43 protein-coding genes (1 of these 43 running past the window's edge) are annotated in these 57671 nt (G+C 60.1%); 20 read left to right on the forward strand and 23 right to left on the reverse strand.

The features are described 5' to 3' along the window. Positions 1-565: 565 nt before the first annotated feature. A complete protein-coding gene (locus ACODSJ_RS00005) occupies positions 566-1789 on the reverse strand; it encodes a CaiB/BaiF CoA transferase family protein (RefSeq protein ID WP_489099780.1) in 1224 nt (407 codons plus the stop codon). Between the two features lie 10 nt (positions 1790-1799). Next, positions 1800-2981 carry an acyl-CoA dehydrogenase gene (locus ACODSJ_RS00010; RefSeq protein ID WP_489099781.1) on the reverse strand — a complete coding sequence of 394 codons (1182 nt, stop codon included), beginning with the start codon at positions 2979-2981 and terminating at the stop codon, positions 1800-1802. A gap of 157 nt (positions 2982-3138) precedes the next feature. Between ACODSJ_RS00010 and ACODSJ_RS00015 the strand changes: the two genes are divergently transcribed. The 10 genes from ACODSJ_RS00015 to ACODSJ_RS00060 all read left to right on the forward strand — a co-directional run bounded on the left by ACODSJ_RS00015 (position 3139) and on the right by ACODSJ_RS00060 (position 12961). Beyond that, a complete protein-coding gene (locus ACODSJ_RS00015; protein ID WP_489099782.1) occupies positions 3139-4035 on the forward strand; it encodes a LysR family transcriptional regulator in 897 nt (298 codons plus the stop codon). 439 nt (positions 4036-4474) lie between these two features. Next, complete coding sequence (locus ACODSJ_RS00020; RefSeq protein WP_489099783.1) at positions 4475-5596, forward strand: Re/Si-specific NAD(P)(+) transhydrogenase subunit alpha; 1122 nt, start codon at positions 4475-4477, stop codon at positions 5594-5596. Positions 5597-5611: 15 nt separating this feature from the next. Continuing rightward, complete coding sequence (locus tag ACODSJ_RS00025; RefSeq protein ID WP_003187010.1) at positions 5612-5935, forward strand: NAD(P) transhydrogenase subunit alpha part 2; 324 nt, start codon at positions 5612-5614, stop codon at positions 5933-5935. Continuing rightward, positions 5935-7371, forward strand: coding sequence for an NAD(P)(+) transhydrogenase (Re/Si-specific) subunit beta (locus ACODSJ_RS00030; protein ID WP_489099784.1), 1437 nt, complete (start codon positions 5935-5937; stop codon positions 7369-7371). Before ACODSJ_RS00025 ends, ACODSJ_RS00030 begins: the two co-directional genes overlap by 1 nt. A 199-nt stretch (positions 7372-7570) precedes the next feature. Beyond that, complete coding sequence (scpC, locus tag ACODSJ_RS00035; RefSeq protein WP_489099785.1) at positions 7571-9064, forward strand: succinyl-CoA:acetate CoA-transferase ScpC; 1494 nt, start codon at positions 7571-7573, stop codon at positions 9062-9064. A 319-nt stretch (positions 9065-9383) separates the two neighbouring features. Then, complete coding sequence (locus ACODSJ_RS00040; RefSeq protein ID WP_260958455.1) at positions 9384-9599, forward strand: DUF1127 domain-containing protein; 216 nt, start codon at positions 9384-9386, stop codon at positions 9597-9599. Positions 9600-9925: 326 nt separating this feature from the next. Further along, the gene (locus tag ACODSJ_RS00045; RefSeq protein WP_489099786.1) at positions 9926-10243 is read left to right on the forward strand and encodes a DUF2388 domain-containing protein; all 318 of its coding nucleotides are present in this window, start codon (positions 9926-9928) and stop codon (positions 10241-10243) included. Positions 10244-10349: 106 nt separating this feature from the next. Continuing rightward, positions 10350-10655: a DUF2388 domain-containing protein gene (locus ACODSJ_RS00050; RefSeq protein ID WP_489099787.1), complete on the forward strand. Its 306-nt coding sequence runs from the start codon at positions 10350-10352 to the stop codon at positions 10653-10655. A gap of 27 nt (positions 10656-10682) precedes the next feature. Further along, positions 10683-11003: a DUF2388 domain-containing protein gene (locus ACODSJ_RS00055; protein WP_003187020.1), complete on the forward strand. Its 321-nt coding sequence runs from the start codon at positions 10683-10685 to the stop codon at positions 11001-11003. Next, positions 11000-12961: a DUF7844 domain-containing protein gene (locus ACODSJ_RS00060; protein ID WP_489099788.1), complete on the forward strand. Its 1962-nt coding sequence runs from the start codon at positions 11000-11002 to the stop codon at positions 12959-12961. Before ACODSJ_RS00055 ends, ACODSJ_RS00060 begins: the two co-directional genes overlap by 4 nt. A 12-nt stretch (positions 12962-12973) precedes the next feature. Here ACODSJ_RS00060 and ACODSJ_RS00065 read toward each other — a convergent pair whose 3' ends face one another. From ACODSJ_RS00065 to tssA, 16 genes are read right to left on the reverse strand one after another with little or no spacing between them, the layout of a single operon-like run. Beyond that, a complete protein-coding gene (locus ACODSJ_RS00065; RefSeq protein WP_489099789.1) occupies positions 12974-13906 on the reverse strand; it encodes a serine/threonine-protein kinase in 933 nt (310 codons plus the stop codon). Continuing rightward, positions 13903-14628 (reverse strand): PP2C family protein-serine/threonine phosphatase, encoded by a 726-nt coding sequence (locus ACODSJ_RS00070; RefSeq protein WP_489099790.1) that lies wholly within the window; start codon positions 14626-14628, stop codon positions 13903-13905. Before ACODSJ_RS00070 ends, ACODSJ_RS00065 begins: the two co-directional genes overlap by 4 nt. After that, entirely contained in the window at positions 14628-18095 is a 3468-nt protein-coding gene (gene tssM, locus ACODSJ_RS00075) for a type VI secretion system membrane subunit TssM (protein ID WP_489099791.1), read from the reverse strand. The genes ACODSJ_RS00070 and tssM overlap by 1 nt, the downstream gene beginning before the upstream one ends. A gap of 13 nt (positions 18096-18108) precedes the next feature. Then, a complete protein-coding gene (gene icmH / locus ACODSJ_RS00080) occupies positions 18109-18972 on the reverse strand; it encodes a type IVB secretion system protein IcmH/DotU (protein ID WP_489099792.1) in 864 nt (287 codons plus the stop codon). Between the two features lie 5 nt (positions 18973-18977). Continuing rightward, entirely contained in the window at positions 18978-20309 is a 1332-nt protein-coding gene (gene tssK, locus ACODSJ_RS00085) for a type VI secretion system baseplate subunit TssK (RefSeq protein WP_489099793.1), read from the reverse strand. Beyond that, positions 20306-20809 carry a type VI secretion system lipoprotein TssJ gene (tssJ, locus tag ACODSJ_RS00090; RefSeq protein WP_489099794.1) on the reverse strand — a complete coding sequence of 168 codons (504 nt, stop codon included), beginning with the start codon at positions 20807-20809 and terminating at the stop codon, positions 20306-20308. The genes tssK and tssJ overlap by 4 nt, the downstream gene beginning before the upstream one ends. Positions 20810-20814: 5 nt before the next feature. Beyond that, positions 20815-22017, reverse strand: coding sequence for a type VI secretion system-associated FHA domain protein TagH (gene tagH / locus ACODSJ_RS00095; protein WP_489099795.1), 1203 nt, complete (start codon positions 22015-22017; stop codon positions 20815-20817). Between the two features lie 18 nt (positions 22018-22035). Then, positions 22036-22176 carry a type VI secretion protein gene (locus ACODSJ_RS00100; RefSeq protein ID WP_489099796.1) on the reverse strand — a complete coding sequence of 47 codons (141 nt, stop codon included), beginning with the start codon at positions 22174-22176 and terminating at the stop codon, positions 22036-22038. Positions 22177-22234: 58 nt separating this feature from the next. Next, positions 22235-23746 (reverse strand): sigma-54 interaction domain-containing protein, encoded by a 1512-nt coding sequence (locus ACODSJ_RS00105; RefSeq protein WP_489099797.1) that lies wholly within the window; start codon positions 23744-23746, stop codon positions 22235-22237. A 10-nt stretch (positions 23747-23756) separates the two neighbouring features. Continuing rightward, entirely contained in the window at positions 23757-26342 is a 2586-nt protein-coding gene (gene tssH, locus ACODSJ_RS00110) for a type VI secretion system ATPase TssH (RefSeq protein WP_489099798.1), read from the reverse strand. 11 nt (positions 26343-26353) lie between these two features. After that, positions 26354-27358 carry a type VI secretion system baseplate subunit TssG gene (tssG, locus tag ACODSJ_RS00115; RefSeq protein WP_489099799.1) on the reverse strand — a complete coding sequence of 335 codons (1005 nt, stop codon included), beginning with the start codon at positions 27356-27358 and terminating at the stop codon, positions 26354-26356. After that, positions 27322-29109, reverse strand: a complete 1788-nt coding sequence (tssF, locus tag ACODSJ_RS00120) for a type VI secretion system baseplate subunit TssF (RefSeq protein ID WP_489099800.1) — start codon at positions 29107-29109, stop codon at positions 27322-27324. The genes tssG and tssF overlap by 37 nt, the downstream gene beginning before the upstream one ends. Before the next feature lie 6 nt (positions 29110-29115). Further along, complete coding sequence (gene tssE / locus ACODSJ_RS00125; RefSeq protein WP_489099801.1) at positions 29116-29526, reverse strand: type VI secretion system baseplate subunit TssE; 411 nt, start codon at positions 29524-29526, stop codon at positions 29116-29118. A 9-nt stretch (positions 29527-29535) separates the two neighbouring features. Then, positions 29536-31011 carry a type VI secretion system contractile sheath large subunit gene (gene tssC / locus ACODSJ_RS00130; protein WP_489099802.1) on the reverse strand — a complete coding sequence of 492 codons (1476 nt, stop codon included), beginning with the start codon at positions 31009-31011 and terminating at the stop codon, positions 29536-29538. 25 nt (positions 31012-31036) lie between these two features. Next, positions 31037-31540: a type VI secretion system contractile sheath small subunit gene (tssB, locus tag ACODSJ_RS00135; protein ID WP_489099803.1), complete on the reverse strand. Its 504-nt coding sequence runs from the start codon at positions 31538-31540 to the stop codon at positions 31037-31039. Positions 31541-31571: 31 nt separating this feature from the next. After that, the gene (gene tssA, locus ACODSJ_RS00140; protein WP_489099804.1) at positions 31572-33125 is read right to left on the reverse strand and encodes a type VI secretion system protein TssA; all 1554 of its coding nucleotides are present in this window, start codon (positions 33123-33125) and stop codon (positions 31572-31574) included. Positions 33126-33900: 775 nt separating this feature from the next. Here tssA and ACODSJ_RS00145 point away from each other — a divergent pair. Further along, positions 33901-34260 (forward strand): DUF6124 family protein, encoded by a 360-nt coding sequence (locus tag ACODSJ_RS00145; protein WP_489099805.1) that lies wholly within the window; start codon positions 33901-33903, stop codon positions 34258-34260. Between the two features lie 237 nt (positions 34261-34497). On the opposite strand, the gene ACODSJ_RS00150 is transcribed toward ACODSJ_RS00145, so the two are convergent. Then, complete coding sequence (locus ACODSJ_RS00150) at positions 34498-35088, reverse strand: DUF805 domain-containing protein (RefSeq protein ID WP_489099806.1); 591 nt, start codon at positions 35086-35088, stop codon at positions 34498-34500. 256 nt (positions 35089-35344) lie between these two features. Between ACODSJ_RS00150 and ACODSJ_RS00155 the strand changes: the two genes are divergently transcribed. The 3 genes from ACODSJ_RS00155 (at position 35345) to ACODSJ_RS00165 (ending at position 42287) form a co-directional block, all read left to right on the forward strand. Then, a complete protein-coding gene (locus ACODSJ_RS00155) occupies positions 35345-36376 on the forward strand; it encodes a histone deacetylase family protein (RefSeq protein ID WP_489099807.1) in 1032 nt (343 codons plus the stop codon). Positions 36377-36387: 11 nt separating this feature from the next. Next, the gene (locus ACODSJ_RS00160) at positions 36388-37488 is read left to right on the forward strand and encodes a polyamine ABC transporter substrate-binding protein (protein WP_489099808.1); all 1101 of its coding nucleotides are present in this window, start codon (positions 36388-36390) and stop codon (positions 37486-37488) included. Between the two features lie 254 nt (positions 37489-37742). Beyond that, positions 37743-42287, forward strand: a complete 4545-nt coding sequence (locus ACODSJ_RS00165) for a dermonecrotic toxin domain-containing protein (protein WP_489099809.1) — start codon at positions 37743-37745, stop codon at positions 42285-42287. A 42-nt stretch (positions 42288-42329) separates the two neighbouring features. Here ACODSJ_RS00165 and pdxR read toward each other — a convergent pair whose 3' ends face one another. After that, a complete protein-coding gene (gene pdxR, locus ACODSJ_RS00170; RefSeq protein WP_489099810.1) occupies positions 42330-43877 on the reverse strand; it encodes a MocR-like pyridoxine biosynthesis transcription factor PdxR in 1548 nt (515 codons plus the stop codon). Positions 43878-43977: 100 nt separating this feature from the next. Here pdxR and ACODSJ_RS00175 point away from each other — a divergent pair, with 100 nt between their 5' ends. Genes ACODSJ_RS00175 through ACODSJ_RS00185 form a run of 3 tightly spaced genes read left to right on the forward strand, consistent with a single transcriptional unit; the run spans position 43978 to position 45750 of the window. Beyond that, entirely contained in the window at positions 43978-44619 is a 642-nt protein-coding gene (locus tag ACODSJ_RS00175) for an FMN-binding negative transcriptional regulator (protein ID WP_489099811.1), read from the forward strand. A gap of 2 nt (positions 44620-44621) precedes the next feature. Beyond that, positions 44622-45068: a GNAT family N-acetyltransferase gene (locus ACODSJ_RS00180; RefSeq protein WP_489099812.1), complete on the forward strand. Its 447-nt coding sequence runs from the start codon at positions 44622-44624 to the stop codon at positions 45066-45068. 10 nt (positions 45069-45078) lie between these two features. Further along, positions 45079-45750, forward strand: coding sequence for a GNAT family N-acetyltransferase (locus ACODSJ_RS00185; RefSeq protein WP_489099813.1), 672 nt, complete (start codon positions 45079-45081; stop codon positions 45748-45750). 81 nt (positions 45751-45831) lie between these two features. Here the strand turns inward: ACODSJ_RS00185 and ACODSJ_RS00190 are convergent, their stop codons facing one another. Together ACODSJ_RS00190 and ACODSJ_RS00195 are read right to left on the reverse strand one after the other, a co-directional pair. After that, positions 45832-51141 (reverse strand): OTU domain-containing protein, encoded by a 5310-nt coding sequence (locus tag ACODSJ_RS00190; RefSeq protein ID WP_489099814.1) that lies wholly within the window; start codon positions 51139-51141, stop codon positions 45832-45834. 119 nt (positions 51142-51260) lie between these two features. Further along, positions 51261-52160, reverse strand: a complete 900-nt coding sequence (locus ACODSJ_RS00195; protein WP_489099815.1) for a homocysteine S-methyltransferase family protein — start codon at positions 52158-52160, stop codon at positions 51261-51263. Between the two features lie 113 nt (positions 52161-52273). On the opposite strand from ACODSJ_RS00195, the gene ACODSJ_RS00200 reads away from it, so the two are divergent. The 3 genes from ACODSJ_RS00200 (at position 52274) to ACODSJ_RS00210 (ending at position 56567) form a co-directional block, all read left to right on the forward strand. Continuing rightward, complete coding sequence (locus ACODSJ_RS00200; protein ID WP_489099816.1) at positions 52274-53095, forward strand: ABC transporter substrate-binding protein; 822 nt, start codon at positions 52274-52276, stop codon at positions 53093-53095. Continuing rightward, entirely contained in the window at positions 53092-53928 is an 837-nt protein-coding gene (locus tag ACODSJ_RS00205; RefSeq protein ID WP_489099817.1) for an amino acid ABC transporter permease, read from the forward strand. The genes ACODSJ_RS00200 and ACODSJ_RS00205 overlap by 4 nt, the downstream gene beginning before the upstream one ends. Before the next feature lie 773 nt (positions 53929-54701). Then, positions 54702-56567: an autotransporter outer membrane beta-barrel domain-containing protein gene (locus ACODSJ_RS00210; RefSeq protein WP_489099818.1), complete on the forward strand. Its 1866-nt coding sequence runs from the start codon at positions 54702-54704 to the stop codon at positions 56565-56567. A gap of 70 nt (positions 56568-56637) precedes the next feature. Here the strand turns inward: ACODSJ_RS00210 and oadA are convergent, their stop codons facing one another. Then, on the reverse strand, positions 56638-57671 hold the 3' portion of the coding sequence (oadA, locus tag ACODSJ_RS00215; protein ID WP_489099819.1) for a sodium-extruding oxaloacetate decarboxylase subunit alpha. 775 nt of this gene lie beyond the right edge of the window; the window shows 1034 of its 1809 coding nt (coding positions 776-1809); its start codon lies beyond the right edge, outside the window — the gene reads right to left on this strand; it ends in the stop codon at positions 56638-56640.

A 57671-nucleotide genomic window follows, 5' to 3' on the forward strand; every position in this document is an offset into this window, starting at 1 on the left:
TTGAGAAAACCCTAAACTTGGCTCAGCAATCGTTGGTTACATCTTTGATTTCTCGCGGAGTAACTTGTGATGCTGATAATCTGTTGACTAGCAGTCTGACTTCACAAGCACCCACACGAATTGCTTGATTCAGTTGTTAAAGAGCGATTGGCTGAGTCTTTCGTCTCAACCGAGGCGCGCATTCTACAGCGCCCCGTGCATCTGTCAAGCGATTATTTCAGAAGTTTTCAAGATTTCGCTTTGGAAACATGAACAACTTCAACCACTTGCGCTTTCGATCTCTCGTCAGCGGGAGGCGAATTCTACAGCGTTACCCGCTGCTGTCAACACCTCTTTTCCAGCGCTTCCGGACTTCGACGAATTGAAGCCCTGTACCGCCGAAACTTACTTAACTCATTGAATCTCAAGGAGTTTTCCGTTTCGACTGCGCCGGAAGTGGGGCGAATTATAGAGCTCCAGAATTCGCCGTCAACACTTATTTTGCTTTTCTATCAATAAGTTGCGAAACACCCAGAATCAACCCGCCCCACTGGCCATGAAAGCCGGCCTTATATAGCCGCAAGCGTCACAGAACCCCCGCCTCTCTAAAAGCCGCCACTGCAGCCTCATCCAACCCCAGCACCCGCTGCAGCACCTCCAGCGTATGCTCCCCCAGCAAAGGCGGCGCACTTCGATACTCTATAGGTGTCTCGGACAAGCGAATCGGACTGGCGACTTGCGGCACCGTGCCCCCCAACGCGTGAGGTAATTCCATTGCCAGGCCACGGGCCCGCACCTGAGGGTCGGCAAACACCTGGGCCAGATCATTGATAGGCCCACAAGGCACCCCGACCTCTTCCAATCGAGCCACCCATTCAGCCGTGGTTTTGAACACCGTCGCCTGACGGATCAAGGGAATCAGTAGCACTCGATTTGCCACCCTCTGCTTATTCGTGGCGAAACGAGGATCGTCGGCCCACTGCGGCTGACCGGCAACTTCGGCAAATTTGCGGAACTGACTGTCATTACCCACGGTAAGGATGAAATCACCATCGGCTGTAGGAAAATCCTGATAAGGCACAATGTTCGGGTGCGCATTACCCAACCGCTTCGGCGCATGACCCGTGGTCAGGTAATTCATCGCCTGATTGGCCAGACACGCCACCTGGACATCCAGCAAGGCCATGTCGATGTGCTGCCCACCCCCCGCATGATCGCGATGAGCCAGCGCAGCCAGAATGGCAACGGTCGAATAAAGCCCCGTAAGAATATCCGTCAATGCCACACCAACCTTGACCGGGCCAGCCCCCTCATCACCTTCAGGTCGACCGGTAAGGCTCATCAAGCCGCCCAACCCTTGGATCATGAAGTCATACCCCGCGCGCTTGGCATAGGGGCCGGTCTGGCCAAAGCCGGTGATCGAGCAATAGATCAGCTGCGGATTGATCGCCTTCAACGAATCGTAGTCCAGGCCATAAGCCGCCAACCCGCCGACCTTGAAGTTCTCGATCAGGATGTCGGACTTGGCTGCCAGCTCCCGTACCAGCGCCTGGCCCTCGGGACGGGTGAAGTCGATCGTGACTGACTGCTTGTTTCGATTGGCCGACAGGTAATAGGCCGCTTCGCTCGTATTCTCCCCCAGTGCATCCTTCAAGAAGGGTGGCCCCCAGGCGCGGGTATCGTCACCGCTCCCAGGACGCTCGACCTTGATAACCTCTGCTCCCAGGTCCGCCAGGATCTGCCCCGCCCAGGGCCCGGCCAGTACCCTCGATAAATCCAGTACCCGCAGATGCGAAAGCGCGCCCATCATCGTTCTCCTATTAATAGAACGCCTGGATTCCGGTTTGCGCCCGCCCCAGGATCAGCGCATGAACGTCGTGCGTGCCTTCGTAGGTGTTCACAACCTCCAGATTCACCAGATGCCGCGCAATGCCGAACTCATCGGAAATACCGTTGCCACCGAGCATGTCCCGCGCCATGCGAGCGATGTCCAGCGACTTGCCGCAGGAGTTGCGCTTCATGATCGAGGTGATTTCCACCGCCGCGATGCCTTCGTCTTTCATGCGGCCCAGTCGCAGGCATCCTTGCAAGGCCAGGGTGATTTCCGTCTGCATGTCGGCCAGTTTCTTCTGGATCAACTGATTGGCCGCCAAGGGGCGTCCGAACTGCTGCCGATCCAGAGTGTATTGGCGAGCGGTGTGCCAGCAGAACTCGGCAGCCCCCAGGGCGCCCCAGGAAATGCCATAGCGCGCCGAGTTCAGACAAGTGAACGGACCTTTCAGGCCACGCACATCCGGGAAGATGTTTTCTTCCGGAACGAACACGTTGTCCATGACGATCTCACCGGTGATCGAGGCCCGCAGCCCGACTTTGCCGTGAATGGCCGGCGCACTCAGGCCCTTCCAGCCTTTCTCGAGCACGAAGCCCCGGATATCGCCGGCGTCATCCTTGCCCCAGACGACAAAGACATCGGCGATGGGGCTGTTGGTGATCCACATCTTGCTGCCGGTCAGGCTGTAGCCGCCCTCCACCTTGCGCGCACGGGTAATCATCGCGCCTGGATCGGAACCGTGGTTCGGCTCAGTCAGACCGAAGCAACCGATCCATTCGCCAGAGGCCAGTTTCGGCAAGTATTTCTGCTTCTGGGCCTCAGTGCCGAATTCGTTGATCGGGACCATGACCAGCGAAGATTGCACGCTCATCATCGAGCGATAGCCGGAGTCGACGCGCTCTACTTCCCGAGCGATCAGGCCATAGCTGACGTAGTTCAGCCCGCTGCCGCCGTACTGCTCGGGAATGGTCGCCCCCAGCAGCCCAACTTCACCCATCTCACGAAAGATCGCCGGATCAGTCTTTTCATGACGGAACGCTTCCAGCACACGCGGCGAAAGTTTTTGTTGGGCGAACTGCTCAGCAGTGTCGCGGATCATGCGCTCCTCTTCAGTGAGCTGCTGATCCAGCAACAAGGGATCGATCCAGTTGAAGCTCGCTTTGCCGGCCATGAAAGAGGTCCTCGTCAATTAAGTGAATAGCGTGGGTTGATCCTAGGCGCCGTTTCCTACCAAGGCAAACGACGATTGCGCACCCTCTTGTGCTAATTTCTCACTTCGTAAACGCCATAAACCGCGTTTATTTCGATAATGAGTGAGGGAGCCGTACATGCGTCGTAAAATCCCCAGCACCGCCGCCCTGGTCAGCTTCGAGGCCGCCGCGCGCCATGAAAGCTTCACCAAGGCCGCCCAGGAGCTTTCCCTGACTCAAGGGGCGATATGCCGACAGATCGCCAGCCTGGAGGATTTTCTCAATGTGGAGTTGTTCCGACGCTCACGGCGCGGAGTCAAACTGACCGAGGCGGGTCTTTCCTACAGTCGACGGGTTGCTACCCAACTGGACGCCGTAGAGCGCGACACCCTGTCGGTCATGGGGCACACCGGCGCCAACGTGATCGAGTTGGCGGTGGTCCCGACATTCGGCACCCAATGGCTGCTGCCGCGCCTCAAGGATTTCCAACAGGCGCACCCGGAGGTCACGGTCAACCTGACCAACCGCACGCGCCCCTTTCTCTTTGCCGATACCGATTTCGACGCCGCCATCTATTTCGGCGATGCAGACTGGTCCGGTACCGAATCCCACAAACTGATGGGCGAAAATCCGATGCCTGTATGCAGTCCAGCCCTACTCGGTGACCAGGACAGCCTCACGCCTGAAGCCATCGCGGAATTACCCTTGCTCCAGCAGACCACCCGCCCCTATGCGTGGCGCCAATGGTTCAACGCTCAAAACCTGAACATCGCACGGGACCTGACAGGCCCGCGTTATGAACTATTCTCCATGCTGGCCCAAGCCGCCATGCACGACATGGGGATTGCATTGATCCCACCCTTTTTGATCCAGCGTGAATTGGCCGAGAAACGCCTGGTTGTTGCCAACCATAACGCGCTGTCGAGCATCAAGGCGTACTACCTGATGATTCCTGAGCGAAAGGTCGAATCGGCTTCGCTTCGTGCTTTTCGTGATTGGCTTGTAAACCAGGCAAACAGCTATACCTTTGATTAATAAGTAAAAAGTGACTATCCGATTTAGGTAGTGAACTAATCAAGGTCGCTACAGATATAACTATATGTCGCATTCAGTCAGTCCGGCGCGAAGTTAGTACAGTAGTCTCTAAAGCGTTGAAATACATGGCCTAGAGCCATATAGCGTACCCTATCGAGGCCTATTCACCTGGCCGATGGGAATATTTTGTCAGTTTTAGCCAGAACCCTTGAACAGCACGGCCTACACGGGATGCCGGTCGATTATTGCGACATTCGGTCACAGGGTGACTTGTAGTTAATTTTCCGTCACCCGTCATAATCCCTTGAAGGGCTGAATTTTCGCCTGCAAAATGCCGCGCCCCGCCTGTTCTCAGGCGGGATCGTGCTGATCGGCCGCCCCCAGCCGCACCATCCGAAGTGCCTGGGTTTACTCAATAAGATCACGCAGGAGATTTGACGTGCACATTGGTGTTCCCCTCGAAACCCAAACGGGTGAAACACGGGTTGCTGCTACCCCGGAAACCATCAAGAAGCTGGTCGGCCAAGGCCATAAAGTCACGGTCCAAAGCGGCGCGGGCATCAAGGCCAGCGTTATCGACAGTGCCTATGAGGCAGCGGGCGCGACCATTGGCACTGCCAATGATGCGTTCGGCGCCGAGCTGATTCTCAAGGTGGTCGCCCCCAGCGACAGCGAGCTTGCGCTGATCAAGAGCGGCACCGTTCTGGTGGGCATGCTCAATCCGTTCAACAACGAAACCATCGCCAAGTTGGCCGAGCGCGGCATCACCGCTTTCGCCCTTGAGGCCGCGCCACGGACTTCCCGTGCCCAGAGCCTGGATGTGCTGTCGTCCCAGGCGAACATTGCCGGCTACAAAGCTGTGCTGCTGGCCGCCCACTACTACCCTCGCTTCATGCCGATGCTGATGACGGCGGCGGGCACCGTGAAAGCGGCGCGCGTGCTGATTCTCGGCGCGGGCGTGGCCGGTTTGCAGGCCATTGCCACGGCCAAGCGCCTGGGTGCGGTGATCGAGGCGTCGGACGTGCGTCCGGCCGTGAAGGAACAAATCGAATCCCTGGGCGCCAAGTTCGTCGACGTGCCTTACGAAACCGATGAAGAGCGCGAGTGCGCCGTCGGTGTCGGTGGTTACGCGCGCCCCATGCCTGCCAGCTGGATGCAGCGCCAGGCCCAGGCCGTGCATGAGCGCGCCAAGCAGGCGGATATCGTCATCACCACTGCATTGATTCCCGGCCGCAAGGCACCGACCTTGCTGAGCGCCGAAACCGTTGCGCAGATGAAACCCGGCTCGGTGGTCATCGACCTCGCGGCGGCCCAAGGCGGCAACTGCCCGCTGACCGTGGCCGACCAAGTGGTTGTCGCGAACGGCGTGACCATCGTCGGCCCGACCAACCTGGCCGGTGAAGTCGCCGCTGACGCTTCGGCGCTGTATGCCCGCAACCTGCTGGACTTCCTGAAGCTGGTCTTCACCAAGGAAGGTCAGTTCGACGTGAACCTTGAAGACGACATCGTCGCCGCGTGCCTGATGTGCCGCGACGGCCAGGTCATCCGCAAAAACGCCTAAGCAGGGATTCAGACAATGGAAGAGCTCATCTCCCCCGGTATCTACAACCTGATCATCTTCGTGCTGGCGATTTATGTCGGTTACCACGTGGTCTGGAACGTTACACCCGCATTGCACACACCCTTGATGGCCGTGACCAACGCCATTTCGGCCATCGTGATCGTCGGCGCCATGCTCGCTGCCGCGCTGACCGTAACACCGCTGGGCAAGACCATGGGCACGCTGGCCGTGGCCCTGGCGGCGGTGAACGTGTTCGGTGGCTTCCTGGTGACGCGCCGCATGCTTGAGATGTTCAAGAAAAAAGCCCCGAAAGCCGTAAAAGAAGAGGCGCCCAAGTAATGAGCATGAACCTGGTAACGACGCTCTACCTGATCGCGTCCATCTGCTTCATCCAAGCCCTCAAAGGCCTGTCGCACCCGACCACGTCCCGTCGCGGCAACCTGTTCGGCATGCTCGGCATGGCACTGGCCATCGCGACTACCGTGGGCCTCATTTATAAGCTGGGGGCTGAGCTCGCCACCGCAGGCATCGGTTATGTCATCGTCGGCCTGCTGATCGGCGGCACCGCGGGCTCGATCATGGCCAAGCGCGTCGAGATGACCAAGATGCCGGAGCTGGTGGCGTTCATGCACAGCATGATCGGCCTGGCGGCGGTCTTCATCGCTATCGCCGCTGTCGTCGAGCCGCAGTCCCTGGGCATCGTCAAGCAATTGGGCGACTCCATCCCGGCCGGTAACCGTCTGGAGCTGTTCCTCGGCGCAGCCATTGGTGCCATCACCTTCTCCGGTTCGGTGATCGCCTTTGGCAAGCTCTCGGGCAAGTACAAGTTCCGCCTGTTCCAAGGCGCGCCAGTACAGTTCGGTGGTCAGCACAAGCTCAACCTGATCCTGGGTCTGGCGACCCTGGGCCTGGGCGTCACCTTCATGATGACGGGCAACTTCGGCGCATTCGCCTTGATGCTTGCCCTGGCCTTCGTCCTGGGCGTGCTGATCATCATCCCGATCGGCGGCGCGGACATGCCGGTGGTGGTGTCGATGCTCAACAGTTATTCCGGCTGGGCAGCGGCGGGGATCGGCTTCTCGCTGAACAACTCGATGCTGATCATCGCCGGCTCCCTGGTGGGCTCGAGCGGTGCGATCCTCTCGTACATCATGTGCAAGGCGATGAACCGTTCGTTCTTCAACGTGCTGCTGGGCGGTTTCGGCAACACGGCAGATGCGGCAGGCCCTGCCGGATCGAAAGAAGCCCGTCCGGTGAAGTCCGGTTCGGCTGACGATGCGACCTTCCTGCTGACCAACGCCGACACCGTGATCATCGTGCCGGGCTATGGCCTGGCAGTGGCGCGGGCGCAGCACGCCTTGAAAGAGCTGACCGAGAAGCTGACCCACCACGGCGTGACCGTTAAATACGCGATCCACCCGGTGGCCGGGCGTATGCCTGGGCACATGAACGTCTTGCTGGCCGAGGCCGAGGTGCCTTACGACCAGGTGTTCGAGATGGAAGACATCAACTCCGAGTTCGGCCAGGCCGACGTGGTGCTGGTGCTGGGCGCCAACGACGTGGTCAACCCGGCGGCGAAGAACGATCCGAAGTCGCCAATCGCCGGCATGCCGATCCTGGAAGCCTTCAAGGCCAAGACCATCATCGTCAACAAGCGCTCGATGGCCAGCGGCTACGCGGGCCTGGACAATGAATTGTTCTACCTCGACAAGACCATGATGGTGTTTGGTGACGCCAAGAAGGTTATCGAAGACATGGTCAAAGCCGTGGAATAATGTTCCATTGCTTGATCAACAACGCCCCGACTTGTCGGGGCGTTTTGATTTGTATCAAGGCAAAATATTACCGATCCGGTAACAATGTTTTGCCTGAAACGCCCGTAATAGACGCCTTAAATGCGACTTATGTAGCGGGTCGGGCATAGCGCGAATTCACTAGACTGCGCATCTTGCTTCCAGCCCGAGACAATGACCTATGTACCGTGATCGCATCCGCCTCCCCTCTTTGTTGAATAAGGTAATGAGCGCTGCCGAAGCAGCCTTGCTGATCGAGGACGGCATGACCGTCGGCATGAGCGGTTTCACCCGCGCCGGTGAGGCGAAAGCGGTGCCTCATGCCTTGGCTGAACGCGCCAAGATCACCCCGCTGAAAATCAGCCTGATGACCGGCGCCAGCCTGGGCAATGACCTGGACAAGCAACTGACCGAGGCCGGCGTATTGGCCAGGCGCATGCCCTTCCAGGTCGACAGCACGCTGCGCAAGGCAATCAACGCTGGCGAGGTGATGTTCATCGACCAGCATCTCTCGGAAACCGTAGAGCAAATGCGCAACGCGCAGCTCAAGCTGCCCGACATCGCCGTGATTGAAGCAGTAGCCATTACCGAACAGGGTCATATCGTGCCCACCACTTCCGTGGGTAACTCGGCCAGTTTCGCCATCTTCGCCAAGCAGGTGATCGTTGAGATCAACCTGGCCCACAACCCCAACCTGGAGGGGTTGCACGACATCTATATACCGACCTACCGGCCGACTCGCACGCCCATCCCCCTGGTGAAGGCTGACGACCGCATTGGCAGTACCGCCATCCCGATCCCGCCGGAAAAGATCGCCGCCATCGTCATCACTCAACAAGCGGATTCGCCGTCCACCGTCATCCCACCGGACAGCGAGACCCAGGCGATTGCCGATCACTTGATCGACTTCCTCAAGCAAGAAGTCGCGGCCGGGCGCATGACCAACAAGCTTGGGCCGCTGCAGGCAGGTATCGGCAACATTGCCAACGCCGTCATGTGTGGGTTGATCGCGTCCCCGTTCGAAGACCTGACCATGTACTCCGAGGTCCTGCAGGACTCGACATTCGACCTGATCGATGCGGGCAAGCTGAGTTTCGCCTCCGGCAGCTCCATCACCCTGTCGAGCCGCCGCAATGCCGACGTCTTCGGCAACCTGGAAAGGTATAAGGACAAACTGGTGCTGCGCCCACAGGAAATCTCCAACCACCCTGAAGTGGTGCGGCGCCTGGGCATCATTGCCATCAACACGGCGCTGGAGTTCGACCTGTACGGCAACGTCAACTCCACCCACGTCTGCGGCACGCGAATGATGAACGGCATCGGGGGCTCGGGGGACTTCGCGCGCAATGCGCACCTGGCGATCTTCGTGACCAAATCGATTGCCAAGGGCGGCGCGATTTCCAGCGTAGTGCCGATGGTCAGCCATGTGGACCACACCGAACATGATGTCGACATCCTGGTCACCGAAGTCGGCCTCGCCGACCTGCGGGGCCTGGCGCCACGGGAGCGGGCCCGGGCCGTCATCGACAATTGTGTGCACCCTTCCTATCGCCAGGCCTTGAATGATTATTTCGAAGCCGCATGCGCCTTGGGTGGACATACCCCACACGTTCTTCGCGAAGCGTTGAGCTGGCACATGAACCTGGAAGAAACCGGGCGCATGCTCGCGGTTTGATACAGCTGGACCACCGGTAGGGCAAATACAGTTTTGCAGTGGCCTTCCAACAAGCCTCTTCAATGACAAAAACTGTACTGCTGTACCGGTGTTTTCTTACAGTCTTTTCCTACTCAGCAGTACTCTCGGTCAAAAATCGCACCATTTCAGTGCTGACAGGTACAGTTGCCTCAATATCGACCAGTACACCCCCCTTTAACAGTTAACTGGTCTCTCACAATACAGATGAACTGTATCTAGAGAGACTGGCCAAACGAGAGGATCATGGGCACCAGTTAAACCACTACCTAATCCCGCCACAAGCGGAAGGATGTCAACCATGGAACGTACACTCAGTTCCGAGCTGTTTTTCGAAGACAAAGCTGAAAAAAACCAGGCTTCCCTGCCTCTGCGTGTGATCGCTAACCTGATGCTGTGGCAGCGCCGCATCTCCAGCCGCCATCAACTGGCTCGCCTGGATTCGCGTCTGCTGGCCGACGCCGGTATCAGCGAAGCACAACGCTACGAAGAGCTGAGCAAGCCGTTCTGGCGCTAACTCAGGCTCGCTGGCCCTGACCCACCGGGTCCACTGCCAGCACCGAATTGAACAAACAAGACCCGTCGCGGGAAACCGCGACGGGTCTTGTCGTTTCAAGGGTCAAATTTTCACCTCATTCTTGCGGACATAACAGTTTTCAAAATATTAACCAGTCACCAGTACAGTTTATCGACCGTGCGATAACTCAACGCCCGGGTACGCCCAAGGCTGCCAACCGACTCGTTCTGCCTTACTATCGAGGCGAACCCGTACCGCAAGTCCCGCATGCGCCTCCTCTTCCTGCTACGCGCACCGGTACATCTCATCATCCAAGGAGTTTCCCCATGATCCGTCTTCGCCTGCTCAGCGCAGCTGCCTTGCTGGCCGTCGCCGCCCAATCCAGCGCCAGCAGCTTTATCGTGACCACGGACGCTGTCGTCGGCGCGCTCAAGGCCACGTCCGATGCGTCGTCTGATGCCACCTCGTCGCTGCGTGACAACAAGATCGTCCAGGCGGCCCGTGATGACGCCGCCAGCTTCGTGGCCAGCGAAGGCGCCATCCGTGGCGTGAAACTGGAAAGCGCCCTGGATTACATCCGTCAGCAGGCGCCACAACTGAACGCCACCGATGCACAACTGGCGCAAGCCATTCTGGTGATCTGACGGAAGATGAAATATCGGCACCCAAGGCGTGTACCGATGTTTCAGCCCTGGCTCTGGGCTGGCGCTTTGCGCTAGCCTTCAGGCTCGCTATCAACCGTCGAGCCCCATGCGTTTTTACCCAGCTCCGCTCCTTGTCTTTCTCCTGGCTTTTGGTGGGTCAGTCCCGGCATATGCCTTCGACACGTCCACTCAACTCGTAGTCGCCAGCGGTTACGCCACAAGCATGGTGACCTCCGCGCCCTTCGACCATAAACTGCTCGTCGCCGCTCGCGATGATGCTGCGGCATTCGTTGCCAGCGATGGACAGTTGCGAGGCGCACAGTTGGAGTCGGCGCTGGATTATCTGCGCCGCACCCAGCCAAAACTTCACGCCAGCGACCTTGAACTGGCACAGGCAATTCTCGTCCAATAGTTATCCATATTTTTCCGGAGTCGTTCCATGCGTAGCCCGCTGATTGCTGCCGCCTTAGGCCTGCTGGTGTTGGCCGATGTGGCCCAGGCACATACCCTGGTAGCCACCAGTAACATCATCGTTCGCGCTTCCCAGCGCACGATTGATTTCACTTCCGACACCACGACATCCATCCGCGATTCGAAGATCGTCCGCGAAGCCCATGACGACGCCGCCAGTTTCGTCGCCAGTAACGGTGAAATTCGTGGCGCTCACCTCGAAGCCGCCTTCGACACCTTGCGCACCCGTGTACCAGAAGCACGTGATGCCAGTGATCAGGTGCTTGCCGAAGCCATCCTCGCATTGTGAGGCGGCTTGCCGCCTGGCTGACGGCCGGCCTGGTGCTGCTGATGGGCAGCACCGCCCAGGCCGGCCTGCAACTGCACCTCAACAGCGAAGGGCTGAGCCCGGCGCAACAACAGGCCAGCCAGGCACTGCTCGATGAAGCCATGCAGGCCCTGCCGCCGCGCTTCATCGAACGGCTGGACCGGCGCATCGATGTCGGCTGGACCGACCAGATGCCCGCCAACGCCTACGGCCAAGCCTCGTTGGTGTCGCAGCTGGACCTCAACCGCAACCTGCTCGACAGTCTCACTGACGGCAGCGCTGCCAAACAGAAAACCCAGCGCCCCCACGGCACCGTCCGGCGGGAAATGCTCGCCACCGTCCTGCATGAACTGACCCACATCTATGACCGCTCGCGTTTATGGCCGGATGCCGAACGCGTGCTGATCCAGCGCTGCACCCGACGTCAAGGCAGCGCCGGGCTGATCGGCCTGCCCGATGAATGCCGAGGCCAGAACGATCGACGCTTTACCCTCAGCGACGACCCTCGTTTGCTGGACCTCGCCGGCTGGCCCCAGTACGTCGGCCGCCGTGGGGAGCGCGAACAACATAACCGCCAGGTCGCCCGTAGCCCCGATCTCTACGAGACCAGCAGCCCCAAGGAATTCGTCGCGGTCAACATGGAGTACTTTCTCCTCGACCCGAGCTACGCTTGCCGACGTCCCGCGCTTTACCGCTATTACCAGGAACACTTCGGCTGGGCACCCGCCGCCAAGGACACTTGCGCCCAGTCGTTCGCCTTCCTGAACGCCGGCAATGATTTCGCCAAGACCCCACTGGGCAAGGTCGACCCCGAGCGGGTCTACGCCATCGACTACCTGCTGGCCGAAGCCAACCAGAACTGGGTCAGCCGCTGGGGCCACAGCATGCTTCGACTGGTGATCTGCGCTCCGGGCCGCCCGCGTGGACCGGATTGCCGTTTAGACCTGGACCAGCACCTGGTGCTGTCGTACCGCGCGTTCGTGGGCGATGTGCAGCTGTCGAGCTGGGATGGCCTGGTCGGCAAATACCCGTCGCGGCTGTTCGTGCTGCCGCTGTCCCAGGTGATCGACGAGTACACCAAGACCGAACTGCGCAGCCTGGCGTCCGTGCCGTTGAACCTGTCGCGCACCGAGATCGAGGAAACCGTCGAACACGCCGCCGAAATGCACTGGAGCTATGACGGCAACTACTACTTCCTGTCCAATAACTGCGCGGTGGAAAGCTTGAAACTGCTGCGCAGCGGCAGCAACAACACGCAACTCAAGGGCCTGGACAGCATCATGCCTAACGGCTTGCTGGAAGTGCTCAAGGGCCGCGGCCTGGCCGACACCAGCGTGCTCGACGCCCCCAAGGAAGCCTTGCGCTTGGGCTACCGCTTCGACTCGTTCCGCGACCGCTACCAAGCCATGTTCGACGTACTGCGCAAGCACTTGCCCATCCCGCAACAAACGGTGGAAGACTGGCTGGCCCTGGACGCCGCCGAACGCCGTACCTGGTTCGAACAGGCCGACCTGCGCACCAGCGCGGCGTTGCTGTTACTGGAACAGGCCAGCTATCGCCGACAACTGTTGCTGGCCCAGGACGAGGTCAAACAACGCTACCTCGGTGCCCGTGAATTGCAGAACGGCGGCATGGAAAAGGCCAACGCCACCTTGCAACAGATCCTGGCCAACAGCGGTTTCCTGAGCCGCCCTGCCGAGTTGCTGGGCAGCAGCGGTTACGGGTTGCCGCAACCCAGCGAATGGCAGCGACTGGAATCGGAAAGCAGTGTGCGCCAGAAGCAACTCCAGACGCTGACCGGAGACCTGGATAAAGAAGTCCGCGCTTTGCTTGAGCCAAAACGTGCGGCCGAAATTGCCGCGAGCGAGGCCAACGTCAAGGAAATCGGCGAGCACCTGAGGAAACTGCACAAGGCAGGCGGCGGGTTGGAGTTGCCGTGACGCCCACCGCCCTCACCACCAGGACGACACGCTAGCCAGAGCGTCTCGTAGCTGTTGCGCATCGATGCTGCGCTGCCTGGGATCAAACGCCAGTGCCAAACGCAGCGCCCTCCAACAACGCCTGGGCAGATCGCGCGGGGGCTTGAGTTCACGCTCCAGCCCCGCGTCGCGAGCCTGGGTGGAGGGTAAGCGGCGAAATGGATGCTTGCCGCTTGCCAACTCATACAACAGGCAAGCCGCGCCATAGACATCGGCCTTTTGGGACAAAGGCGAACCTTCGAGCAACTCCGGGGCCGCATAGCCGGGCGTCCAGGCATTGAGGCGCTGGCGATTCAAACTCGGCAGATCCTTCAACGGTCCCTCCTCGGCAACGCCCAACCCGAAATCAAATAGACGCACATCGCCACCGTTGAGCATGACGTTGCTGGGTTTCAGATCACCGTGCAGCACCCCACGACCATGGGCATAGGCCAAGGCATCGAGCAGAGGCACAGCGATGGCACGCATCTCATGCCAAGGCAGGCCCAGGGGACGTTCGCAAAGCAGTTGGTCGAGTGTCAGGCCGTGCATCAGCTCCATCGTGATGAAGGCTTGCCCACAGCCGACGTCCACATCGAAGGTATAGGGGCGCAGCACGTTCGGATGCCGCAGGTGCCGGGTCAAGGCGAATTCGCTGTAAAGCAGCGCACTCGCATCGCAGGACTCGCTGAACGCCTGCCGGAGCATCTTCAGCGCGATGTACGGCTGCGGATCGCCGAATTGTTCGTGCAGCAGGTCCCTTGCGCGGTACACCACTCCCATCCCGCCGGCACCGAGCAAGCGTTCGAGACGATAGCGCCCTGCAAGTAGATCCTGTACTTCCCTGACATCGACTGAGCGCAGGCTCTCAAAGGATTGCGCGCTGGAAGAAGTGCAACCGGTGGCCCGATAACTCTCCTCATTCACTGACGGATCACCACAGCCGTGAGGTTATCCCGCGCCGGCCCGCGTAACGCGTCCTGGAAAAGGCGGTCCAGCACCTTGCGCGGTGACGCCAGGTTCAACGCATTACCCAACGCTTCGCCACTCAGATCCTGGTACAAGCCATCACTGCACAACAAAAACGTATCGCCTGGATGGACACTGAGTTCCAACACCTCCAGCGACAGCTCGTGCGCGGCCCCCACTGCACGGGTCAGAGCCTTGGCTGCCGGATGGGTACGGGCTTCGTCGAGACTGAGGCGCTGCGTTTCCATCAGTTGTCGTTGCAACGAATGGTCCCTGGACAATTGATACAAGCACCGGCCACGCCACAGGTAGCAACGGCTGTCGCCCGCCCAGATGCAGACCCCACGAGCACCTTCCAGCAACAGTGCTACCACGGTGCTGCCCATGACGCCGGAATGATCTTCAGTGACGGTCAGTTCCTGACTCAGCCGACGGTTAGTCCAGCGCAGGCACTGGCGCACCGCTCTCACGCGGTCTTCCAGGCCTTGGTGCGGTGGTAGCTGCGCAAGACTGGCCACGATCAACTGACTGGCGATATCACCGCCCGAATGCCCACCCATCCCATCGGCGACCGCCCAGAGCCCCCAATGAGGGCATTCCAGGAAAGCGTCCTCGTTGCGGGGTCGGACCTTGCCGGAGTCGGTGCGTGCAGCGCTGCGCCAGGGAGCAACACCCTGCATCAGAGCTGCGCCGGCATACGGAATGTGCGTAGCACGCCCATATCAAACGGGTTCGGCGTGCGTTGGCTGGTCAACAGATAGTTGGCCCGCAGCCCACCCAGATCCGCCTTGAGCACCCGTACATCGCGCCCGGTGATGTACTCGCTCTGCATCAGGTCGAACAAGCGGAACAAAGACCACGGCCCGGTATTTTTCTCGATGCCAAGCCCGCGGCCGGTCATTCTGTCCAGTACCAACGCCGTGCGACCGTTTTGCGCGTCGCTTGGCCAGGTAAACGCCATGGGCAGGATCGGACCGTGACGATACTCCAGCACCTTGTCACCGAAGCGAAATTCGGACCGACTTACCGCAGGATCCAAGGTGTAGGGCTCGAGCCTGAATTGCACTTGCGGTTCGGCCGGGTCTTCGGCAAAGAAACTCTGGCGAATGGTGTGTGCTGTCGTCATCTGGTGGAGATAGGCCCTGGACACCGACAAGCTCTGGCCGTCAATGCTGCGCAGGCGATAGTGCCCTGGATGTCCGCTGACAAAGGGCCGGATGTAGCTTTCGAAGAATCCCTCGACGATGCCCTGATCCTTGAAGAACGCCCGGAAGTCATTGAGTGCAACGTCGCTGGCGCTGTGGGCACTGAACGGGTACCGCTTATCGATCGCCGAGCCATAGAAACTGTACAGCTCACTCTGATAACGCTGGTTCAGGTAACGGTACGAGTCGTTAAGCACCAAGCGCCAGGTGTCTTCAGCCAATCCGTTGAACCAAACGCTGACCGGACGAGGCAAACGCGCGGACGCATTGCGCAGATCGCTCAACGCATCGCGCTGGCCCCCCATGCGGCTCTTGGCCAGTTCGAACGCGGCATGCTCTGGAGCACTGGCCCGGGCCAGGCTCGCCAGTTGCAGTTGCACTTCGTCGACGGCGCGCAAGGCCTGGATCAGATCAGCGCTGGGACCGTTATCCGGGTCCAGCAGGCGATGCAGCGCCTCAAAACGCCGCTGCAGGGTTTTTTGCGCGGTCTCCGGCCTTCTTTCGATATCCCCGGCTACAGCGGCCAGCTTCGCCACCGCCGCAACGCCTTTCCCCGACGTTTGCGTCAGTTCGTCGATATGCTCCGCAGCGCCCCGGATTTGGGTGTTTTCGCGCACTTGCACCAACAGTTGCAAGATCGGCGAATGAGCCGAGGTCAACCCTGCCAGTTGTCGGGCCCCCTCGCCCGCATCACTGATCGTGTGCAAAGCCACCAGGCCGACCGCTTCGCTCCAGTGGTCGGCATAGTCACGAAAGTACAGTTGCTCCAGCTCTACCATCAGACGCTGCATATCCATACCGCTGAGGCCCGCGCTTTCGCCCAGTACCCAGTTGTCCCGCAGCAATCCAGTCACCAGCACCGAGCCATGGGTCGCAAAATATTGCTCGTAGCCTTCACGAGTATAGAAACCCGGGATGACCTGACCGGTGCCGACCAACAGCGTACCCTGGGGCCCCAAATGCTGACTAAGTCGGTATTGCTGCAGATGGCCGGCCTGTTCGCGCAACATTCGATAAACAACCGTGGCCAGGGATTCGCTGCGCAAAACTTCCCTAGCCTGCGCCACCAACAGCTCGTCCAGTGCATAGGTGAAGGGTTGCTCCAGCAGACGTTCGAAATGCGCATTCAGTCGTTGTTGCTGCGCAGGGTTGCCGGCGTAACGCCGGGACCAATCGCTGGCCATACAGTTCTTCAGCCACTCGCTGTCGCGACGCTCTTGCAGGTTCAACATCAAGTAAGCACGCAGGCTGTTGAGCAGTTGCTCACGGTCCTTCCAGTTAGCGTGGATGTGCGCTTGCAGCGTCTGCGCAACCCGCGGCAGCAGTTGGACCTGCAACTCACGCCTGTAGGCGTCAACCACTACCGGGTTGCTTGTTTCACCCTGGTAAAGACCGACACGCTCATACAGCGGCATCGAACCGCCGGACGAAAAAACCCCAGTGGCCTCAAAGCGGGTATCGAGCGATTCAAGCATCGCTTTCCAACCATCATCCGCCTGGGTGGATTGTTGCTGATCCCAGCGCTGGGCCAATGTGCGTAGCTGTTCCAAGCGCTCATGGTTGGCCGAGAAGGCATTGGCCCACAACAAGCCAAACAGACCCAGAGTGGTCAGCGCACCGAGATAGAGCGCTCGGTGGCGCCAACGGATGAGACGGCGCTCACGCTGATCGAGACAGGCCAGATCAGCTTCAGGAAAGATCACTCGACTGAGCAACTGATGGGTACGCCGTGAGCGCCTATCGTGCGAGACACTGCTGGCGCGAACACTCGCTTCCCCCTGCAAACCGTTCGGGTCCGTTGGCCGGTGCGGCTGCAACGCACAGGTCAAGTAGAAGCCGCGCAGATGGCAAGCCTCGGCGGTGAATGCCATCTCGACCAGTTGGCACAGGTTGGCGCTGATATTCCCCAGTTGGTAGGGAAACTCGAGGATGCGGCTACGGCGCCGCAGATCGCGCTCCTGATGCATGCGCATAGTCACCTGGCTGTTGAGTCGACGCAGCAACTCTTCAAACTCGGCGCGCACTGCGCTTACATCGTTACCGCGCAGGTCGCGATTGAAGCTCGCCCCCAACACCTGGTCGCTCTCCTCGCGCGTCAGCGAATCGAAGAACTCGTTGAAACCCGGCACGCAGTCCGCTTTGCTCAGGATGAGATAAATCGGTAGATCGACCTGCAACCGTCGTTGCATTTCTTGCAACCGTCCGCGGATCTGGCAGGCCAGCGTAGTGAGTCCGTCTTCGCTGCCCAGCAAGACCTCCGTCGGAATCGTCACCAGCACACCGCTCAAGGGACGATGACGGCGGCGCTTGCGTAAAAGTTTGAGCAACAAGGGCCAAGCGCCGCCATCGACGTCTCTGTCCACCTGGTACAGGTAATGTCCGGCGGTGTCGATAAGCACCGCGTTCTCGGCAAAATACCAGTCGCAATGCCGGGTACCCGGCACATCACCGACCGCTTTGCGCTCCAGCCCGCCGAGCGACCGCTCCAGGCCCGAACACTCCAACAAACGGGTCTTGCCGCTGGCAGGCGGTCCCATCATCAGGTACCAAGGCAACTCGTCGCGCCAGCGCTCGCTACGGCCGGGATACAGGCTTGAGTGCCTGAGTGTTTTCAACGCCCCCCCGAACCGCACGCGCAGCTCACGCTGTTCCTCAGCAATCCTGGCCAGGCGCACCAAGGGAGACTGATCCCCCTCGCTTGCTTGGGGACGATCACCGTCGAATTTCCGTCCACTGACGAAAACCATGCCCAGACCCCAGCCCAACAGCAACACACTGATCGTCAGCAAGCGGGCCGTCGGACTTGCCCAGAATTTGTAGTCATTGACCGCCAGCAGAGGCCCGATGAACCACACCAGCAACGTCATGCAAAGAACCGATAGCAGCGTCCAGACCCAGGTCTGCTGCATCCTCGCCACGGCTTTCCTGAAAAGCAATTTCATGACACTTCCCTGTTTATGGCAGTGGCTGGGCGGTGACCGATTCCAGCATTTGATAAGGTTGCAGGACGCTCTCGCGTTGACCGTTCAAAACCCAGGCAAAGCTTGAATACATCACCCCCAGACAGGCCAACGTGAAAGCCAGCACCGTCCACGCCGGGACAACGCGCACCGGGCTTTGACGCACAGGCTCAATATTTTCCCGTCGAGCTGACAGCTCGCGGGGAGGGTCACCCTGTACCTGGCGGATCAACCGGTACAAGGCGTCTCGAATACCTTCAAGTTCAAGCGCACCGCGGGTCTGAACTCGATATTTACCTTCGAAGCCGAGAGACAGGCACAGGTACAGCAATTCGAGCATGGGTAGGTGCTTGACCGGGTCCTTGGACAAACGATCAAGCAATTGGAAAACCTTTTCACCGCCAAAGGTTTCACCGTGGAACGAGCTCAATAGGCTTATTTTCGACCACTCGCTTGCCAGCCCCCACGGCGTGGTGACGATCGTCTCGTCTATCACCGTGCACAGCACGTAGCGAGCAGCCATCAACTGACTGCTCTCGACGCCGCCCTGTAAGGCACGGGCTTCGAACTGCTCCAGGCCGCAGGTCAATTCCTGCTTGAGGGTGGGCAAATTCCCACGTTCGCGTCCGTACTTGAGGTCCATTACTTGCGACAGCAAGCCAAAAGCGGCGGTGACCAAAGGATTGAGACTGATATCGAACGACCCGGGCGGCGACAAGTGTGCGGCGTAGATCATTCGCTCCTGCAATTGTTCGATGCAGGGTGGCACAGCCGCATCCGTCAATGGCCCTGTGGCAGGGCGCTGCCCATGGTGGTCGAGCAGGATGGTCATTTCGTCCTGAGGATGTTCCTTATCCATTTCGGTCAATTCCTGATGGCCCAGAAGTTCAGTTCCAGCTCGGCGAAGTCCCCGGAAACGTGGAATGCAAAGCCTGCCGAGCGCTTGAGCTGAGCCACATCTTCGGAACCGGGTTCGAGGAGGAAATACGTTTTGTTGGCGTGGAACGCGATCTGCCGCGGCGCCACGGGTATCGGCCTGATCTTGATGCCCGGCAAATGCAGGTTGACCAATTGACGGATGCGCTCCACCGGACCGATCTTGAGATGAGAAGGCAAGCGCTGGCGCAGTTCTTCGCCGTCGCAGTGGGCGCTGGCCGCCAGTACGAACGATGCCGAATCCAATAGCGAAAGGTCCTGCACCGGCGAAACGAGGATGCCGTATTGGCGCGCCTGCAATTGCAGTTCGATCGCATGCTGTTCGAGCACCATCGACAGGACCTGGCGGATCCCCTGCATGAGGCCTCGAAAGCAATTGCCCTGGTCACTGTGCTGGTAGCGATTGCCGAGTGGCGGGCGCTTGCCATCGCTGGAGAACGCCGCCAGGTCACCCAACAACGCCAGGAACGCGCGATAAAGCGCTTCCGGATGCGCCTGCTCGAGGTCCAGGTAATGACGCAGCAACAGTTCGGTACGATTGATCAGCTGGAGCATCATGAAATCCCCGACCTGCGCCCCACCCGCCTTGCCATTCGAACCGACTCGCTCGGCAAGGCTGTCACCCCGATGTGCAAGCATGCCGATGACCTCCTTGAGACACGACAACAGGTAATGGGATGAGCCCACTTGGAGGAACGTCGGTACAAAATCCGGATCGAGTCTGATCACCCCATCCGGGCTGGTGTCGAGCACCTCGCAGAGCTTGAGCTTCACAAACGCTTGGTCGCTCTGCTGCTCGCCCAACAGCAGGCGCAGGTCCGGACGGCCACAACTGACCGGGTGCCAGCTGTTCTCTCCAGCATTGGAATCTGCAACCTGCGTCTCATAAAGGGTGTAGCGTGCCAGAACGTCGGACTGCTCCAGGCGACGGGACTCGATGTGATTGCCCGTCACCAATGGCAAGGCAAGGTAGATGGGCGTACTGCAGGTGTTGGCCGGCACCTCGAGGACCAGGGGCTCGGCGTTGCCAGCCAACTCGAACAGACTGCCATCCGGCAAAATGCCTGATGCCCGGCTCACCACCAAACGCCCCATGTTGAAAAACTGCGAATCAATTTCCAGTTCGAGGAAACCCCAGACATGACTGGCCAGCAAGCGGGTGCGGACCTTCAACTGATGATCTAGGTAGCGGTCGTTATGCTGTAGATGCTGCGGGCGCAGCAGCATGCCTTCCTGCCAGATGACTTTGTCGTGATTCATTGATCACCCGCCCCGGTCGGTCTTTCGAAGGTGTTGACGATCCCATCCTGATCCAAGGTCAGGTTCGCTTCGCTCAGCCGTGCCACCGCAACAGGTAACGTGTAGCGCCATTGGCTATGTGGCAAGTCGCGGTAGGCTGCGAGCACACCGACGTAGCGGCCGCCCCGCGCGATTTCGAGCCTGAGCGCAACGGTCTCGCCCGGGCGCAGTTCCAACTCTTCGCTGGAAACCAGGTCGGGCGACAGTGCTTGCCTGGCCCGTTCATACAAGCTGAAGAAGTCCGCGCTCTCGAAAGCCACCGGGTGCTTGAGTTCGAACAATCGCACCACCACTGGCGAGGGCCTGCCATTGAGGTCCGGGTTGAGTCGGTCAGTGGCGGTCAGCGTGAGGTTGAGCTTGGTCTTCGTAGAGAAAGGCGACAGCGCGGTGCAACCGGCCAACAGCAATGTTGTGGCAAGCACTATCAAGGTCTTGAACAAGAGCATCATGCAGCGAGACATGTTCGTCATCCGTGGCAATCGGTTTGCAGGGTGCTGATCAACCGCACCTGTTCTTCGTAGGCTCGGGCGAAGTCGCGGGCCAGGAGGCGCTCGGCCCATTCGTCGTCCTGGCTCAGGGCGTGGTGATAACGACCATAAGCCCTCCAGTAGCGGCCCGACGTGCTGACCAACGGCTTGTACTCGCGCTCCAGGCGAACAATCAGCTGCCTGGGTGAAAACTCTTCGAGTGTTGCGCGCACAGCGGCGCGGCTGGCGCCGAGCAAGGCCACTTGATGCGCTTGCAGGTCATGGAATGCGCGGGCAATCGCCCGATCGGCCGGCAATCCGGCAGGCTTGTCCGGCTGCAGCAGCATCCGCAGGGCATGACGGACATCTTCGGCCAGCTTCAGCGGATTCTTTCCTCCATCGGGAACGAGGGTCTGGGCCAGGCGCAGTTCGCTCTTCAAATCCGAACGGGTACGCAAGCTCTGTTGCAAGCCCTGGACGCTTTGCTTGAGCAGCCCCGCAGCCTTGATCGCCAGGGCTTCGCGGACCTCGTTGGACAAGCTCTTAAAGTCCATGTCCAGGGCGGCACCGAAGCGCTTCCAAAAGTCGTCGGATGGGGGTTCGCTCCCTTCCGATGGCAAGATAGGCGCAGCTCCTGGCTCAGCCGGCGCCTCGACCAGCTCAGGCAACAACAGGTTTTCCATGTCGATGCGAGCGCAGTCCGAACTTGCGAAAACTTCCAGCGGCTTGGCCATGGGACTTATCAGTTCGTCGATGTCAGGGCAGACCCGAGCCCGTTGATCCAGCGCCTTCAACGGGTCGAGATCGAGAAAGGCATCATCCGGAATGAGTATTGCGCCCGACATAGGGCCATTGGCTGGCGCGGCGTTGCTCGCGGCACCGGTGACCAGTCGTGCGCCAATTTCGAAATCGCCCATGATGTAGGCGTCTCCGTCCTTGATACGTACTGGCTCACCTTTGGGCAGGTACATACCACTTTCACGAAGGATCGTACCGTTCCCACTGGTGTCGGTCAGGAAGAAGCCCCCCTCATGCAGGCTGACCTGCGCATGACGCTTGGACAGCAAGCGCTGGCGATCAGGAATACTCCAGTCGCAACCCTCGCCTCGCCCGATCACGCCACCAGCGGGCCCAAAGGTCTTGCGGCACACCTGGGTGGGGATGAACTGGCTGGCTTGCAGTATTTCGAAAACAAGTTCCATCTATGAGGCTCCCTATGGTCACTTGTTGCGATGGACCGCCTGTGGATCACCCAGTGGGCGATAACCGGCGTCGTTGAATTTGTAATTGCCGCTGCAACCAGCGACGCCGGATAGCACAACGAAAGCCAACAGGATCGTTGGCCAGCAATGGACAGACATCAGAAGGTCTCCAGGAATAACAGGGCCACAGGTATCGGTGCGAATGGCAGGAATGGGGTTAGCCCTTGAAATCCCTGCGCTGAATCTTCAAGAGCCCGAGGCGGTAGACCAGTGTGCGCAGCGGCAGACGAAGTTCGTGAGCGGCGCGCGTCTTGTTGCCGGCGTTCTTGCGCAGGCAATCGATCACGAGATTGCGTTCGATCTGCTTGAGTCGTTCGCGAAGCCCCACTCGGTCGGAGAAAGGTTCGATGTGCAGCGAAAAATGCTCGACCCGCAATTCGCCGTCTCCGCACAACACCACCGCCCTTTCCACGATGCTTTTGAGTTCACGTACGTTTCCGGGAAAGCTGTAGACGGCCAGGTGTTCGAGCGCCGCGTCTGACCAGCGCACCGGATCGCACCGCAGCAATGTGCAAGCCTTTTTGGCAAAGTGCCGGGCTAGTTCGATGATATCGCCCGCCCGCTGGCGCAACGCGGGCAACTGAATCGGAAACTGTGCGAGCCGGTAATACAGGTCTTCGCGGAACTTGCCTTCCTCCATCAATTTCTTCAGGTCTCGATGGGTCGCGGCAATGATGCGAACATCAATCTTGTGGGTATCGTTGGATCCCAACGGGCGGATTTCACCCTCCTGCAATACCCGCAGCAACTTGGCCTGGAGGGACAACGGCATGTCGCCGATTTCATCGAGCAACAGCGTGCCTCCGTTGGCGGCATCGAACAGTCCGGCGCGATCCCGATCGGCCCCGGTGAAAGCCCCCCGGCGATATCCAAACAACTCGCTTTCCAGCAGATTCTCCGGAACGGCCGCACAGTTCTGCACGATGAACGCCTTGGACCGACGTGGACCGCATTCGTGAATAGCGCGAGCAGCCACTTCCTTACCCGTACCGGTCTCGCCTCGCAACAGCACGGTGTAGGGGGTGTGCAGTACTTTGCCGATCAATAAACAGGTTTTGCGCATCGCCGAACTCTTGCCAATCATTCCGTGGCCATTGAAGGCTGGAAGCTGGGGCGTGACAGGCAAGTTTTCTTTGGCAGGAGGTTGCAGGCGTCGTAGCACAAGCCACTGGCCGAGTGCGAATGCGCCCAGATGCCCGAGAGATTCAGCGAACCCTTGCAAGTCGACGTGCCGGGCGCTGGCACACACCACCAGGCCTTTGACGTCGCCTGTCGAGTTGACCAGGGGCACGCAAAGCAGCGACTGCCACGGTGCGCTCCGAAGTGGCAGAAAGTCGGTTCCTTGCCCGCTGTCACTCAAGGCGCCAAGGCACACGGCGCGGTTCTGGCGTAAGGCGAACTGCAATAGATGCTCGGACTGGTAATCAGCGGGCGAATCGCTCCGATCACCGAGCTGCAGCTGGCCATCCAGGCATTCGCCGTTCATTTCCAGGTGAGTGCCGGTGGCGTCGAGCACGTACGCTTGCGCCAGTTCACAGCCACTGAGCAGTGCGACTCCGCGGATAAGATTTCCCATCAATACAGCGCCGTCCGTCACCTGTGAAAGGCTTGAGAATTGCGCCACGAGCGCTTCGGCATAAGACAGCGGTTGCGAGATTTGCTTGAACATCGCGGACACCTCAGTTGAATTCACAAGCAAGGCCGGCGTCGGCGTCGAGGGTGGCGTGTACCTGCCGCAACGCTTCCCCGGTGGCCATGGCGGCGAGCAGCCGGTCTGCCATTAACGGCACCAAGTGCTGGTCCAGCAGTTGATCAATCAGTCGCGCACCACTGTCATTGCGTGTGCAGCGCTCGGCCAGGTAGTCCACCAGGCGCTCGCAATAACTGAAACCGAGTTGGCGTCGACGCAATCGCTCGCCCAGGCGATCGAGTTTGATTTCCACCAGTTCGCGCATCACCGGTCCGCTGACCGGGTAGTACGGCACCACACGCATGCGAGCCAGCAGCGCGGGCTTGAAGTGCTCGCGGAGTATCGGACGAAGGACTTGCTCAAGATGGTCGGCACTCGGTTGCGCACCGTTTTCGCACAGCTCGCTGATGCGCTCGTTGCCCAGGTTCGACGTCATCAGGATCAGCGTGTTGCGAAAATCGATTTCGCACCCTTCCCCGTCGTTGGCCAAGCCCTTATCGAAGATTTGGTAGAACAGGTTCAACACTTCCGGGTCCGCTTTTTCGACCTCATCGAGCAACAGCACCGAATAGGGCTTTTGCCTTACGGCCTCGGTCAACATGCCGCCTTCGCCATAACCGACGTAGCCCGGTGGCGCACCGATCAGTCGGGAAACGGTGTGTTTCTCCTGGAACTCTGCCATGTTGAAAATGCTGATGAAGCGCTCACCTCCATACAACAGGTCGGCCAGCGCATGTGCCGTTTCGGTCTTGCCGACACCACTCGGCCCTACTAGCAAGAACACACCCACTGGAGCGTCGGGCTTGTTCAGGCCGGCGGCGGCGATACGCATCGCACGATCAAGCACCTGCACAGCCTGCTCTTGCCCGCGAATGCGTGCCCGCAAGTCAGTTGCGAATCTGGCAATTTTTTCGTCGTACTCCCGGGCCAGTTGCGCCAGCGGAATCCCCGTCCAGGCGTTGATCACCTCGGCCACCAGCCGCGGGCAGACTTCAAAGCTGACCAGACGCGCCTGGACTTGTGCCGCCACCAACCTGTCGTGGGCTTCGCGCAATGCCGCTTCCAGGGTTTCGACAGCCTGACTTTGATTCTCAGTCGTTTCCCGTGCGTCGCCCAACTGCTGCCGCAACGACAGCACGCGTTGCGCAAGAACGCGCTGCTCCTCCCATTGGGCGTTCAGAACCTGACACTCGTTTTCGACGACAACCAGGCGTGCTTCCAACGTTTCCAGCGCCTGAACATCGATCGACAGCCCGGCCTGTGCATCACGCCGCAACGCCTGGCATCGGCGCTCGCCTTCGAGCCGCTCGCCTCGCAATCGCTCGAGGCTAGGCGGCGCAGCGGCAAGACTGATACGCACACGTGCACAGGCGGTATCGAGCACATCGATGGCCTTGTCCGGTAATTGACGGCCGGCCAAGTAGCGGGCGGACAGTTGTGCGGCCGCGACCACCGCATCATCGCGCAGGTAGATGCCATGACTGCTCGCGTAGACCCGCGCCAGGCCACGCAGGATGGTCACCGCCTCGTCAACGGTCGGCTCAAGCAGTTGCACCGGCTGGAAGCGACGGGCCAGGGCCGGATCCTTCTCGAAATGTTGTTTGTACTCGGACCAGGTGGTGGCCGCTATGGTGCGCAATTCGCCGCGGGCCAAGGCCGGTTTGAGCAGATTGGCCGCATCGCAACCGCCGACGTTGCCGCCCGCACCGATCAAGGTATGGGCCTCGTCGATGAACAAGATGATGGGTTTTGGCGATGTCTTGACGCCGTCGATCACGCCTTTGATACGGCGCTCGAATTCACCTTTCAGGCTGGCACCCGCCTGTAGCAGCCCCATGTCCAGCGACAGCAGCTCAACGTCGACAAGCTCCGGCGGTACTTGCGCGGCCACGATGCGCAAAGCCAGGCCCTCTACGACAGCGGTCTTGCCCACTCCCGCTTCGCCCACCACGATGGGGTTGTTCTTGCGACGACGAACGAGGATATCAATCATCTGCCTGATCTCGCCGTCCCGACACAGCACCGGGTCGAGGCTACCCTCACGGGCCTGCCGTGTCAGGTTGTGGCAGAAACGGTCCAGCAGGGAGTCTGCTGGCGCGACAGGCTGACCGGCGTTCGACTGGACCTGTTGAGACAATGCAAAGGCTTTGAGCCTGTCCACGTTGATGCCGGCAAGCAAAGCTTGATAAGGACTGCCTGCATAGCGAAGCGGGTTACGCAGCATCGCCAGGATCAAAGCCGCTTGTCCGATCTGACTCTGGCCCAACTCAAGATTGGCCACCAACAGCGCATCCTGCAGCCATTGCACCAGTTCGGGCGCGAACACTGGATTGCGTGAAGCATTGTGCTCCCCCCGTGGTTGCAGGACGGCGCTCAGTTCACTCACGCTGATACAGGCATCCTGCAAAGCCCGCGCAAGCAGACTCTGCGGACGCTCCAGCAGGCCCAGCATCAGGTCTTCCACTACGACCTTGTGCGCACCACGCACCACGCATTGTTCGGCCGAGCGCTCCAGGTCACCCCTGGTTTCGGCGTCCAACGCTTGAATCAGTTGCTGAAGGTCTACGTTGATCATGCCTTCCATTCCTAAAGAGCCTGGTTGCCGAGGACGACCACGCCGTCGGCGCGTTCGTGCCCCAGCCAACTCGTCCATCCCAGGCGGCAGGTGTTTTGTTCGCCGATACACAACTCACGTATTTCCTGCCGACGCAGGACCAGGCGAATGTCATATTCGAGGGGATCGCGCAGGGTGAATCGCACCAGTGAGCACAACGGCTGGTAACCGGCACCGATGGGCAGGAACTCGTGGAAACGCTGCCAGTCCAGTTCACTCACATGGATCCGGAACTTGCCACTGCGATCGCGTACCCGCTCCCCCATTACCAGGTTGCCGCCCAACAGGCTGTTGGTGCGCCCCAGGCGATTGTGTTGCTCGCCCAGAATGTCCACACGACGCTCGACGCACTGCTCCAGATTCAGATGGGCATGCTTGAAGTAGTAACGCAGAACCGCTTCGATCAACGCCGCAGAATGGGCTCTCAGGCTCAGCAGGCCGAGATACGGCAGCAGACGCTTCCAATTCAGTTGGCTGGCCTTGCGTATTTCCTCGCCACCCAGGCCGATCAACGCAAACAGCTGCCCCGAAAAGGGGTCCCTGGCGCCGCTTTGGAAGCTTGCGCAATAGCGGTATTTACGCCAGATAGGCAGCATCAGTCGCTGAAGACGATGGTGGAACAGGTCGAGAAAATGGCGAGTGGGATTGCCATCCTCCTCCCCCAAGGCCTGTTCGCCATAAAAAGCCGGCAACGGCGATCCCGAACCTGCCAGACCGATCAGGTTCAAGCGCAGGCGTGCCCGCACCTGCCCCTGCTCCTCGAAGAACTCCACACGATCGATGTCGCTGCCGGGGAACCCCAGGGCGGGGTTCCCCTGGAACTCCAATTGCTCATACAGCGCTTCATCATCCAAATTGGGATGAGCCTCACGTAACCGGTCAATGACCAGTAACACGGCCTGGAAGAGTGTGTACTCACGTATTTTTCGCGTCAGCAGGCTTATAGAAGCGGCTGCTGGCCCATGCGGGGTGTCCATTGGTACACCTCTCCCTGTGTGCTATGCACTCGCAATTCGTGGAACGAATTGAGGCTGGCATAAAGTGCAAAAAACTCGTTGAGGACCGACGCAAAGACGAACAAGTCGCCCTCGCCGATGTACCCCCGTGGATCGATCGTCAGTTCCGTGCGCAAGCCACGGACCGGCAAGCCCCGATGCAGCCGATCGACAGGCTGGTGCCTGATCGACTTGAGCCCGTCCAGCAGGCACTTGCTGACCTTTTCTGTTTGTTCGTCGTGATAGCGCGGGAAGTCGTAGGTTTCGAGAATCACCTTGAGCGCATTGACGTCCGCCAGCGATAGGTAGTTGAGCGACATGTTGCTGATCAGCTTCCAGAGGAAGTCTCGGCTCAGCGGCGGCGCATAGCTGGGAGTGACAGGGCCGATATTGCGAAAGCCCAGCGCCTCAGGACTGTTCTCGCCCGGTTGGTCGATGTCACCCGGCTTGAGCTGGCGCGGCAGGTTTTGATTGGTGCACATCAGCTCAATCGACAAGGTTTCATAGGGCTGGGTGTGTCGAGCCGCAAAAGCCAGGCAGGTGTCGAGTCCACCATGCAATAACGACGGTCGCTGGCGAACGCTGTAGTAGGGACGGTTGTTGGGCACATCGAAGCTTGCGTCGTGCTCGAACGATTCGAACGGCACATAGGCCTGGTAGCCGAGACCACCGGGGCTCCACCCGGTGACGCTTTCGACTGAAAATACGCCGCAGTGCTCCAGGCCATGCCCCGCTGGCAACAGCAGATACTCATCCTGCTTGCCGTCCAGGCGAATCGGCTGCGCATCATGCTTGAACAAGTTGACGATAGGCGTGCAATACAGCTTCACGTTGTCCAGCGTCGGACGCAGCCGTTGGCTACCGCTCTTGCCAATGTCGAATCGCAGCTCTAGGCCATGCATCTGCTGGATACAGCGGTCTGGCGCCGCGTTGATCACGTCGAGGCCATCGACGTCGACGAACAGGAACTTGTCCTGGAAAGCGAAATACTCCTGCAGGTAGCGATAACCACGAAAGGTATTGAGCGGATACGGCACCAGAGCTTCGTCTTCGGCAAAGCCTACCGGCCGGACGCGGTCGATCGGAATCTTGAAGGACAGGAGCGAGCCATCGACAGCGACGATGGGCTGGCCGGTGCTGTCCAGCGGAACCAGTTCGATGCCTTCTAGGTTGTGCAAGAGGCCGAGATACAGCATCTGGCTGATGTAGCGTTCGCCAGTCAGGTGCAGGCGCAAGCGGTTCAGTTGCAACTCGCCCAAGTGGCCCTCGCAATGCATCGCCAGGCGCAAGCTCAACAGCGACCCGTCACCTTTCACTGAATAGCTCAATCCGATCAGGTCCAACGCCAGGACCTCGGTCGGATAACACGTCAGGAAACGACAGCGGACCTGCTGCACCGGCTTGCTTTCGACCGGTGTATTGCGCTCCACTCGTAGCGCGGGGCCAGACCGTTGTAGCGGATCGAACTGCAAGATGCTGAAGGCGGGTAATGGCCGCATGTAATTGGGCCAGAGCAACTGCATCAGCGAATGACTCAGCTCCGGCAATTCGTCATCGAGCTTCTGGCGCAGACGCCCCGTCAGGAACGCGAACCCCTCCAGTAACCGCTCCACATCCGGGTCCCGTCCGGCCAGCCCCAGGAACGGTGCCAACGCGGGGTTGCGCTCGGCAAAACGTCGCCCCAACTGACGAAGCGCCGTCAATTCACTCTGGTAGTAATGGTTGAACGACATGGGTGGCTATCCTTGACTGACCTTCACTTGGCCGCTGCCATCCAGGCATGCGGAAAAACTGACCTGGCGCTTTATCCCTTCCACCTCCAGCAACGCATCAATGCTGAAGGACAGACGAAGTTGGTCGGCGTGACTCGGTAACGAAGCGACGCACACACCTTTGAGGCGTGGCTCGTACGCCTCGATAAAGGTCTCGATCGCTTCGCGCGCCTGACTCCTCGCGTCATGCAGGCTCAAGCGCATGTCATTGAGATCCGGCAGGCCGTAGTCGGCCAACGTCTGCACGCTACCTGCGCGCGTGCTGAGCATCTTGCCCAGGTGCGCAGCCACGGAAGCCATGACGCAAACCTCCCGGCTCAAGCCTGTGCGTTGCTCGACATCCCCATTCAGGCGCTCGAAAAGACTGCCGTAGGACATGAACGGCCCTTATTCCTTGTCCAGCTTGCCCACCAACGACAGGGTGAAATCAGCTCCCATGTACTTGAAGTGCGGGCGGACATTCAGGCCGACGCGGTACCAGCCCGGCTCACCTTCCACCTCACTGACGATGATCTTTGCCGCACGCAGCGGACGACGGCCACGAACCTCGGCACTCGGGTTTTCCTGGTCGGCTACGTATTGGCGGATCCAGTTGTTCAGCTCACGCTCAAGGTCGGTGCGCTCTTTCCATGACCCTAATTGCTCGCGCTGCAGGACCTTCAGGTAATGGGCCAGACGATTGACGATCATCATGTACGGCAGCTGGGTGCCAAGGCGGTAATTGAGCTCCGCTCGTTTATCTTCGGCACTGATGCCAAAGAACTTCGCTTTCTGCACAGAACTTGCTGAAAAGAACGCGGCGTTATCGCTGCCTTTGCGCATGGTCAGGGAGATGAATCCTTCCTCGGCCAGTTCGTATTCGCGACGGTCGGAAACCAGCACCTCGGTCGGAATCTTGGTTTCGATTTCGCCCATGCTTTCGAAGTGATGCAACGGCAGGTCTTCGACTGCCCCGCCACTCTGAGGGCCGACGATGTTCGGACACCAACGGAACTTGGCGAAACTGTCGGTCAGCCGGGTACCGAACGCGAATGCAGTATTGCCCCACAGGTAATGCTCGTGGCTGTTGGCAACGGTCTCCTTGTAGATGAACGACTTGACCGGGTTTTCTTGTGGGTCGTACGGACTGCGCAATAGAAAGCGCGGTACGGTCAGGCCAAGGTAACGAGCGTCTTGCGACTGACGGAAACTCTGCCACTTGGCGAATTGAGGGCCTTCGAAATGGTCCTTCAGGTCTTTGAGGTCGGGCAGGCCAGTGAAGCTTTCCAGGCCAAAGAATCTTGGACCAGCCGCAGCAATGAACGGCGCATGGGACATGCAGGCGACACTTGACACGTACTGCATCAACTTCACGTCCGGCGAGCTCGGGGACATGAAGTAATTGGCGATGATCGCGCCCACCGGCTGTCCACCGAACTGACCGTATTCAGCGGTGTAGATGTGCTTGTACAGACCCGACTGCATGACCTCCGGCGAGTCTTCGAAATCGTCCAGCAGATCGCTCTTGGAGACGTTGAGCATTTCAATCTTGATGTTTTCACGAAAGTTGGTGCGCTCTACCAATAACTGCAAACCACGCCACGCCGATTCCAACGCCTGGAATTGCGGGTGATGGAGGATCTCGTCCATCTGGCGACTGAGCTTGGCATCGATCTCGGCGATCATGCGGTCAACCAGGGCTTTCTTGACCGGTTCGCCGCTGTTGTGCGGCTTGAGCAGTTCTTCGATGAACGCTGACACACCGCGTCTGGCGATGTCGTAGGCCTCATCGTCCGGAGTCAAGCGAGTCTGGGCGATGATACTTTCAAGAATGCTGTGGTCACCGCTGTCCTGGCTTTGCTGTTGTGCTGCATGGGTACTCATGTGTCGGCCTCCTTGGCTGGAAGAATCAAGCATTCGCGACTGGAGCATTCAGGCCCAGCTCATCGAGTACGCGACTGCGGGAACTGTCATCGGCGAGCACGCTTTCGATAGCTTTGCGAAAGGCCGGTGCATTACCCAACGGCCCCTTGAGCGCTACCAACGCATGGCGCAGCTCCATCAGTTGTTGAAGTTGCGGCACTTGCTCGACGAGGCTTGCCGGGTTGAAGTCCTTCATCGAGTGCATGCGCAGTTGCACAGCCAGTTCCTCGTTACCGTGCGCGTCCTGAAGACGGTTCGGCACACTCAGGCTCAAGTTCAACTCTTGCTTGGCCAGTACCTCGTTGAAGGTCATCTTGTCGATGCCAATGGGCTTGCGGTCCTCGAGCTTGCGCTCGTCCCTGCGGTGGGTGTAGTCGCCGACAGCCAACAGCTTAAGCGGCAGTTCGATCTCTTCCTGAGCGCCGCCGGTGGCAGGCTTGAAGGTGACGTTGATGCGTTCCTTGGGGGCGACCGAGCCGTCTTTGGCCATGATTTGCTCCTTACGATTTGGACCCGAGGGTCTATTCAATGACCCGTTCCAGGTCGAGGTGACATAACCTGCGATAGGTCTCTTCCCTGCGCTCGCGCACGGCTTGGTTCTGGGGCAATAGCTCGCAGCAGTGGTGCAAAAGGCGCAGCACCCGCAGCGAAAGATCGGGCTCCCAGGCGTTGAGGCCTGCTTCTTGTAACTTCTGATCGAGCGCTTCGAGCTGGACCTTGACGAGTTCGTATTTCTTGGCCGCGAAGCACAAGCGAGCCATCGAGAACTGCCAAAGAAACCGCTCACGCGCGCCCTGGGCACCCTGCATGCCTTGCATGAGCAACTGCACACTGGGTTTGAGGCCATCCCTGGGCAGAATCGACCGAGCCTCTTGCAGCGCCAGCTCACAGGGCGCGAGCTCGCCGATAACATCGGTAGGGGGTGCAGCGGGACTTTGCAGATGAGGCATGACTTGGGCAGTGATCCAGGCCTGCGTAGCCGGATCGGCGAATGGCGTACCGTCATGCCAGCGCAACTCGATCACACCGGGCAAACGCTGGATGAACCACGCAAGATGGATTTCCACTTCTCGCATAGCCGGTTCCGCGTTGAGCCCTTGCAGGCACTCCCAGGCAAGCCTGTGACCATCGAGCCAAAACGGTGCCGTCGTCAGGCTCGTCTCGACTTCTACCAGCAAATTCGCGTAGTGCCCCTGCTGGAGGCTGTCCCAATAGGCCTTGAGCCTGTCCGCTGGCGGGCTGCGCAACTGAGTGACCTGTTCGGCGTTGCGCTCGGGCATGGTATCGATGGCCAGCCAGAGCAAGGCGCGGTTCAGGCGCAAAGCCCGGGGATCGGTCGCTTTTTGTTTGAGCCACCAGGTGCACAACGCACGCGCACCGTCCTGCTGAGCGCGCAGGGCCTTGTGAGCTTCTTTTTCGTTCTCGATCGGCGCGCCGGGACTGAGCAGTTGGGTGGCGGCTTGTTTCACCTGGGCCACGACCGTGCCGATGGCACCCGTTGACGGCAGGTTGTCAGTCACCCCTCGGAGACGGTTGTTGAGTCGCCGGCACAGCGGCAACAACAGCGGAGCTTCATCGCCCAGGTGCGCGGTGCACGCGGCATCGAGGCCTTCAAGTTGTTCCGCCAGACGACGGAACATAGGCAGTTGCTCCTTGATCGCAACGTCTTCGCTCAATGCCTGTTCCAGGCGCGGGACCAGCCATTGAATGCCAGCAGCGCGGGTCCGCGGCTTGGCCGGGTGCAGCTCCGGCCAGTGGTTTTCGCACCAATGGCGCAGCAGGCCGAGGCCGGCCAACAGCCCCAGGAAGGACTCGCGTTGATACAACGCCCACGTCAACCAGCACGCCACGCGCAGATCCTTCGACTGAGTGCGCAACAACGCCTCGCTCCCCTCAAGGATCTTCAGCCAGTCGACCTGACCGCCTTCATGCATTGAACAGACTTTGCCCAACTCGCTTTCCAGCGCTTCGTATTCATCTGAAAAACGCACGTCCGCACCCGCGAAGCACTCCAGGGAGACTGGAGATTTGGCGAGGGCCAGGTAATGGGCGGACAGTTTTTCGGAATACGACATTTACGACTCTGGTTGGAAAATGGTGTTAATGACGCGGTCGACAGTGACCATGCAACTATTCGAGGCAATAAATTTATTGTTCTTGTAGGAAGTTTCGCCAAATACAGGAACGCTTCTTCACAGCAATGACACTGACCGATCTATGGCCCTTCAAAGGCTGCGAAGGATGCCAAAGTTTTAACGGTAAAAAAGTAGGACCTTTCGCTTTTTAAAAGGAAAACTGGAGTCTCTTGAATCGTCAAAAATTTCCGAAGCCGACATCCATTTGGCAACCATCGAATACATCATTTCGTCAACTTTAAAACCAATTCAAAACCCTTCATCACGAACACAGTTCAGCCCCAACGAAACTAAGTTTTCCTCGGCTGACTTAGCTACAACACCTATTGGTCATCAGTTTGAGCAAGTGGGCCGTAGGCAATAAACATCGACGTTTATTCTCCTGCCGCTAACCTTCCGCCAAGCCACGTATCCTTGCGCCTTTGCCTACAACTACGCCAGAATCCGCCTGCTTGTGCGCCTTGCCCACGGGTTCTATCGTTTCCCTGCCACTGCCCATCAGTGGTCGGGTTTAGTAGCCCTGGTTGGAAATACATAATGGTTGCATGAGTCTCATCAGTCAGGCGTTGCCTGCACTTGATGGTGGCTGTGCGCATGGCGCCTTCGGGCGCGCCGGGCTTTTATGTATTTTCCTCCGGTCTACTAACTTGCGCACAGCCGCCACCCCTTCGTTTAGTAGCGAGATGGTTGCGGCCTACTAAATGGAAAAATGCATATGTTCAAGATAACTCCGAACCCTCCAGGAACTGACTCAACGTCTGCCCCTTCTGGTCGCAAAAACAAACAGCAGGACGAAGCCGCCAAACGCGCCTTGGATTACTACCTGCTACCGAAACCGGAAAAGTCCGAAGATGCATCCAAACCGGACCAGCTCTTTACCGTCGCAAAAAGCGCCGACAACGAATGCCTACTCGCCAACCTCAGCGAGAACCTGGCATCAGCCGACGCGATGATCAGCAACCTAGCCTTCGACCTCGAAGGCCCCCGCCGCCACATAGCGCTCGGCGTCCAGCAGTTGATTGAGTTGAGTTCATTGCTGGCGAACCGAGCGCTGGATAACGTCGATCCGCACTAGCAATCAAGAGCAAAGAAAAAAGGCATATTGGTTAATTCCAATATGCCTTTTTCAATATTCACTTCACGAACAGAGCGCCACAGACCGCAACCGGCCAAGAGCGGACGTTTGGAGCAGAAAAATTAATCTGTTCTCTTTTCCGTTCTCTTTTCCCAATGGAGGACATCACCGCGGCGTACACAGGGCTATCGCGTGGTGCGCGCCACGCAAAGAGGCGAAGCATGGGCTTCGCGTGCGCTAACGCCATGCCTGAATCAATGCATTAGCGAACCACTCGTAGAGTGCCTCTGGGTTGTATTGGGGAAAATACGCAATTAGCGCGGTTGTAGTTACAAGCATCAGCACCACCAACAGCGCGGTAAGTAGCTTTACCAACGTTGAGAGAGGTGGATTGGGCGGGCCGTATTTATTAATCGCTTTATGCCCCGGAAGCATGACGAGCGGAAGCGCTATCACATAGCCGATAACAGGGAACACGAAGAGAATTGCCCATTTCGGACTCCAGCCTAGATCACGTGCCCTGCGTACCAGTAGAGACACGTCGAGCAGGATGGCAGGAACGACAACGGTGACACCGACTGTCAGCAAAACCACCAGTTGATGGCCCAACCCCACCATAAAGAACGCCAGCAAAATGCACGGAAGAACCAGCACCAAGGGCACACGAATCAGCCAGAAGCGCGCCAGAGAAATACGCCCGGAAAAATCAAAAATCTTGGGTTTTGAAAACGTGACAACCTCGTCGTCAATCAGTTGGGCGTCGCCCAGTTGGTATGGGTTTTCGATTTCGCCGCTGATGCTGCCGAAAACGGGTTCTATCCTTGCCATTTAGGTTCTATTCCCTTGTGTTTTGATGGTGCTGTTCACGTCACAACGTTTACGCCTCGTATCTAATCGAAGGCCGGCATCAAACTCAAGAGAAGACGCATGCCCCAACCCCGCACACCCCCGCGCCAACAAGGGGCCATTTACGGTCAAACCTTTTGGCCACATCGATCCCCTTTTGGCCTCTCCTGCCGTTTTCTTCAAACGCCCCACACCGCGAGACTGTGACCACACGGATCAGCCTTGCGGAGAACAACAAATGCTGACGATCTATTCGGACGATCACCACCTGCACCACGGGCGCTGCGAGTTGATGGACGGGCAGTTGATGCCTTGCTTCGAAATGCCCTCGCGGGCCGATCATGTACTGGAACGGGTCAAGGCCCGGGCGTTGGGGCCGGTGCAGGCGCCGCAGGATTTTGGCTTGGCGCCGATCCAGCGCATTCACAGTGCGGCGTACCTGGAGTTCTTCAAGGGCGCGTGGGAGCGCTGGACGGCGTTCAACCGCGAAGGCGATTTGCTGCCGTTCACTTGGCCGGCGCGCACGTTGCGCAGCGTTATCCCGAAGAGCCTGCACGGTCAGCTCGGTTATTACAGCTTCGACGGTGGCGCGCCGATCACGGCGGGCACTTGGCAAGCGGCGTATAGCGCCGCCCAGGTGGCCCTCACCGCCCAGGCCGAGATCCAGCGCGGGGCCCGCAGTGCCTTTGCGCTGTGCCGCCCGCCGGGCCACCACGCCGCCAGCGATTTGATGGGCGGCTATTGCTACCTCAACAATGCGGCCATCGCCGCCCAGGCCTTTTTGGACCAGGGCCATGCCAAGGTCGCGGTGCTCGATGTGGACTACCACCACGGCAACGGCACGCAGTCGATTTTCTATGGGCGCCGCGACGTGTTGTTCACTTCGATCCACGGCCACCCGGAGGCCGAGTTTCCGTTCTTCCTCGGCTATGCCGACGAGCACGGCGAAGGCGCCGGTGAAGGTTTCAACTTCAACTACCCGTTGCCGGCCGGCTCGGCCTGGGACGCCTGGAGCGCGGCCCTGGAGCAGGCCTGCGGCGAGATCCAACGCTACGACGCGGATGTCATCGTGGTGTCGCTGGGCGTGGACACTTTCAAGCACGACCCGATCTCCCAATTCAAGCTCGACAGCCCGGACTACCTGGCGATGGGCAAGCGCATCGCGGCGCTCGGTAAACCGACCCTGTTTGTCATGGAAGGCGGCTACGCGGTGGCGGAAATCGGCATCAATGCCGTGAACGTTCTCGAAGGTTTCCAAGACGCCCAATGAGGAGCAACAGCATGAACAGACTCAAGCGTTTGGTGGTGCCGGCCCTGTGTGCCGGGTTGCTGTGCGGGGCCGCGCAAGCCGAAGAACGAACCCTGCGCGTCTACAACTGGTTCGACTACATCACGCCCAAGGCCCTGGACGATTTCAAGGCGCAGAACAGCCAGGTGAAGTTGGTCTATGACATCTTCGACACCAACGAGGCGCTGGAAGCCAAGCTGCTCACCGGCAATTCCGGTTACGACGTGGTGGTGCCGTCCAACGTGTTCCTGGCCAAGCAGATCGAGGCCGGGGTGTTCCAACCCCTGGACCGCAGCAAGCTGCCGAACTGGAACCACCTCGATCCCAAGCTGATGAAGCTGATCGAAGCCAACGACCCAGGCAATCAGTTCGCCGTGCCCTACATGTACGGCACCATCCTGATCGGCTTCAACCCGGACAAGGTCAAGGCCGCCCTGGGCGACAACGCACCGGTCGACAGTTGGGACCTGATCTTCAAGGAAGAGAACATCAGCAAGCTCAAGCAGTGCGGCGTGGCCTTGCTCGATTCGCCTTCGGAAATCCTGCCCCTGGCCTTGCAGCACCTGGGCCTGGACCCCAACAGCAAGAAACCGGCGGACTATGCCAAGGCCGAGGCGTTGTTGCTGAAGATCCGGCCGTACATCACCTACTTCCACTCGTCGAAGTACATGGCCGACATCGCCAACGGCGACATCTGCGTGGCGGTGGGTTACTCGGGCAGCTTTTCCCAGGCGGCCAACCGCGCCAAGGAAGCCAAGAATGGTGTGACGGTGGACATGCGCCTGCCCAAGGAAGGCGCGCCGATCTGGTTCGACATGCTCGCCATTCCCAAAGGCGCGAAGAACCCGGACGACGCCTACACCTTCATCAACTATTTGTTGCAACCGCAGGTGATCGCCCCGGTCAGCGACTTTGTCGGTTATCCGAACCCGAACAAGGACGCCACGACGATGGTCGACCCGGCGATCCGTGGGAACCCCAACCTGTATCCGACCGAAGCGGCCATGGCCACGCTCTACACCTTGCAACCCTTGCCCAAGGACGCCGAGCGGGCACGGACGCGGGCCTGGACGCGCATCAAGTCCGGCCAGTAGTCCCCCTCCACACCGCCTCGCAACGACCTGTGCCGAGGTGAGGCGGCCTATACATAGTTACCACCTCCCCGGCCCTGCGCCTGCCTAGCATGGAAAACCCGAAGCGTTCTGGCTTCGGGCTTTCATGCATGGCCACACAGGGAGAACACCGGATGCCAGGCACCTCTACGCTCGTACCTTCGACACCTTCGACACCTTCGACACCTTCTGCGCCTTCTACCGCCACACCCCTCGAATCCAGCCTCGGGGACGCTGTGATCAACCAGTTGCTCGCAGGCCCCACCTCCGCGGAAGTGGCCGCCAGGCTGCTGCGCGAAAACCTCAAGAAACTGTACCCCGCCCTGCACCTCGATCCGAACAACACGGTGGTCGGCGAGCCGAATTGGGAGATCGTCGACGGCCAGCTCGTGGAGCTGCCCACGCGTTATCAGACGCTCAGCGACATCTTGGCCGCGCGCCAATCGGAGAGCGAGCCGACGCTGCTGGTCGAAGGGTTCCACTTCCTCAGCCAACTGCCCCTCTCCACCCCCGAGGTGCACCTGCCGGTGCGCATCAGCCAGATTGGCGGTTTGATCAACGAACTGGTGCCTGTCATGACACCGGCCTGCCAGGAACAGCAACTGGCGTACTGGAATACGTCGCTCGGCACCTCCGCACCTCGCTGGCATGAGCTGTCCAATACGCTGCGCAAGTTCTGGGACGTCAGCGAAGTCCAGGACTGGACCGCGACCGAATGCGACATGGCCCGGCAACTGTTTCGTTATCCCGTGCTCAAGGACCGCAAGGATCACGGCCGCTACGACACACACGCGTACCTGGTCGACATCGATGAAGTGGTGGGTGGTCAGGCAAAACGGCTGATCGAGAACATGCTGGTGGTGCTGATCGGTCAGATCGACAAACAGCAAACCATCCTGGCGTACTCCCTGCGCAACGGCTATGAGAAGTTCGATTCGCTGCAGGCGCTGGGGCAGTCCCTCCCGGGGCATTTAGGCGTGGTCAATGGTCGGAAGATCCGGTGGCGGCTGTATGAACCTGCCGGCAACATCTTCGACTACAAGGCCTGCGGGCTGATCGCGACCCAGGTCAAGATCCTCGACTCCCCCGAGATACTGGAAAGGTTCATATCTGAAGAAGGTGAGCAGCCCGCAGCCAATGGGCTCAGCGTGGCCGATGGTCCCAGCGTGGCCTGGTTCCAGAAACAGATGCCCGATTGGTTGGAGCAAGCGTCGACGTCCGACCAGGTCCAGTTCGCTCAGCTCATGAAAAACCTGTCGGCGCTGAGCAGTGCCCATGCGGGCAAGGCGTATCAGGACGACATCCCCAGCCTCAAAAGCTACGCCTTGACCGCCCTCAAGCAGCAGATGCAAGCAGAGCATGCCGACGCCTCGACGCTCGACCCGGAAAAGATCGAGATCCAGATACAAACCCCCGTTGTCTGGGGCACGTTCTTTGTCCCCGGAGCGGTCGACACCACCCGGCTGAGCCTTGTCGAGCTGGCGCTGCAAAACCTGATCGCGCTGCCCCTGGGCAACAAGGTTGTCCGGTCTCTAGATAACACGGCGTTGCCGGCCTGGATGAGCGTCGACTACATCGAAGCGCTCGTGAGCAAAGTCGACATCGGACGCGTCTATCCCGACCTGGTCAAGCGCAAGCTCCTGGACGATCCGGCAGAGTCCGCGCGGCGCCAGGAACTGTACACCTCCCAGTTGCGTATCCAGTTACCCATGCTGGCGCTGGAGAGCAAAATCCGTAAGCGGGGGAACATCGACGAACGAGGCTACCGGTATGTCGCCGCGCTCATGGAGGCCGAGGAAGCCGACCGCCGGGTGGACGGGCAGATCATCGTCCTGCGCAAACTGGCCTTCATTTCCAATCAGCCGGCGAGCACCTCCGAGGACGCCGTGACCAATATGTTCGTGATCGGCCCGCAAGATCTGGAGGCCGGTCCCTGCGTGCTCTATCGCCCCTTGCTTGAGCCGCAGTTGATCCAGTACCCGACACCGAGCAATCTGCTCTATGCGATTCGGCAAACACCTGCTTTGCGCGAATCGGTGCTGGCATGGCTGCCCGATGAAGCGCGCACGTATTACAGCCGCTATGTGTTCTCCGGTGCGGTGCCCTCCCCTTGGGCGATCGTGGAGTTCACCGCAGACCCCTTCTGGGCCTGGTTCAACAGCGCTCCCGTCAGCCTGAGCACCACCGACCTGGGCCCGGATTTCTTGCCGTTGCTGTTCAAGGCCAATGCCGATGCCCTGGTGGAACTGGCCGACCGCCAATCGGTTTCCAACCGCGAGAACCGCTGGCAGACCTTCAAGCAAGCCGGCTGGCTGATTTTCAACCTGGCCCTGCCCTATCTGGGCGCCGCCGTGGGCACCGCGACCTGGCTCTGGCAAATCCTGGACGACGTTGAAACGCTGACGCAAACCGGCGACAGCGCCAACCATCAGACCAAGTGGGATGCGTTCGTCGACCTGCTGCTGAACATGGCCATGGCGATCACGGTTCACGCGATCGAACGTGCCCAGCAAAACGCCCGCAGCCGGCGATCGACGACGACGCCAGAGAAGTTACCCGTGCTTGAAAACCTGCCGAAGCCGCCGCTCATCATCGAAAAACTTACGCCCTTGGCGAGCAAGGAACTGCCACCCGAACACTATGACGGCATCCACAGCAGCGGCGCCCTGGCAGGCAAATCCGGTGACCGCGCAACGCTCCTGGAGAGCTTTGCCATCGACCCGCCCTCACCCTCCGGCGAGCTCCAGACCGAAGGCATGTTCAAGGGGCTCTACCAGCAGGGAGACGATTGGTACGCAAAAATGGCCGGCAAATGGTTCAAGGTCCTTGTCGAGGGCGAGCGTGTGTCCGTGGTCGATGGCAAGAACCCTGAACGGGCAGGCCCCGCCCTGAGGCACACCTACGACGAATGGCATGTCGACACGCGCCTGCGGCTGCGCAGCAGCGGAGCCAAGGAAACCCGACAAAAAGTCATCCGCGAGGCGAAGAGTCTCAGCACTCGCCTGCTTGCCGAACTCAATCGCTTCGAAAAAAAGAAACCGGAGGGCCAGCTGCTGCTGACCATGAATGCGCAGCAGTTGAACAAGGCCACGAGCGCCGCCAAGGAAACCAAACGCATCGTTTACCTGAGCACCTTGAAGACCCAGCGCGACAGTTATGAAGAGGCGTTGAAAATACTGACCGAATGGCCGGTCTTCCAGTCCCGGCCCGACGCCCCGCAAGTACGGCTCAGCTACCTGAACGCGCAAATCAACTTCACCTTCGAAGAAATCAACGCCCTGAAGGAACGATTTACCCCCGTGCTGAGGGATGCCCTGGAGATGAGCACTTCACGTATCGAGGAAGTGGAGCAACAGCACGTGGACACCGCCGACGGCATGATCCGGGTCGGTGACGACATGATTGAACGGCTGGACTACATGGAGACACGCTTTGTCAGCCTCAAGAAACTGGGCCGCCAAGGCTTTGAATTCATCCGCGGTTACCGTGGGAAAATGCCCGCGTACAAGAGCGATGCGATTCGACTGATCCAGTTGGACATGTATCGACACCTGTGCCTGACGCTCGAAAGCGTCAGCATGGTGCCCGAGGGCTGGGCAGACATTAACCAGATGGTCGATAACACCACGGTGGCGTTTCAAAGCTTGCACGACGCCATTGAAGAGCGAAGCGTGATTCGGCTGGACGAGCAGATCGACGCCTTCGGCAGCCTGACGGAACAGTTCACGGCCATCGAAGAGCACCTGGAATACGTGCGCAATGAGTACAAGGACAACATCCGGCCGGCCGAACTCAGTCGGCTGGGTAAGCATGTCGCGCTGCTCAGGACGCGGGCGCTGGTCGAACTGACTCGCGCGCTGGACGAAAGAAGCAACCAGCGCAGCTTGGGCAATCCCTACGAAAAACGCCCGCGCACGCGCAAGAGGTTCGTCAGGGCGCGTTTCTGGGGCCTCGTCAGTGGCGAAGTTCGCTTGAACAAAATGCGGGAAGAGACCGATTGGCTCGACGTCAAGAACCCACTCACGGACAAGGTCATCGCCACCTTCCATCGCAAGGAAACCGGTGAGTGGGTGCCCCACACGAACGCTGAGACTTCCCTGGCCGTTCCGACCCTGGCCACCAGCGTCACGAAGGGCAGGACCCTGGTCAATGGCCTGGCGGCGTTCAAGACGCAGATCGAACAATATGTGAGCAATCCAGGCCGATCGGCCACCGGCATCGGGATCATCCTGAATGCCCATGCGGCACGGATGGAGAAGGTCGGGGTTGCGATCAAGAAGGCGCTGGACAGCCTTGCCAATGAAACGGTGAGCATTCCCGCTGCCGAGCAACGCCTGGCCGAAGCCACCCGCCTGGAACTCAAGAGGGCCTCCAAGACCCTTTATGAGGAAGGCTTCGAAACGGTCCTGAAAACCATCAAGCTACGTCCGCCGACCATGGACGGCATTCTCTGGCTCAAGAGCCGGAACCTGATTTCCATCACCCGGCAGAAACAACGGCAACGCATCAAGCGCCCGGTCCACGCCTACCTCGACCGATACGAGATCAGGGACCGCAAAGAGAACAAGACGCTCTGGTTCGCAGACTTCCACTACTCAACCGACTGGGTCCCCGCCCATGCTTATCTTTCTGCACGCTTGAAGACCCCGGAGCAGGTCAACAAGGTCATGACCAACAGTTCCTTGCAGACGCTCGATGAGCAAAAACTGATCAACTATTACCGCAGCGAAATTGCCGTGGACCAGGCCATGGAAGTGTTCTTTGCCAAGCGCTCTTCCTGAGTAACGACGCCCGGACGGCCCCCGATGCCGGGCGTTGCAGCGTTACCCTTGCCAGGCTTTTGCCAGCTTCGCCAGCGCGATGCCAATCGCCTCGGGCGGGACCGCCGCAAAGCCCAGCACCAACCCGGCGCGCACCTGCGTCGGGGTCGTGGTGGGTAACCAATAACTGCTCAAGCCGTTGATTTCGACACCCGCCGCGACTGCTTGGGCGATCAGTTCGCGCTCACGTTCCAGGCTCTCCACCGGCACCGTGACGTGCAGTCCGGCCACGACCGCAGGCAGCGTGCCAACCCCCGCGAGCGCCTTCGGCCAGCCCGCGAGCAAGGCGTCACGCCGCGCCAGTGCGGCCCGGCGCATACGGCGGATGTGCCTTTGGAAATGCCCGGCGGCCATGAACTCGGCCATCACCGCCTGGCTACTGGCTTCCGAATGGCGAACGTCCACCGCGCGGCGTCGGGCGAAGGCGTTCACCAGGCCGGGCGGCAATACCAGGTAGCCCAGGCGCAAGGCCGGGAACGCGACCTTGCCGAAGGTCCCGACGTAAAGCACCCGGCCCTGGCGATCCAATGCGGCCAAGGGTGCCAGCGGCGCGCCGCTGTAGCGGTATTCGCCGTCGTAGTCGTCCTCGACGATCCAGCCGTCGTTGCGCTCGGCCCAGGCCAGCAGCTCCAGCCGCCGCGCCAGGCTCATGACCACGCCCATCGGGTATTGATGGGAAGGCGTCACGTAGGCCAGGCGACAGTTGTCCAACGCCCCGAGGGCCGCACAATCCAGGCCATCGCTGTCCACCGCTACGCCGCGCACATCGGCACCGGCCACGGCAAACGCATGGCCGGCGGCACGATAGCCCGGGTTTTCCACCGCAACGATGTCACCAGGATCCACCAACAGCTGTGCACAAAGACTGATACCTTGCTGGGCACCACTGGTGATCACAATTTGTTCAGCCGTGCATGACAGGCCGCGAGAACTGCGCAGGTACGCAGCAATCAAACCGCGCAGACGCTCGTCGCCTTGGGAATCGCCATAGCACAGTTGCTGCAAGTCCGGCTTGCGCCAGAACGCCGCATTCAGCTTGGCCCAGACGTCGAAAGGGAACAGATCGAACGCCGGAATACCCACCCGAAACGCCTTGGGCGGGCCGCTGGGCGGCAGTGCCAAATGGTGTTTTTCGACCCTTTCCAAGGCTCCACTGTGGATAACTTTACTGGACGAAACCACAGGCAAATCCAACCAATCTGTGGATAAGGTTGGGGATAAGCCTGTTGAAAACCCTGTGGATACATTTGTGGATATGTTTTTGAGCGGCAAGGTCGTCGAAGACAGTTTTGCCACGTAGGTCCCATCGCCCACCCGCCCTTCAATGAAACCCTCGGCGTAGAGCTGGTCGTAGGCCCGCACCACGCTGTTGCGGGAAATCGACAGCGCGGCGGCGAGGTCACGACTGGCCGGCAGGCGCGTGCCGCTGGCGAGCCGCCCATCCAGCACCCGGGCACGCAAGGCCTGGTAGAGCTGACGACTGAGGCCGTGACGGCGATCCAGCTCGATGCCGGCGGGGTTGAACGACAGCGGTGGCAAGACGTTGTTCATGGCAATGCTCGCAAATGGACCTATCGAATTGACCGCAAGTGGCTCTTACAACAGACCAATAGCCTGCCTAGGATGCTCGCATTCGCCAAGGAAAATCGCCATGTACAACCCGAAAGCCTTTGCCACCTACGACCTTCCTCAGCTCCAGCGGATGATGGACGACTGCCGCCTGGCCGTGTTGATCACCCACGGTGAACACGGTTTGCAGGCCAGCCACTTGCCGCTGTTGCTGGACACCCAACAAGGCCCCAATGGCAGCCTCTACGGGCACATGGCCCGAAGCAATCCACAATGGCAGGACCTGCAAGCAGGTGCCGAGGCGTTGGTGGTATTCGCCGGGGCCGACGCCTACGTCAGCCCGGACTTTTACCCGAGCAAGGCCGAGCACGGCAAAGTCGTGCCGACCTGGAACTACCTGGCCGTGCACGCTTATGGCACCGCCGAAGTCTTCAGCGATGCCCATCGCCTGCGCAACCTGGTGAGCGCCCTCACCGATCGCCACGAAACCGGCCGCGCCCAGCCTTGGAAAGTCGATGACGCACCGCCTGAGTACATCGACAGCATGCTCAAGGCCATCGTCGGTTTCGCCCTGCCCATCCAACGCCTGGAAGGCAAACGCAAGCTCAGCCAGAACCGCAGCCCCGTCGACGCCGCCGGGGTACGCCACGGGCTGGCCGCCAGCCCCGACCCGCAAGACCAACGCCTGGCGCGCCAGATGCCTGCCCCCTCAACCAAGGAGTGAACATGAAACCTGTAGCGATCCGCCTCGTGACCGCCGACGATCACGCCGCCTGGCTGCCGCTGTGGCACGCCTACCTGCGGTTCTACAACACTGAACTGCCGGACACGGTGAGCCAAAGCACCTGGCAGCGCCTGCTCGACGAGCGCGAACCGACCCATGGCGCGCTCGCCTGGGACGGCGACACGGCGGTGGGCCTGGTGCATTTCATCTATCACCGTTCGAACTGGAGCATCGAGAATTCCTGCTACCTGCAAGACTTGCTGGTGACCGAGCAGACCCGTGGCACGGGCGTGGGTCGCCAGTTGATCGAGTTCGTCTATGCCACCGCCAAGGCCGATGGTTGCTGCAAGGTGCACTGGCTGACCCACGAAACCAACGCGACGGCGATCCGGCTCTATGAGCGCGTTGCAGAACGTCCAGGCTTCATCCAATTTCGCAAAGCCCTGTAAGGAGCGCAGCATGTCGACCTCACTCGCCGATTGGAAAGGTGTCCCGGCGCCCTCTGCCCAGTTGCTCGAAGGACGTTTCATCCGCCTGGAAAAACTCGACCCGGCGCGTCACGCCGACGGTTTGTGGCAAGCCCTGGAAGGCCCCGGCGCCGACCCGAAACTCTGGGATTACTTGCCCTATGGGCCGTTCACCGAGCGTGGCGCGTTCGATGCCTGGCTGAACAACCACGCGGCCAACAGCGACCCGTATTTCTTCAGCGTGATCGACCGCGCCAGCGGCAACGTACAAGGCCTTCTCAGCCTGATGTCCATCGTGCCGGCCCAGGGCCGCATCGAGATCGGCCACGTGACCTTCGGCGCGCCGATGCAGCGTTCGCCGAAAAGCACCGAGGCGGTGTACCTCTTGGCGAAAGAGTCTTTCGCCCTGGGCTATCGGCGCCTGGAATGGAAGTGCAACAACGCCAACGCCCGTTCCAAATACGCCGCCGAACGGCTGGGCTTCACGTTCGAAGGGGTGTTCCGCCAGCACATGGTGGTCAAGGGACAGAACCGCGACACCGCGTGGTACTCGATGCTCGACACCGAATGGCTGGCGATCCGGGCCGGGTTCGAGCAGTGGTTGAGCGAGGACAATCAGCGCGAGGGCGGGCAGGTTCGGGGGTTGGTGGAGTGTCGGTCATAAGTGATGGTGGCTGATGGTTCGCCATCGCGAGCAGGCTCGCGATGGGGCTGCACAGCCCACATCACCCTTCAACCCTTACCGTCACTCCGGCTTGGGTTTCACCTCCCCAATCTTCTTGAGCGATTCCGGGGTGACGCCGCGCCTGGCGTACTGCCAGGCCCAGTCCGGAATGCTCAAGTGGCTTTCCACGTACACGGCAAAATCCAGGCGGCCATGGCCCAGGCGATGGGTCGGGAAGTCGAAGTTGTGAAGGTATTGCTGCGCCCGTCGCTGGCCGACGGAAAGCAGGCGCTGCATGATCTGGTTCGCAAGAAGCTCCTCGGGTGCCAGGCTGTTTCTCAAGGCAAGGGCCAGGTGCAGCTCCGAACTCAGCGCCCCGGAATGGGCAAGCGCCTGGCGGATCGTGGCGTCGTTGAAATGCGGCCCAATCAGGTCGGCCCAGATCTGGCTGGCGTATTCCTTTCGCAGTTTCTGAAGGGCGCTCCAGAGATTCGGGACATTGAATAACAAGGCGACCCGGCTATTGGAGGGCAGTTGCTCCGGCACGCTGAACAGTTTGACCACCGCCGGCATGTCGCTGTTCTGGGTGTTTCCCCACGCGCCCCCCAGGAACGCCATGAAGTCCGCCAAGGCTTCTTGCTGCGTGACGATACTTCGCAGGTTGCGATCGTCGAATACCTGCATCCAATCGACATCGATGTTTTCCATGCGCTGCAATTCGCTATAACGGGTATTGGCGTACTCGGCGATGAGCTGGAATCGCATGTCGGACAAGGCGGGATTACGCAGCCACTTGGCCACTTCGCTCACACGCAACAGGCCGCCCAGGTTATGGGAAATGATCGGCGACCTGAGCAGCAGGTTCGCCCGCCTCAGCAAGTCGGGAAAACGCCTGAGCGCCGTCCGGAACAGGTCGACGGTTCTTTCGGCGGTGTCTGTGTAAATGAAATGGTCGAACAGTTCCGACGTGTCATCGACGTACCTGTCGGCATCGCTTACCAACAGATCCTTGGCATCGTCCAGATCGTCTTGGGTGACCAGGTAGGCCCCGTCGAGCAGTTCGTCGATCTGATCGTCGTCCAGATGCCCGTGCAGCGCTTCGTCATACAAGACATACGCCGAACTGTTGTTCGGATGTTGATTGATCAGTTGCCGGGCGGTGACGCCATATTCGAGCAGGATGTGAGTCACGTCGTGGGTAATCAGGAGGAACTGGTTGTCCAGCAGTTCCTTGACCAACTCGTTCTCGACAGGCCCCACCAGGATGTCTTCGAACAGCTGCTTCATGGACTGCCTTTGCGCCCCGGAAAAAGGCGCATCAACGCTGGGCACCAGTCGGGCCGGGGGGCGCTGCGACAACAGGCGTCCCACGTGCTGGAGTATTTCCGGCGGCAACCGATCGGCCGGACTGGCCGTGATCGCAGCACGCACGGCGCTGTTTGCATGCAGGTCCAGGTAGCGCAAGGTCGGCTGGAACAGGCGATGCAGGTTAGGCCCACCATAAACTATTCGAGTGAGATCGAGCATCGCCGCCGGGCCCAGCAGGTTGCCCAGCGAGGACGCATTCTCGACGAGCGCCTGTTGCGCCAGGGTGGGTTGCGGTGCCACGTACTGCCCGATGTGCGGATGCTGGTCGATATAATCCGCCACTTCGTTTCGCCAGCCTTGCATCGAGAACGTTTCCCCGGCTTGCCCTTCGTTCAGCCCACGGCTGACCGCGTTGAAGAAGCAATCGCCGTCGCCCGGGATCTCCACGACCTCGCCCTCCAGCTCCAGGCTGTAATGGTCTTGGGCCATGCGAACCAGGACGATGTCCGTATCGGCTCTGTCCGGGTGGCTTTCCATCGGATAGATGACTTCCTCCTGGCCGGGCGTGAAACGCACCGACCAGATGCGCTCGGGGGTCTGTCGATTGATGATCAGCAGGCTGCGGTTTTGCGGCCAACCGGCCAGGCGCGTCATGATCGACGGAACCAGGTCCATCAGCTGATTGTTCCAGGTGCCCGGGGTGCGAATCCGCGCAGAAAGGACCGAAGACGACACGGCCGCAATCTTGGGTTTCGACGGACCTGGCTGCGGGTCCGGATCCCCCGGCCGTTTTCCGCCGCCACGGCCAAAGCCCACCGCGCGCCACTCGCCGTCGGGCATCCGGGCCACGGTGCTGCGCATCACTCCGCTGGCGCGGATGCCCAGCCCCGTCACCGGGTGCACCAGGCTGGCTTCGGTGGCCTCCAGCTTCGTATGGTCGTGCACGCGGAACACCGTACCATCGGGTTGCCGCACGTACACCGGGCGAGCTGTCACCACGCCGGTGGCGGCATGACTGATCGTGGGGCGATAGAAGCCGCGCGCGTCGGCAACCAGCCCGCGTATCACCGAGGTATCCGTCACGGCATACGGGCCGTAGATCGTCATGTCCAAGGGCAGCCCGCGCGTGGCTTCGTCCTCGTTCTGGCGCGCCGTCACCGCGCGGAAGAAGGATCGACTGCGGCTGGATACGGTCGCGCCCCGGGTCAGACGCCAACCGCCATGGTTCGCCACGGCATGCACAAATGCCAAGGTCTTCAGGTTCAGCGGGATCGCCCCCGTCCGGTACACCAGCAAACCGGTCTTGAGGGCGCTCTTGAGCATCTGGAAACCCGGGGCCAGGAACAGACCGGCCAGCTCCATGACGATCTCGATCACCATTTGCCCGAGCCTGCCATAGGTTTGATGACGGACATTGCGGTTGCTGTTGGAGCGGTGATCGGCGTGGGCGCTGTGAAAATTGACGTGGGCTCGATGGAGGGCTTCAAGCAGATCGCCAGTGATCAACGCACCGCGAATCAGCGGCCGACCGCCCTGCTGCCCCAAGGTACGTTTTAGCTGCGACGGGTCGTTGGTGGAGATGCGTGAACGGAAATACGCCTGCCAGTCCTCCCGGGGCAACAGCTGGGCAACGCCCTCGCTCAAATCGTCAAATTCGTGGAAATCCTCGCCCTCGGGGCTGTCGGGAAAGTAGACGCCCACGGTGCCCTTGAGCGTCGGCCCTTCCTGGTCGGAAAACACCAGCGCACCGTTGATGCTGAGCGCATTGCCCATGTGGCCGTGCTGGCCGGCGGCGGCCATGCTTCCGCCCAGTACCAGGCCGTAGACATGCACCCGGCGCCCCATGACCGGCGTGCGCGCCTCGGCCGATGGCGAGCGCAGAACGGCGTCCAGCCAGAGGGCGAGTTGCTTGGTCGGTTTCGGCGGGTTGAACGCCTTGTCGACAAGCGTGGCCTTGAACACGGCGTCGCCCTGGAGCGAAGCCTCGTACCCTTTGAATTTCAGGTTCGCCAGGTACGCCGCCTGCCAGGCCTTCTTGTAGGCGGGTTGGTTCATTTGCTCCCTGAGCATGGCTTCATAACTTCCACCGGCATCGATGCTCGTCACCATCCTGGCCAGTTCGCGCCCGCTCAGCGTGACGAAGTAACCGTTGGCCGGATTGCGGGCACGCTCGCCGTCTGGGTCGACGACGTAGGCACTCAACACTTCCCTCATGGCGTTCGGATGTTGAGCCGGTCGCAAGTTATCCAGCAGCAACTGGGTCAGGCTGGTGACACGGGATTGCCTCGGGTTGGCCGTTTTTCCATAGAAGAAGGTGACCTGGGTCTGGTCCGGATCGGGGTCGATGTCCGGGTGCACGTTTTCTTGCAGGTATTGCCTGATCTTCTCGCGGGTGAACTGCAACAACGTCTTGATATCGCTGCTCGCCAAGGCATAGGCGGCGTCCAATACCGAAAGCTCCAGGGTGCGGTAATGGGACTTCTGCGAAGAGGTGGCCGACTTGAAGAAGTCGGGACGATTACCTTCGACCAGCACTTGCTGGCGGGCCGCCAAGGGCCCGGCTAGGGACAGCATGGGCAGCTCCAGCGCATCGTCGACCGCCAGGGCAAAGGCAGGCAAGGCGAGCGTTTCGTTTGCCGGCGCATTCAAGAACGCCTCCAGCGCGGCACTTTGGAGCCGCAAAAGGTCATCGGCCGCGGTTTCAAAGACGTGCCCGGTCAGTTCAGTGGAAATATCCCGGATCGGGCGTTTTTGCCCCGCATAGACAGGGCTGAGGGTATTGACCAGGTCCTGGAAGGAGCGGAATTTCTCAATCCCGCCTTCCAGCGAATACAGGAACAGGGACGGCTGGTCGGCCCGTTTGATGACCATTGCCCCGGGCCATTTGCACGGTGCCGCGGTGCCCATGTCGAGCATCACGGCATAGACATGGGGAACGGGCGCGCGCAACAGACGGTTTCTGTCCGCCAGGCGAGGATGGCTGGTGATGAGGTCCAGCAGGCGATCCTCATCGTGTTGCAGGATTCGCTCACTGGCGGTCAGTTGCGAGGCCGGATCCCGATCAACCTTGTACAGATCCAACAGCGACATGAAACGTCGGGCCAGCAGATGAGCAAGCGTCGCTTCGGCCGTGGCCGGGCTTGGCGCATCGAGCGCGGCCCCTACGCTTTTGCTCTGGCCAAATGTGGCGAGGTCTTCCAGGAACTGGCGCTTGAGGCTTTCGTTGGTCACCGGTTGTACGAGGTAGAAGACCGATTCCAAGGCTGCCGCCGTCTTGCGGTCCAGTGGGTTGGCAAACAGGCTGTCCGCCTCTTGCACCGCATCCGGACGGGTGAAGAAGCCCACGTCGCCGGCCGTGTAAGTGGGCGGCGTATCCGTTGCCAGGCTGCTCGCCATGACATCAGTAAAACGCTGCGAGGACGTCAACGAGCGCATGCCCGACGTATCGACGGTGAAGTGGTTCACGTAGCAGTGATCCGGGTCCATGGGCTCAAGGGTCGATGCCCGGAATTTACCTGCGGGAATCCTGGCCTTGAGCCGGCTGACCAACAGGCTCTTGAGCACCGTGTCGAACGTTGGGAGCGCAGCGAACAGCCGGGCCAGTTTCACCTGGTTGGCGTCCAGGAGGTTCAATTGCTTGAGTTGCTCTTTTTCCCGGGCGCCGAGCAGATTGCCTTGGGCATCCACCTCGGTGATGACGGGTTGTCCGTTGCCCTGATAACCCGGCGCAACGCCCGTTTGCAGGTGCTGCAGCACATCGGGCGAGAGGGCCTTGCCATGGGCGCGCAGTGAGGAAAAGTCCAGGGACAGGTGGCTTCGGTGCGGATACACCCAACCCTCGCGCGGGGACAAAGCCGAAGAGGAGGCCCTGCTTTGATGGGCGGCCAGAAAGCCTTGGGTGACGGCGGCGCGCAAGGGAACCGAGGCGGTCTTGCGTTCAGCGGCCGAGTCGACTGTCACAACCTCTTGGTAAGTGACCTGGACCTGCGCGTCACCGGTCAGGCCCCATTGACTGAGCCATTGATCGGCAAATTGATGCGGTTGAAAGCGAATACCGTTGGGTAACAGGCTGATGGGTTTCAAGGATAGGTCCCGGTTGTCGTGGAGGAACCGGGAACCTATCGCCTCATCCGATCAGCGATGACATACATATGTCTCGCGGGAGCGGGGATGTGTAAGCCGCCATGTCGGCTTCAAGGGGTTCAGGGCAGTTTCTGCGCCAACACCGCAATGTGCTCCGGCCCGATGCCGCAGCAACCGCCCAGGTGGCTCGCGCCGCGCTTGCGCCAGTCGGCCGCCCACTGAAGGTAACCGGGCGGATCGAGGTCTTCGCGCAACGGGTCCAGCCCATCGTTGGCAGTCGCTTCCTTCGGTTGCGGCGGGAAAGCGTTGGCGTAGGCACCGATGTGGATCTTCACGCCCAGGCGCTCGAACGTCTCCCGCGCCGCGTCGATGGCCGCGCCGATCACTTCCGGTTGGCTGCAGTTGAACAGCAGCGTCTCGACGCCCAGCTCGGCGGCCACCGCCGCGGCGTCCGCCACCGGCTCACCGGAGCGCAGGCGCGGCACTTCGTCGGTGTCTTCGTCTTTCAAGGTAAACGACAGCCAGAACGGCTTGCCGTCCTTCGGCAGCCCGGCGTGAATCGCCCGCGCTTCAATCGTCGAGCTCTGGGTTTCGGCCAGCCACAGGTCGACATTGGGCGCCAGGCCCGTCACCAATGGTGCAAGCAGTTCGCCGGCGCGGGAGGCGTCGAACAGGTCGGGGCGATAGGAACCGAACAAGGGTGGCAGCGATCCGGCCACCTTCACCGATTTGCCCGACGCCTGCACCGCCTGCCGAGCCAATTCCCCGGCCAGCGCGGCCAGTGCCTGGCCTTCTTCGGCAAAGCGCTGCTCGCCAATGTGAAACGGCACCACCGCATAGCTGTTGCTGGTGATCACCTGGGCACCGCTGGCGATGTAGGCAGCGTGAACGTCCACCACCGCCTGGGGCGCTTCGCTCAACGCCAGCGCCGACCACTCGGGCTGTCGGAACGGCGCGCCACGGCGTTGCAGTTCGCGGCCCATGCCGCCATCGAGAATGACTGTCGTTGCTGCGTCCATATGCGATTCACTCATAAGCTTATGAAAACTACTCACTATCGGAGCCGTTCTTATAACTATTTAATACGCACCTATTGGTTAACTACAACTTATTTCTCAGCCAGGGACCTTATATGAACGTTAAACCTTTGTTGGCCCTGGGCCTGACGCTGCTGGCCGCTTCTTCGCAAGCTTTCGCCGGTGCCACGCTGGAGCGTATCGAGCAGAAAAAAGAGCTGGTGGGCGTGCTGATGGAAAGCTATCCGCCGTTCTCGTTCCTCAATGAACAGAACCAGCTCGACGGTTTCGACGTGGACGTGGCCAAGGCCGTCGCCGAAAAACTCGGCGTGAAGCTGCGCCTGGAAACACCTTCCTGGGACGTGATCGCAGCCGGTCACTGGAGCGGTCGCTACGACATCTGCATCTGCTCGATGACCCCGAGCAAAGCCCGCGCCGAAGTGTTCGACTTCCCCGTGCAGTACTACGCGTCGCCGGCGGTGATCGTGGTCAACGCCAAGGATGACAGCATCCATGGCGCCAAGGACCTGAGCGGCAAGAAAGTCGGCCTCACCAGCGCCTCCAGCTATGAAAGCTACCTGAACAAGAACCTGGTGATCGAAGGCGCCGAAGACACCCGCCTGAGCTACCCCTTCGACAATGTGCAGATCGCCCCGTACGACACCGACAACGTCGCCTTCCAGGACCTGGGCCTAGGTGCCGGCGTGCGACTGGACGCGGTGCTGACCAACCTGGTGACCGCGCAGCCACGCCTGACCGAAGACAAGCGATTCAAACTGGCCGGCGAAGCGCTGTACGCCGAACCGAACTCGGTGGCCATCGAAAAAGGCGACGCGCAATGGAACGCCAAGGTGCGTGATGTCTTCACGCAGTTGAAACAGGACGGCACCTTGAGCAAACTCTCGCAGAAATGGATCGGCGCCGACATCACTCAATGACCTCTTTTCCGTCCCCTTCTCAGCCACCGCAACCGGTGGCTGAGTCGCGTCTGCAAAAAATCTTCGGTTTCCGCACCCGGTTGTACCTGACCTGGGCGGCCATGCTGGTGTTGTTCGCGAGCTTTTTCCTGAGCTTCGACCTGAAGTTCTCCATCATCCTCGACAAACTGCCGAACCTGGTGGGCGTGCACCTGGCGCCCAACGGCTTTCTGCAAGGCGCGGCGCTGACGTTGTTCCTGTGCCTGTGTTCGATCGTTGCGTCGTCGTTGCTGGGCTTCATCACCGCCCTGGCGCGGTTGTCCAAAAGCGCCGTGGCGTTCGGCATCGCCAGTTTCTACGCGTCGTTCTTCCGCGGCACGCCGTTGCTGATTCAGATCCTGTTGATCTACCTGGGCCTGCCGCAACTGGGCGTGGTCCCGGGCGCCGTCACCGCCGGGATCATCGCCTTGTCCTTGAACTACGGCGCCTACCTGAGCGAAATCTTCCGCGCCGGCATCCTCGGGGTCCCTCCTGGCCAACGCGAAGCCTCCCTCGCACTGGGCCTGAACGAAACCGTGATGTTCTGGCGCGTCACCCTGCCCCAGGCCATGCGCACCATCATCCCGCCGACCACCAACCAATTCATCTCCATGCTCAAGGACTCCTCCCTGATCTCGGTGATGGGCGTCTGGGAAGTGATGTTCCTGGCCCAGTCGTATGGGCGTTCCAGCTATCGCTATATCGAAATGCTGACGACGGCGGCGATCATCTACTGGGTGATGTCCATTGCGCTGGAGCTGATCCAGGCGCGGATGGAGGGGCATTATGGGAAGGCGTATTTGAATAATCGTTGAGCAGTCGGTGTGCCCTCACTCCGGCATCGTGGTTAATGGGGCGCCCCAGATCAAAAGCTGACGCGAGGCGGCCTAGTAGCCGACCTGGTAGTGGCGGCGGGCATCGGCCACCTGTGGCGAGGGAGCTTGCTCCCGCTGGCCTGCGAAGCAGGCCCCCTGCATTCGTTCAGGCAAACCGCATTGTCTGGTTTTGCGACTGCTGCGCAGCCGAGCGGGAGCAAGCTCCCTCGCCACGGGTTTGCGGTGTCCGGACTGGCATCATCGCGAGCGGGCTCGCTCCCACAGGGGATCGAAGTTAGCCGCCAGAAGCAGTCCGGCTATTAGGTCGCCTCGCTTCTGATTTTGATCTGAGCGCACCGTTAACCACGATGGCCGAACGCAGGCCTTCCACCTTCTCAAAAGTGAGCCGCTGTCAGAGCGGACCGTCGGCGGTCGTTATTGCAGAAACGGATATACACCCGACTGAGTCGTGGCCTGGTAGACGACCCTCAAACACCCATCAAACAGAAAGCTCCACACATGCTGTAGGGCAACGCCTCAGACCATGGAAGCCAACACGACGATGCCTTGATCGCAGCAACAAGCAGCCTACAGATTTCATCCGCAGCGTCTTGCCCATCGCGAGGAGATGGCCGGCATCGCGTTCCAAGTTGAATTTTTAAAGTGCGGGTTCACTCCACGAGAGACCGCATTCAATGTCTATCCAACCTGTGTTCCCACACCAACGCCTAGCCCTGGCAATCGCCTTGGTACTCGGTTGCGCCGATGTTTCTATGGCTCAGCAATCGACCGATGAAGCTACGACCCCACCCTCTGAAACAGCGCCCCAAAAGCCAACCCAACCCAATAATTCAACCAAGGCATCCAGCAAGCCACCCAAGTTCACAACCTTGGATGGCGAATCGTCGCGCACCACCCGTTTCACTAAAGGCCGGGTAGAGGCGAACGCGCAATTTCGCAATCTCGGTCAAATGGGTGCCGAAGTCCATGTAGACGGCGAGTTTCATAACGAGGGCAGTGTCGGCAAGTCTGTATTCGTCAACGAGACGGGCAGTTTCAGCGGCAATGGCACCGTCGACACGCTGAACGTGAAGGGCCTGTTAAAGGTCGACCCCGCGAACGGGGGCCCTACGATCAAACAGAACTTTGAACTGACGCAAAGCGCAACGCTGCTCTATGGCGTCCATCCAGACCGCGACAGTGCCACGATCAAGGTCGGCGGCACGGCGACGCTAGGCAATGCGACGCTGAAGATTACGTCGTTGCCAGGGGAGTCCATCGGCGCAGGTAAGCACGTCGTGATCAAGGCGGAAAAAGTCGATGGGGAATTCGGGAAGGTGATCAGCGAACTCGCCTTAGTGATCGCGAAACCTGACTACACCACCGAGACGGAAGTCGGCTTGATTCTCGCGCCCAAGGAGGTTCCGGCCGAGAAAATCACGTCCAATGACAACGGACAAAATACTTTACGCAGTATTCAGAAATCAGAACAGGCCAAACCATCGCGATCGGAATCTGCCGTCACTTCACCGACTCCCCCCTCTCCTGTCGTCAAGCCACAAGCCGATCACCCAGCGTCAAAGCCCGCCGAACCAACAAAAATCGTCGCCAGCGCCCAATCCAAACCTGCCCCCAAACCCAACGCCGCCATAAACGCCTTGCTTGGCACCAATATGGCGACCGTCGCCGACGCCATCGACCAACTGGGCGGCTACAACACCGCCGACCTGGGCAGCGCCACCCTGAGCAGCGTCGCGCCGATCAGCACCGGAATGCTCTCGGCCATGGACTCGACACAACCAGGAAACGCACGGGGCGACGGCCAAGTCTGGCTCCAGGCCATCGGCAACAGCGGCACCCTCGGCAAGCAACTGGGCAGTTACGCCCTGAAGCATTCGACCGAAGGTTTGATGCTGGGAACCGACTGGGCCATCAACCCCGCTTGGCGCCTGGGAATCATCGGCGGCAAGACGCAAACCCGGTTGGACAGTCATCAATTCGACGGCCAGCTCGACAGTTGGCTGGCGGGAGCCTATGCCTTGCGCCAAGACGGACCGCTGGCCCTGCGTCTGGGCGCCGTTTATGGCGGTCATGACGGCAGCAGCAAGCGCCACGTAGCCTTCAACGGGTTCAAGGATCATCTGAAAGGCCGTTACGATGCCAACACGCAACAGGTCTTCGGGCAAATCGGCTACAACCTGCGTGCAGGTCAGTTCGATATCGAGCCCTATGCCCAAGTCGGCTACCAACGCTACCAACGAGAGGCCTATACAGAAAAAGGCGGGGACGCCGCGTTGCAGTACCACCAGCAGACGCAAGCTCACCCCAGCAGCGACCTCGGCCTGCGCCTCGCCCGCCCCTTCCTGTTTGACCAAGGCATGCGGTTGACGCCGCGGCTGAATGTCGGCTGGAAGCACCTGTACGGTGAGGTCCGGGGCCGTTCCCAACAACGCCTGGTGACCGGCGGCAATCCGTATACCGTCGAGGGTGTCGAACTGGACCGTGACAGCCTGCTGGTGGAAGCCGGTTTGGACCTCGCCGTCTCGCCCCGACATACCCTGGGGCTGAGCTATCGCGGTGAAACGGGCCAGGACAACCGCAACAGTGCGCTGATGGGCCAATGGCGCATGATGTTCTGACAATCTCGCAGGCAAAAAAAGGGGAGCACATGCCCCCCCGAGGTTAAAGCGTTGTATCGAGGCTGTTCGATCAGCCTTCGATCTCGATCAGGGTTTCGCCCGGGTTGACCCGGTCGCCCTTGGCCACATGGATGGCGGTGACCTTGCCGGCGATGGCCGCCTGCACTTCGGTTTCCATCTTCATGGCTTCGGTGATCAGGACGGCCTGGCCGGCCTTGACGACGTCGCCCTCCTTGACCAGGACATCGACAATGTTGCCCGGCATGGTGGTGCTGACATGGCCCGGCGTGGTGGCTTGCTTGCGCTTGCTGCCGCCGCCGCCAACAAACTCGTTGAGCGGTTCGAACACGACTTCTTCCGGCATGCCGTCGATGGACAGGTAGAAGTGACGCTTGCCTTCGGCCTTGACGCCCACGCCGGTGATGTCGACGCGGTAGGTTTCGCCGTGGACGTCGATGACGAACTCGGTCGGCACGCCTTCGCCGCCTGCGGAGCTCACGCTGCCTGCCTCGGGGATCGGCAGCAGCACTTCCGGGGTCAGGGTGCCGGCTTCACGCTCTTCGAGGAATTTGCGGCCGATGTCCGGGAACATGGCATAGGTCAGCACGTCTTCTTCGGACTTGGCCAGTGCGCCGATTTCGCCGCGCAACTTGGTCATTTCCGGCTTGAGCAGGTCGGCCGGGCGCACGTCGATCACGTCTTCGCTGCCGATGGCCTGGCGCCGCAGTTTTTCATTCACCTCGCCCGGTGCCTTGCCGTAGCCGCCCTGCAGGTAAAGCTTCACTTCGTTGGTGATGGTCTTGTAGCGCTCACCGGCCAATACGTTGAAGAAGGCCTGGGTGCCGACGATCTGCGAAGTCGGGGTCACCAGCGGCGGGAAGCCGAGGTCTTCGCGCACTCGCGGGATCTCCGCCAGCACTTCGTTCATGCGGTTCAGTGCACCCTGCTCTTTCAACTGGTTGGCCAGGTTGGAAATCATCCCGCCCGGCACCTGGTTGACTTGAACACGGGTATCCACCGCAGTGAATTCGCTTTCGAACTGGTGGTACTTCTTGCGCACGGCGTAGAAGTACAGGCCGATTTCCTGCAACAACTCCAGGTCCA

The organism is Pseudomonas sp. FG6 (assembly GCF_057809015.1).

What these genes read in the sequence shown, in the direction of transcription:
- tssJ (WP_489099794.1), bottom strand. Translation starts at nt 20,809, where the DNA reads ATGTCTCGCTGCATGATGCTCTTGTTCAAGACCTTGATAGTGCTTGCC.
- tagH (WP_489099795.1), bottom strand. Translation starts at nt 22,017, where the DNA reads ATGGAACTTGTTTTCGAAATACTGCAAGCCAGCCAGTTCATCCCCACC.
- ACODSJ_RS00145 (WP_489099805.1), top strand. Translation starts at nt 33,901, where the DNA reads ATGTTCAAGATAACTCCGAACCCTCCAGGAACTGACTCAACGTCTGCC.
- ACODSJ_RS00015 (WP_489099782.1), top strand. Translation starts at nt 3,139, where the DNA reads ATGCGTCGTAAAATCCCCAGCACCGCCGCCCTGGTCAGCTTCGAGGCC.
- ACODSJ_RS00175 (WP_489099811.1), top strand. Translation starts at nt 43,978, where the DNA reads ATGTACAACCCGAAAGCCTTTGCCACCTACGACCTTCCTCAGCTCCAG.
- ACODSJ_RS00030 (WP_489099784.1), top strand. Translation starts at nt 5,935, where the DNA reads ATGAGCATGAACCTGGTAACGACGCTCTACCTGATCGCGTCCATCTGC.
- ACODSJ_RS00040 (WP_260958455.1), top strand. Translation starts at nt 9,384, where the DNA reads ATGGAACGTACACTCAGTTCCGAGCTGTTTTTCGAAGACAAAGCTGAA.
- ACODSJ_RS00045 (WP_489099786.1), top strand. Translation starts at nt 9,926, where the DNA reads ATGATCCGTCTTCGCCTGCTCAGCGCAGCTGCCTTGCTGGCCGTCGCC.
- ACODSJ_RS00100 (WP_489099796.1), bottom strand. Translation starts at nt 22,176, where the DNA reads ATGTCTGTCCATTGCTGGCCAACGATCCTGTTGGCTTTCGTTGTGCTA.
- ACODSJ_RS00055 (WP_003187020.1), top strand. Translation starts at nt 10,683, where the DNA reads ATGCGTAGCCCGCTGATTGCTGCCGCCTTAGGCCTGCTGGTGTTGGCC.
- ACODSJ_RS00200 (WP_489099816.1), top strand. Translation starts at nt 52,274, where the DNA reads ATGAACGTTAAACCTTTGTTGGCCCTGGGCCTGACGCTGCTGGCCGCT.
- ACODSJ_RS00195 (WP_489099815.1), bottom strand. Translation starts at nt 52,160, where the DNA reads ATGGACGCAGCAACGACAGTCATTCTCGATGGCGGCATGGGCCGCGAA.
- tssK (WP_489099793.1), bottom strand. Translation starts at nt 20,309, where the DNA reads ATGAATCACGACAAAGTCATCTGGCAGGAAGGCATGCTGCTGCGCCCG.
- tssA (WP_489099804.1), bottom strand. Translation starts at nt 33,125, where the DNA reads ATGTCGTATTCCGAAAAACTGTCCGCCCATTACCTGGCCCTCGCCAAA.
- ACODSJ_RS00070 (WP_489099790.1), bottom strand. Translation starts at nt 14,628, where the DNA reads ATGCAGGGTGTTGCTCCCTGGCGCAGCGCTGCACGCACCGACTCCGGC.
- ACODSJ_RS00150 (WP_489099806.1), bottom strand. Translation starts at nt 35,088, where the DNA reads ATGGCAAGGATAGAACCCGTTTTCGGCAGCATCAGCGGCGAAATCGAA.
- tssH (WP_489099798.1), bottom strand. Translation starts at nt 26,342, where the DNA reads ATGATCAACGTAGACCTTCAGCAACTGATTCAAGCGTTGGACGCCGAA.
- tssM (WP_489099791.1), bottom strand. Translation starts at nt 18,095, where the DNA reads ATGAAATTGCTTTTCAGGAAAGCCGTGGCGAGGATGCAGCAGACCTGG.
- tssG (WP_489099799.1), bottom strand. Translation starts at nt 27,358, where the DNA reads ATGGACACCCCGCATGGGCCAGCAGCCGCTTCTATAAGCCTGCTGACG.
- ACODSJ_RS00050 (WP_489099787.1), top strand. Translation starts at nt 10,350, where the DNA reads ATGCGTTTTTACCCAGCTCCGCTCCTTGTCTTTCTCCTGGCTTTTGGT.
- ACODSJ_RS00160 (WP_489099808.1), top strand. Translation starts at nt 36,388, where the DNA reads ATGAACAGACTCAAGCGTTTGGTGGTGCCGGCCCTGTGTGCCGGGTTG.
- ACODSJ_RS00205 (WP_489099817.1), top strand. Translation starts at nt 53,092, where the DNA reads ATGACCTCTTTTCCGTCCCCTTCTCAGCCACCGCAACCGGTGGCTGAG.
- ACODSJ_RS00210 (WP_489099818.1), top strand. Translation starts at nt 54,702, where the DNA reads ATGGCTCAGCAATCGACCGATGAAGCTACGACCCCACCCTCTGAAACA.
- tssE (WP_489099801.1), bottom strand. Translation starts at nt 29,526, where the DNA reads ATGTCCTACGGCAGTCTTTTCGAGCGCCTGAATGGGGATGTCGAGCAA.
- ACODSJ_RS00105 (WP_489099797.1), bottom strand. Translation starts at nt 23,746, where the DNA reads ATGTTCAAGCAAATCTCGCAACCGCTGTCTTATGCCGAAGCGCTCGTG.
- tssB (WP_489099803.1), bottom strand. Translation starts at nt 31,540, where the DNA reads ATGGCCAAAGACGGCTCGGTCGCCCCCAAGGAACGCATCAACGTCACC.
- ACODSJ_RS00005 (WP_489099780.1), bottom strand. Translation starts at nt 1,789, where the DNA reads ATGATGGGCGCGCTTTCGCATCTGCGGGTACTGGATTTATCGAGGGTA.
- tssC (WP_489099802.1), bottom strand. Translation starts at nt 31,011, where the DNA reads ATGAGTACCCATGCAGCACAACAGCAAAGCCAGGACAGCGGTGACCAC.
- ACODSJ_RS00155 (WP_489099807.1), top strand. Translation starts at nt 35,345, where the DNA reads ATGCTGACGATCTATTCGGACGATCACCACCTGCACCACGGGCGCTGC.
- ACODSJ_RS00180 (WP_489099812.1), top strand. Translation starts at nt 44,622, where the DNA reads ATGAAACCTGTAGCGATCCGCCTCGTGACCGCCGACGATCACGCCGCC.
- tssF (WP_489099800.1), bottom strand. Translation starts at nt 29,109, where the DNA reads ATGTCGTTCAACCATTACTACCAGAGTGAATTGACGGCGCTTCGTCAG.
- icmH (WP_489099792.1), bottom strand. Translation starts at nt 18,972, where the DNA reads ATGGATAAGGAACATCCTCAGGACGAAATGACCATCCTGCTCGACCAC.
- scpC (WP_489099785.1), top strand. Translation starts at nt 7,571, where the DNA reads ATGTACCGTGATCGCATCCGCCTCCCCTCTTTGTTGAATAAGGTAATG.
- ACODSJ_RS00185 (WP_489099813.1), top strand. Translation starts at nt 45,079, where the DNA reads ATGTCGACCTCACTCGCCGATTGGAAAGGTGTCCCGGCGCCCTCTGCC.
- ACODSJ_RS00010 (WP_489099781.1), bottom strand. Translation starts at nt 2,981, where the DNA reads ATGGCCGGCAAAGCGAGCTTCAACTGGATCGATCCCTTGTTGCTGGAT.
- ACODSJ_RS00025 (WP_003187010.1), top strand. Translation starts at nt 5,612, where the DNA reads ATGGAAGAGCTCATCTCCCCCGGTATCTACAACCTGATCATCTTCGTG.
- pdxR (WP_489099810.1), bottom strand. Translation starts at nt 43,877, where the DNA reads ATGAACAACGTCTTGCCACCGCTGTCGTTCAACCCCGCCGGCATCGAG.